This window comes from Pelagibius litoralis, assembly GCF_011683915.1.
In the GTDB taxonomy this organism is placed as follows: Bacteria; Pseudomonadota; Alphaproteobacteria; order Kiloniellales; family Kiloniellaceae; genus Pelagibius; species Pelagibius litoralis.
Genome location: NZ_JAAQPH010000015.1, coordinates 115,344 through 170,594, shown reverse-complemented (window position 1 = coordinate 170,594; position 55,251 = coordinate 115,344). Strand labels below are relative to the sequence as shown.

The 55,251-nt window shown below is 62.7% G+C and carries 59 protein-coding genes (2 of these 59 running past the window's edge); 19 read left to right on the top strand and 40 right to left on the bottom strand.

Going from position 1 to position 55,251, the window contains the following annotated elements:
- A protein-coding gene (locus tag HBA54_RS19190) for an amino acid ABC transporter ATP-binding protein (RefSeq protein ID WP_167227619.1) crosses the window boundary here: on the top strand, positions 1-614 show its 3' portion. 145 nt of this gene lie to the left of the window's left edge; only the last 614 of its 759 coding nucleotides appear in the window; its start codon lies beyond the left edge, outside the window; the stop codon is at positions 612-614.
- 117 nt (positions 615-731) lie between these two features.
- Here HBA54_RS19190 and HBA54_RS19185 read toward each other — a convergent pair whose 3' ends face one another.
- On the bottom strand, positions 732-1,256 hold the full coding sequence (locus tag HBA54_RS19185) for a peroxiredoxin-like family protein (protein ID WP_167227617.1): 525 nt from the start codon (positions 1,254-1,256) through the stop codon (positions 732-734).
- Positions 1,257-1,330: 74 nt separating this feature from the next.
- Positions 1,331-1,912 (bottom strand): TetR/AcrR family transcriptional regulator, encoded by a 582-nt coding sequence (locus HBA54_RS19180; protein ID WP_167227615.1) that lies wholly within the window; start codon positions 1,910-1,912, stop codon positions 1,331-1,333.
- Between the two features lie 296 nt (positions 1,913-2,208).
- Between HBA54_RS19180 and ppk2 the strand changes: the two genes are divergently transcribed.
- A complete protein-coding gene (ppk2, locus tag HBA54_RS19175) occupies positions 2,209-3,249 on the top strand; it encodes a polyphosphate kinase 2 (protein WP_167227613.1) in 1,041 nt (346 codons plus the stop codon).
- A gap of 5 nt (positions 3,250-3,254) precedes the next feature.
- Here ppk2 and HBA54_RS19170 read toward each other — a convergent pair whose 3' ends face one another.
- Positions 3,255-3,683 carry a GFA family protein gene (locus tag HBA54_RS19170; protein ID WP_167227611.1) on the bottom strand — a complete coding sequence of 143 codons (429 nt, stop codon included), beginning with the start codon at positions 3,681-3,683 and terminating at the stop codon, positions 3,255-3,257.
- Between the two features lie 48 nt (positions 3,684-3,731).
- Positions 3,732-4,487 (bottom strand): sulfite exporter TauE/SafE family protein, encoded by a 756-nt coding sequence (locus HBA54_RS19165; protein ID WP_167227609.1) that lies wholly within the window; start codon positions 4,485-4,487, stop codon positions 3,732-3,734.
- 140 nt (positions 4,488-4,627) lie between these two features.
- Here HBA54_RS19165 and HBA54_RS19160 point away from each other — a divergent pair, with 140 nt between their 5' ends.
- Positions 4,628-5,494 (top strand): protein-L-isoaspartate O-methyltransferase family protein, encoded by an 867-nt coding sequence (locus HBA54_RS19160; RefSeq protein ID WP_167227607.1) that lies wholly within the window; start codon positions 4,628-4,630, stop codon positions 5,492-5,494.
- A 4-nt stretch (positions 5,495-5,498) separates the two neighbouring features.
- Here HBA54_RS19160 and HBA54_RS19155 read toward each other — a convergent pair whose 3' ends face one another.
- The 12 genes from HBA54_RS19155 to HBA54_RS19100 form a co-directional block, all read right to left on the bottom strand.
- Positions 5,499-6,203, bottom strand: a complete 705-nt coding sequence (locus HBA54_RS19155; protein WP_167227605.1) for a 5'-methylthioadenosine/adenosylhomocysteine nucleosidase — start codon at positions 6,201-6,203, stop codon at positions 5,499-5,501.
- Positions 6,204-6,294: 91 nt separating this feature from the next.
- Entirely contained in the window at positions 6,295-7,005 is a 711-nt protein-coding gene (locus HBA54_RS19150; protein ID WP_167227603.1) for an HAD family hydrolase, read from the bottom strand.
- An 8-nt stretch (positions 7,006-7,013) separates the two neighbouring features.
- Positions 7,014-8,534, bottom strand: coding sequence for a bifunctional metallophosphatase/5'-nucleotidase (locus HBA54_RS19145; protein ID WP_205944761.1), 1,521 nt, complete (start codon positions 8,532-8,534; stop codon positions 7,014-7,016).
- Positions 8,535-8,591: 57 nt separating this feature from the next.
- On the bottom strand, positions 8,592-9,530 hold the full coding sequence (locus HBA54_RS19140) for a phytanoyl-CoA dioxygenase family protein (protein WP_205944760.1): 939 nt from the start codon (positions 9,528-9,530) through the stop codon (positions 8,592-8,594).
- Positions 9,531-9,563: 33 nt separating this feature from the next.
- Complete coding sequence (gene deoA / locus HBA54_RS19135) at positions 9,564-10,904, bottom strand: thymidine phosphorylase (RefSeq protein WP_167227601.1); 1,341 nt, start codon at positions 10,902-10,904, stop codon at positions 9,564-9,566.
- The gene (gene deoC / locus HBA54_RS19130) at positions 10,904-11,680 is read right to left on the bottom strand and encodes a deoxyribose-phosphate aldolase (protein WP_167227599.1); all 777 of its coding nucleotides are present in this window, start codon (positions 11,678-11,680) and stop codon (positions 10,904-10,906) included. The genes deoA and deoC overlap by 1 nt, the downstream gene beginning before the upstream one ends.
- Entirely contained in the window at positions 11,670-12,485 is an 816-nt protein-coding gene (locus HBA54_RS19125; protein WP_167227597.1) for a purine-nucleoside phosphorylase, read from the bottom strand. Before HBA54_RS19125 ends, deoC begins: the two co-directional genes overlap by 11 nt.
- Before the next feature lie 32 nt (positions 12,486-12,517).
- On the bottom strand, positions 12,518-12,910 hold the full coding sequence (locus HBA54_RS19120; protein ID WP_167227595.1) for a cytidine deaminase: 393 nt from the start codon (positions 12,908-12,910) through the stop codon (positions 12,518-12,520).
- A 1-nt stretch (position 12,911) separates the two neighbouring features.
- Complete coding sequence (locus HBA54_RS19115; RefSeq protein ID WP_322096072.1) at positions 12,912-13,886, bottom strand: ABC transporter permease; 975 nt, start codon at positions 13,884-13,886, stop codon at positions 12,912-12,914.
- Between the two features lie 3 nt (positions 13,887-13,889).
- Entirely contained in the window at positions 13,890-15,020 is a 1,131-nt protein-coding gene (locus HBA54_RS19110; RefSeq protein WP_167227593.1) for an ABC transporter permease, read from the bottom strand.
- Entirely contained in the window at positions 15,020-16,618 is a 1,599-nt protein-coding gene (locus HBA54_RS19105) for an ABC transporter ATP-binding protein (protein ID WP_167227591.1), read from the bottom strand. Before HBA54_RS19105 ends, HBA54_RS19110 begins: the two co-directional genes overlap by 1 nt.
- 114 nt (positions 16,619-16,732) lie before the next feature.
- Complete coding sequence (locus tag HBA54_RS19100; RefSeq protein ID WP_205944759.1) at positions 16,733-17,728, bottom strand: BMP family lipoprotein; 996 nt, start codon at positions 17,726-17,728, stop codon at positions 16,733-16,735.
- Between the two features lie 853 nt (positions 17,729-18,581).
- Here HBA54_RS19100 and HBA54_RS19095 point away from each other — a divergent pair.
- Complete coding sequence (locus tag HBA54_RS19095) at positions 18,582-18,791, top strand: hypothetical protein (protein ID WP_167227589.1); 210 nt, start codon at positions 18,582-18,584, stop codon at positions 18,789-18,791.
- Positions 18,792-18,927: 136 nt separating this feature from the next.
- The gene (locus HBA54_RS19090) at positions 18,928-19,854 is read left to right on the top strand and encodes a sugar kinase (RefSeq protein WP_167227587.1); all 927 of its coding nucleotides are present in this window, start codon (positions 18,928-18,930) and stop codon (positions 19,852-19,854) included.
- Positions 19,855-19,883: 29 nt separating this feature from the next.
- Here the strand turns inward: HBA54_RS19090 and HBA54_RS19085 are convergent, their stop codons facing one another.
- Positions 19,884-20,789: an MBL fold metallo-hydrolase gene (locus HBA54_RS19085; RefSeq protein WP_205944758.1), complete on the bottom strand. Its 906-nt coding sequence runs from the start codon at positions 20,787-20,789 to the stop codon at positions 19,884-19,886.
- 172 nt (positions 20,790-20,961) lie between these two features.
- Here HBA54_RS19085 and HBA54_RS19080 point away from each other — a divergent pair, with 172 nt between their 5' ends.
- The 4 genes from HBA54_RS19080 to HBA54_RS19065 all read left to right on the top strand — a co-directional run bounded on the left by HBA54_RS19080 (position 20,962) and on the right by HBA54_RS19065 (position 23,269).
- Positions 20,962-21,264 carry an ArsR/SmtB family transcription factor gene (locus HBA54_RS19080; protein ID WP_240932768.1) on the top strand — a complete coding sequence of 101 codons (303 nt, stop codon included), beginning with the start codon at positions 20,962-20,964 and terminating at the stop codon, positions 21,262-21,264.
- A 17-nt stretch (positions 21,265-21,281) separates the two neighbouring features.
- On the top strand, positions 21,282-21,812 hold the full coding sequence (locus HBA54_RS19075; protein WP_167227582.1) for a rhodanese-like domain-containing protein: 531 nt from the start codon (positions 21,282-21,284) through the stop codon (positions 21,810-21,812).
- A 29-nt stretch (positions 21,813-21,841) separates the two neighbouring features.
- Entirely contained in the window at positions 21,842-22,615 is a 774-nt protein-coding gene (locus tag HBA54_RS19070; RefSeq protein ID WP_167227580.1) for a DUF2161 family putative PD-(D/E)XK-type phosphodiesterase, read from the top strand.
- Positions 22,616-22,846: 231 nt separating this feature from the next.
- Positions 22,847-23,269, top strand: a complete 423-nt coding sequence (locus HBA54_RS19065; RefSeq protein ID WP_167227578.1) for a group I truncated hemoglobin — start codon at positions 22,847-22,849, stop codon at positions 23,267-23,269.
- A 117-nt stretch (positions 23,270-23,386) separates the two neighbouring features.
- Here HBA54_RS19065 and HBA54_RS19060 read toward each other — a convergent pair whose 3' ends face one another.
- Positions 23,387-23,941, bottom strand: a complete 555-nt coding sequence (locus HBA54_RS19060; RefSeq protein ID WP_167227576.1) for a cysteine hydrolase family protein — start codon at positions 23,939-23,941, stop codon at positions 23,387-23,389.
- Positions 23,942-24,038: 97 nt separating this feature from the next.
- Between HBA54_RS19060 and HBA54_RS19055 the strand changes: the two genes are divergently transcribed.
- Positions 24,039-25,007 (top strand): GlxA family transcriptional regulator, encoded by a 969-nt coding sequence (locus HBA54_RS19055; RefSeq protein ID WP_167227573.1) that lies wholly within the window; start codon positions 24,039-24,041, stop codon positions 25,005-25,007.
- A 31-nt stretch (positions 25,008-25,038) separates the two neighbouring features.
- Here HBA54_RS19055 and HBA54_RS19050 read toward each other — a convergent pair whose 3' ends face one another.
- A complete protein-coding gene (locus tag HBA54_RS19050; RefSeq protein ID WP_167227570.1) occupies positions 25,039-26,496 on the bottom strand; it encodes an extracellular solute-binding protein in 1,458 nt (485 codons plus the stop codon).
- Between the two features lie 245 nt (positions 26,497-26,741).
- On the opposite strand from HBA54_RS19050, the gene HBA54_RS19045 reads away from it, so the two are divergent.
- From HBA54_RS19045 to HBA54_RS19035, 3 genes are all read left to right on the top strand, one after another.
- Positions 26,742-28,571, top strand: coding sequence for a sensor histidine kinase (locus tag HBA54_RS19045; RefSeq protein WP_167227568.1), 1,830 nt, complete (start codon positions 26,742-26,744; stop codon positions 28,569-28,571).
- 80 nt (positions 28,572-28,651) lie between these two features.
- Positions 28,652-29,080, top strand: coding sequence for a response regulator (locus HBA54_RS19040; protein ID WP_167227565.1), 429 nt, complete (start codon positions 28,652-28,654; stop codon positions 29,078-29,080).
- Between the two features lie 149 nt (positions 29,081-29,229).
- A complete protein-coding gene (locus HBA54_RS19035) occupies positions 29,230-29,697 on the top strand; it encodes a MarR family winged helix-turn-helix transcriptional regulator (RefSeq protein ID WP_167227563.1) in 468 nt (155 codons plus the stop codon).
- 213 nt (positions 29,698-29,910) lie between these two features.
- On the opposite strand, the gene HBA54_RS19030 is transcribed toward HBA54_RS19035, so the two are convergent.
- The 13 genes from HBA54_RS19030 to HBA54_RS18970 form a co-directional block, all read right to left on the bottom strand.
- Positions 29,911-31,764, bottom strand: a complete 1,854-nt coding sequence (locus HBA54_RS19030) for a putative bifunctional diguanylate cyclase/phosphodiesterase (protein WP_167227561.1) — start codon at positions 31,762-31,764, stop codon at positions 29,911-29,913.
- Positions 31,765-32,117: 353 nt separating this feature from the next.
- The gene (locus HBA54_RS19025; protein WP_167227559.1) at positions 32,118-33,032 is read right to left on the bottom strand and encodes a ribokinase; all 915 of its coding nucleotides are present in this window, start codon (positions 33,030-33,032) and stop codon (positions 32,118-32,120) included.
- Positions 33,029-33,853, bottom strand: a complete 825-nt coding sequence (locus tag HBA54_RS19020; protein WP_167227557.1) for a class II aldolase/adducin family protein — start codon at positions 33,851-33,853, stop codon at positions 33,029-33,031. Before HBA54_RS19020 ends, HBA54_RS19025 begins: the two co-directional genes overlap by 4 nt.
- Positions 33,854-33,998: 145 nt before the next feature.
- Positions 33,999-34,445: an RbsD/FucU family protein gene (locus HBA54_RS19015; RefSeq protein ID WP_167227555.1), complete on the bottom strand. Its 447-nt coding sequence runs from the start codon at positions 34,443-34,445 to the stop codon at positions 33,999-34,001.
- 40 nt (positions 34,446-34,485) lie between these two features.
- Positions 34,486-36,006 carry an FGGY-family carbohydrate kinase gene (locus HBA54_RS19010; protein ID WP_167227553.1) on the bottom strand — a complete coding sequence of 507 codons (1,521 nt, stop codon included), beginning with the start codon at positions 36,004-36,006 and terminating at the stop codon, positions 34,486-34,488.
- Positions 36,003-36,611, bottom strand: a complete 609-nt coding sequence (locus HBA54_RS19005; protein WP_167227551.1) for a dihydroxyacetone kinase subunit L — start codon at positions 36,609-36,611, stop codon at positions 36,003-36,005. Before HBA54_RS19005 ends, HBA54_RS19010 begins: the two co-directional genes overlap by 4 nt.
- A 7-nt stretch (positions 36,612-36,618) precedes the next feature.
- A complete protein-coding gene (locus HBA54_RS19000) occupies positions 36,619-37,611 on the bottom strand; it encodes a dihydroxyacetone kinase subunit DhaK (RefSeq protein WP_167227549.1) in 993 nt (330 codons plus the stop codon).
- Between the two features lie 115 nt (positions 37,612-37,726).
- Entirely contained in the window at positions 37,727-39,265 is a 1,539-nt protein-coding gene (locus HBA54_RS18995; protein WP_167227646.1) for an ABC transporter substrate-binding protein, read from the bottom strand.
- An 82-nt stretch (positions 39,266-39,347) separates the two neighbouring features.
- Positions 39,348-40,454, bottom strand: coding sequence for an ABC transporter ATP-binding protein (locus tag HBA54_RS18990; protein WP_167227547.1), 1,107 nt, complete (start codon positions 40,452-40,454; stop codon positions 39,348-39,350).
- A 3-nt stretch (positions 40,455-40,457) separates the two neighbouring features.
- Entirely contained in the window at positions 40,458-41,567 is a 1,110-nt protein-coding gene (locus HBA54_RS18985) for an ABC transporter ATP-binding protein (protein WP_167227545.1), read from the bottom strand.
- 3 nt (positions 41,568-41,570) lie between these two features.
- Entirely contained in the window at positions 41,571-42,410 is an 840-nt protein-coding gene (locus HBA54_RS18980; protein ID WP_167227543.1) for a carbohydrate ABC transporter permease, read from the bottom strand.
- Positions 42,411-42,420: 10 nt separating this feature from the next.
- On the bottom strand, positions 42,421-43,395 hold the full coding sequence (locus tag HBA54_RS18975) for a carbohydrate ABC transporter permease (protein WP_322096073.1): 975 nt from the start codon (positions 43,393-43,395) through the stop codon (positions 42,421-42,423).
- A gap of 355 nt (positions 43,396-43,750) precedes the next feature.
- Positions 43,751-44,650: a hypothetical protein gene (locus HBA54_RS18970; protein ID WP_167227539.1), complete on the bottom strand. Its 900-nt coding sequence runs from the start codon at positions 44,648-44,650 to the stop codon at positions 43,751-43,753.
- Between the two features lie 267 nt (positions 44,651-44,917).
- Between HBA54_RS18970 and mtnK the strand changes: the two genes are divergently transcribed.
- Both mtnK and HBA54_RS18960 read left to right on the top strand, forming a co-directional pair.
- Entirely contained in the window at positions 44,918-46,201 is a 1,284-nt protein-coding gene (gene mtnK, locus HBA54_RS18965; RefSeq protein WP_167227537.1) for an S-methyl-5-thioribose kinase, read from the top strand.
- Positions 46,202-46,214: 13 nt separating this feature from the next.
- Complete coding sequence (locus HBA54_RS18960; protein ID WP_167227535.1) at positions 46,215-46,601, top strand: DUF7674 family protein; 387 nt, start codon at positions 46,215-46,217, stop codon at positions 46,599-46,601.
- 99 nt (positions 46,602-46,700) lie between these two features.
- On the opposite strand, the gene HBA54_RS18955 is transcribed toward HBA54_RS18960, so the two are convergent.
- The gene (locus HBA54_RS18955; protein ID WP_167227533.1) at positions 46,701-46,985 is read right to left on the bottom strand and encodes a DUF1330 domain-containing protein; all 285 of its coding nucleotides are present in this window, start codon (positions 46,983-46,985) and stop codon (positions 46,701-46,703) included.
- Positions 46,986-47,032: 47 nt separating this feature from the next.
- The gene (locus HBA54_RS18950; protein ID WP_167227531.1) at positions 47,033-47,482 is read right to left on the bottom strand and encodes a globin family protein; all 450 of its coding nucleotides are present in this window, start codon (positions 47,480-47,482) and stop codon (positions 47,033-47,035) included.
- Between the two features lie 306 nt (positions 47,483-47,788).
- Between HBA54_RS18950 and HBA54_RS18945 the strand changes: the two genes are divergently transcribed.
- A complete protein-coding gene (locus HBA54_RS18945) occupies positions 47,789-48,685 on the top strand; it encodes a LysR family transcriptional regulator (RefSeq protein ID WP_167227529.1) in 897 nt (298 codons plus the stop codon).
- Here HBA54_RS18945 and HBA54_RS18940 read toward each other — a convergent pair.
- Positions 48,682-49,122, bottom strand: a complete 441-nt coding sequence (locus HBA54_RS18940; protein ID WP_167227527.1) for a globin domain-containing protein — start codon at positions 49,120-49,122, stop codon at positions 48,682-48,684. The genes HBA54_RS18945 and HBA54_RS18940 overlap by 4 nt on opposite strands.
- A 262-nt stretch (positions 49,123-49,384) precedes the next feature.
- Here HBA54_RS18940 and HBA54_RS18935 point away from each other — a divergent pair, with 262 nt between their 5' ends.
- Positions 49,385-50,218, top strand: coding sequence for a phytanoyl-CoA dioxygenase family protein (locus HBA54_RS18935; RefSeq protein WP_167227525.1), 834 nt, complete (start codon positions 49,385-49,387; stop codon positions 50,216-50,218).
- Positions 50,219-50,243: 25 nt separating this feature from the next.
- Here HBA54_RS18935 and HBA54_RS18930 read toward each other — a convergent pair whose 3' ends face one another.
- Together HBA54_RS18930 and HBA54_RS18925 are read right to left on the bottom strand one after the other, a co-directional pair.
- Complete coding sequence (locus HBA54_RS18930) at positions 50,244-50,657, bottom strand: DUF1761 domain-containing protein (protein ID WP_167227523.1); 414 nt, start codon at positions 50,655-50,657, stop codon at positions 50,244-50,246.
- Positions 50,658-50,679: 22 nt separating this feature from the next.
- Positions 50,680-51,306 carry a LysE family translocator gene (locus HBA54_RS18925; RefSeq protein ID WP_167227521.1) on the bottom strand — a complete coding sequence of 209 codons (627 nt, stop codon included), beginning with the start codon at positions 51,304-51,306 and terminating at the stop codon, positions 50,680-50,682.
- Positions 51,307-51,467: 161 nt separating this feature from the next.
- Here HBA54_RS18925 and HBA54_RS18920 point away from each other — a divergent pair, with 161 nt between their 5' ends.
- Positions 51,468-52,289, top strand: coding sequence for a DUF2189 domain-containing protein (locus tag HBA54_RS18920; protein WP_167227519.1), 822 nt, complete (start codon positions 51,468-51,470; stop codon positions 52,287-52,289).
- 41 nt (positions 52,290-52,330) lie between these two features.
- Here HBA54_RS18920 and HBA54_RS18915 read toward each other — a convergent pair whose 3' ends face one another.
- Positions 52,331-53,299, bottom strand: coding sequence for an SRPBCC family protein (locus HBA54_RS18915; protein ID WP_167227517.1), 969 nt, complete (start codon positions 53,297-53,299; stop codon positions 52,331-52,333).
- Between the two features lie 152 nt (positions 53,300-53,451).
- Here HBA54_RS18915 and HBA54_RS18910 point away from each other — a divergent pair, with 152 nt between their 5' ends.
- A complete protein-coding gene (locus HBA54_RS18910; RefSeq protein WP_167227515.1) occupies positions 53,452-54,261 on the top strand; it encodes a helix-turn-helix domain-containing protein in 810 nt (269 codons plus the stop codon).
- A 13-nt stretch (positions 54,262-54,274) separates the two neighbouring features.
- Here the strand turns inward: HBA54_RS18910 and HBA54_RS18905 are convergent, their stop codons facing one another.
- Together HBA54_RS18905 and mtnA are read right to left on the bottom strand one after the other, a co-directional pair.
- Positions 54,275-54,730, bottom strand: a complete 456-nt coding sequence (locus HBA54_RS18905; protein ID WP_167227513.1) for a hypothetical protein — start codon at positions 54,728-54,730, stop codon at positions 54,275-54,277.
- Positions 54,731-54,765: 35 nt separating this feature from the next.
- Positions 54,766-55,251 carry the final stretch of an S-methyl-5-thioribose-1-phosphate isomerase gene (gene mtnA / locus HBA54_RS18900; RefSeq protein ID WP_167227511.1) on the bottom strand. It continues 618 nt past the right edge of the window, so the window shows 486 of its 1,104 coding nt (coding positions 619-1,104); its start codon lies off the right edge, out of view; the stop codon is at positions 54,766-54,768.

Sequence of the window (55,251 nt, the reverse complement as noted above, 5' to 3'; positions counted from 1 at the left end):
GCTCCGGCAAGTCGACCTTCATCCGCTGCATCAACGCTTTGACGCCGATGGACAGCGGCTCCATCAAGGTCGAGGGGCAGGAGGTGAACGACCCCAGGTTGGACAAGCTGGCGCTGCGCCGCAAGGCCGGCATGGTGTTCCAGCAGTACAACCTCTTCCCCCACAAGACGGCGCTGGAGAACGTGATGATGGCGCCAATCAAGGTGCTGAAGGAGGACAAGGCGGAGGTCGAGGAACGCGCCCGCGCGCTGATCGCCAAGGTGCGCCTGGAGGGCAAGGAGGAGTCCTACCCCGGGGAGCTTTCCGGCGGCCAGCAGCAGCGCGTCGCCATCGCCCGCTCGCTGGCGATGCGCCCGGACGTGATGCTGTTCGACGAGGTGACCGCGGCGCTGGACCCGGAGACGGTGAAAGAGGTGCTGGTCACCATCCGCCAACTGGCCGAGGAAGGCATGACCTGCATCCTGGTGACCCACGAAATGGGCTTCGCCCGCGAACTGGCCGACCACATCTACTTCACCGACCGCGGCGTCATCGTCGAACACGGCCCGCCGGCGACGTTTTTCACCGACGCGAAAGATCCGAGAACGCGGGAGTTCCTGAGTCAGATTTTGTAGGCGACGAGAAGGCCCCGCCGGGGAGGCCCCCTCCCCCTTGTATCTGTGGATTGTTGCATAGTTGATGTACGGACGGTGACCTGGCCAAGCCACCGTCCGTTGGAGCGAGAGCCCGTCTTAGGCTTCGCCGCGGGCCGGATAGTCGTTGGCATTGACGAAGTCGATCGCCTTCAGGAGCTCTTCCAGCTTCGGCCGGGCGAAAGGCGTGGTCTGAATGAAGGCCGAATAGAGCGTGCCGTCCGGCTTCACCAGATAGAGGCCGGGCTCGTTGAACTTCTCCGGCTCTTCGATGCCGATGGAGGTCTTGCCGCGGCTGGTGGAGATGTAAAGGCCCATCTTGCGCGCCGCATCCACGCTGAGGCCGTAGCCGAGGGTCAGGTTGGGGAGCTCCCAATCGGCTTTGGCGGAACGGGCGCGATCCTCCTCATCGGTGCTGACCGCAACGACCTCGACACCGCGCTCGGCGAAATCGTCGACCCGATCGTTCAGCTCTTTCAGATAGCCGCGGCAGACCGGGCAGTGCAGGCCGCGATAGGCGACTACCATGGTGAGGCTCTTGGGGTTGCGCTCCGACAGGGTCCAGGTATCGCCATCGACGGTCGGGAAGGACATGGCCGGGGCGGCTTCACGGGGCTTCAGCATTTTTGGGGGAACTCCTCAGGTTGACAGTAAGACAGGGTTTTTGGAACAATCATTCAATTATCAGTCAAAAAAATTCAGTCCAGCACTTGCAGCGCAACCCGCACAACACTCTTCAGTGTGGCCCGCTCCGGCGAAACCTTGGCCATCACGCGCAGGCCGTTCGCCGTTGCCGTGAAGAACCGCCCAAGATCGCGCGGGGATTTCCCGGCGGAAAGCTCTCCCCCCGCCTGCGCCGCCATCAGCAGCCGATGAAAGGTTTTCTCCATCGCCCCCATGCTGGCTGCCACGGCAACCGCCGTATCGCGGTCATGGGGCGCCAGTTCGATCGCTGCGTTGGTCATCAGACAGCCGAGCAGGCGGCCCTCGCCGACCGAGAACTCGATCATCTCATCGAAGAAACCGGCCAGCTTCTGCCGCAGAGGGCCCGGTGTCTCCAACTGGGCCAGGCGGCGCGCCGTATAGCGCCGGCGATAGTGATCCACCGCTTCAAGGAAAAGGCCATGCTTGTCGCCGAAGGTATCGTAGAGGGAGCCGCGGTTGATACCCGTCGCCGTCACGAGATCCTGGATGCTGGTCGCTTGATAGCCTTGACGCCAAAAAACCGCCAGGGCCGCTTCGACCACCGCTTCCTGCTCAAACTCCCGCGGCCGCGCCACGCCCACCTCCATTCTTGAACAGACGTTCCATAACTATCTTTCGGCCGGCCGTCAAGCGATGGCGGTACAGACGCGCCGGGAACCGGATCAGCCTCCGCTGTTTATGGGCGAGAACCCGAACCCCGGAGAGCGGGCAGAGACGGCCTGTACCCGAGTACATTCATCGGACATTGATCTCCATCAATCCGGAAGCCGGGCAGACGTGAGATAGTCAAACCTGATCAAAACGTCAAAAGTTCCTATCAGAACGAACGGTGAGGCGAAAAGCCGCCCGGGCAGGCAGGGAAGATCGAATCATGGCTGAAGACCAAAAAGCGGTGCCACCGCGCGCGAAACAAAGCAATACCACCAGTACAGCACCGCAGCAGGAAGCAACCGCTGTTGCGCCGGATGCGGATACAAGCGCGGGGAACGGGAAAGATCCACAGCAGCCGGAAGTACAGGCCCAGGAAAAACCGGCGCCCAGTCTTGCCGAGAGACGCCGCGATCCCGATGAGATCCGCCGCGCCTTTGAGTCGGGCGAATACCCCTACGCGGCAAAGATACGGCGCAAAGCCTATGAGACCAACAAGGCCGAACTGCAGGTCGAGCTGCTGAAGGTCCAGGAATGGGTCAAACAGACCGGCCAGAGAATCGTGCTGATCTTCGAAGGCCGCGACGCCGCCGGCAAGGGCGGGACCATCAAGCGCTTCATGGAGCATCTCAATCCGCGAGGGGCAAGGGTCATCGCCCTGGAAAAGCCGAGTGAGCGGGAGAGATCCCAGTGGTACTTCCAACGCTACATAGAGCATCTGCCGAGCGCCGGCGAGATCGTGTTGTTCGACCGCTCCTGGTACAACCGGGCCGGGGTCGAGCGGGTGATGGATTTCTGCTCCGCCAACGACTATCTGGAGTTCATGCGCCAATGCCCGGAGCTGGAACGCATGCTGGTACGCAGCGGCGTCAGGCTCTACAAGTACTGGTTCTCGGTGACGCGCGAGGAGCAGCTCCGCCGCTTCAAATCGCGCGAACACCAACCGCTCAAGCAATGGAAACTATCGCCGATCGACAAAGCCTCCCTCGGGAAGTGGGACGACTACACTGAGGCCAAGGAAGCGATGTTTTTCTATACCGACACCGCCGATGCGCCCTGGACCGTGATCAAGTCGGACGATAAGAAGCGGGCCCGGCTGAACTGCATGCAGCATTTTCTCTCCACCCTTCCCTACCCGCAGAAGGAAAGGCGTGTCGTGCGCGGGCCGGACCCGTTGATCGTGGGTGCCAGCGCCGATGTGATCGGCCGCAGCGAACACATCCTGGACCACAGCCTGCATCCGGAGATGCGCCGCACACGTTAAGGCCCCTAAGATGACTCGACGACGACTTCCGCCGGCGTCCACTTGGCGCGTCTGCGGGCACGGCGCGCCGCCTCGTCTTCCGCATCGTAGTCCATCGGCATCGGCGTCTGGGAGAACCGCTTCGCGTTCTCCAGCGCGCCGGTGATCACGATGGCGTAGTGCCGGCCCGCATCCTCAATCACCGCAGAGACATAAACGCCGCAGCGCCCGCAGAGGAGATAATCGGCGGTAGCCAATCCGAAGCGGTAGCGTTGCACGACCGCATCGTCGCGAAGGATCAGGCGGACCGCGCCCGCCGGGTCGGACACTGCGCGAGAACCGTGCTTGCGGCAGAAGCTGCAGAGGCAGGTCCGTACCTCCATGTCCTCCGGCGCTATGTCGCTGGTAAATTCGATACCCAGCGCCCCGCAGTGACACCCGCCTTTATGCTGCATGATCCGTCTCCTTCGATCGATGGAGGCAGCTTAGCGGAACCGGGTCTCTCACCAAAGGCTCTGGATCGTCAGCATCGCGCCGGAAGTCAATAGCAGGCCAAGAACCACCTTGCGAAAAGCCGCCTCGCTGGCCTGGCGGTAGAGGCGGGCGCCCAACCAGGCGCCGATCACCGTAGCCGGAATGGCAATCACCAGAGAACTCAGGACCAATCGGTCAATCTGCCCGGCAGAGGCCATGCCGATTGCGGCCAGGGCAAGCACGATGAGATTGAAGGGCTGATAGACCGCCCGCTGACTCAAGGAAGGACCGCCGCGCAACTGCAGCCAGATCAGCGGCAGCGGTCCCGACAGGCCGGCAAAGCCGCCCAGAACCCCACCACCGACGCCGACCGCCGCGTCCGAAGAGCGGCCGCCCCAGGCGCCGATGCTCAACCGCGTCAGCCCGGCGAACTGGCAGAGCGCATAAAAGACCAGGAAGATCCCGACAGATAGCCGCAGCAGTTCGGGCGACGCCAGGGACAAGGCCACCACGCCTAGGGGAACGCCAAGCGCGCCACCGATCAGGTAGGGCAACGCCCTGGCCCAATCGAAAACCGGTCTCACGCCGATCAGGCTGACAAACTGCGCCGCGACCGAGGCCATCACCACCAGAGGCGGCACCACGGCAGCGGGCAGCACATGAAACCAGAAACCGGAAGCCACAAGGCCGGTGCCGAAGCCCGCGAAGCCGGTCACGAAGCCCGCCGCCAGGGCGCCGAGCAACAGAAACACGAGGTCGGTCAGGTCAGGAAGACTGGCAAGCATGCCTGCCGCATAGCATGGCCCCGGTCCCGGGCCAACGGCCTTGTCTCCAACTTTGTAAGCTCTGATGGCACACACAAGCCCGCCGGAGGGGTGCTAGGCTTGGGCCCTATAGGTTGGACGATTGCTGAAGGACAGACTCAATGGATCGCTCACACGACACAGCCCGCCGCTGGTTCGCCGAGGATCTGCGTGTGGCCGCGCCGATCCTTCGCAACGAGGCGGTTGTCGAGGCCTTTGCGCGGGTGCCGCGGGAACTCTTCTGCGGCCTTGGCCCCTGGCGGGTCCATCCGCGCCGCCGGCTGGGCGCTCCCTACACCACGCCAACCGCCGACCCGACGGCGCTCTATCACGACGTGCTCGTTGCCATCGATGAGGAACGGGACCTCAACAATGGCCAGCCGTCGCTCTGGGCCTACATCTTCGACCAGCTCGACCTCGCCCCCGGTCAATCGGTCCTGCAAATCGGGGCCGGGACCGGCTACTACACCGCGATCCTTACCGAGATTGCCGGGCCCAAAAGCAGGGTGGAGGCCATCGAACTGGATGACTATCTGGCCCGGCGCGCGCAGGAAAACCTGAGGCCCTGGCCCCAGGCCAATGTGACAGCGGGCAACGGCGTCGACTGCGACACCACGCCGGCAGCCGACATCATCATAGCCTTTGCCGGCACCACGCATCCGGCAGCGGCCTGGATCAACAGGTTATCACCCGGCGGCAGGATGATGATCCCCCTGACCACGGCGGACGGCTGGGGGTTTCTCCTGCGGTTAGAGAAGACAGATGCAGGTTTCGAAGCCGCGTCTCTCGGCGCTTGCGGATTTTTTCACTGCGATGGTGCCCGGCGGTCGGCCGAGGAAATGCGCCTACAGGAGGCTTTGACGTCCCTGAACGGGAAGGAGATACCCATCCGCGCCCTGCATCTCGGTAAACCGACAGCAGACGCGCAAGAGGTTTGGTTCGAGGGCGACGACTACTGGCTCTCGAACGAGCCGCTCGTCATCCGCTGACTTCCTACGCAAGCGCGGGGATAAGCCGTTCCATCAGGCGGAAGGAGTTCTTGCAGACGGTTTCCAGGTTGGACTTGAAGTCGTCGGGCGCCGACTCGTTGGCGGTGTCGGAGAGGCCGCGGGTAACGACAAAAGGCACCGCGTTGAGCTGGCAGGTATAGCCGACGGCGGCCCCCTCCATCTCCGTCGCCAGGGCGCCGAACTCACGCTGCAGCCAGCGAAGGGTTTTCGAATCCTCAACGAAGCGATCGCCGGAAACGACCGTGCCGATCATCAGGTTGGGCTCGTCTGCTCCGCCGTTGAAGGCCGCGTCGAAGGCCTCGGTGGTCTTCTCCACCAGGCCCGGGTCGGACTGGATCATGCGGTCGGAATCCGGCAGCTCGCCATGGCGCCGGCCAAAGGCCGTCAGGTCGATGTCGAACTGGATCAGATGACTGGCGATCACCAGGTCGCCGACCTGCATATTGGGCAGCAGGCCGCCGGCGACGCCGCTGAAGACCAAGGCATCGGGCTTGTAGAGGTTGACCAGCATCTGGGTGCAGATCGCCGCATTCACCTTGCCGATACCGCACTGGGCCAGGGCGATCTGCGTGCCCTTGAAATCGCCCTTCGTCACCAGGATTTCAGCGTGGGTGGCCGCGCTGACGTCGGTCATTTCGGCACGCAGGAGGGTGACCTCCTCGTCCATGGCTCCGATGACTGCCAGCATAAGCGGGTTCCTATCTGAGGGGCCGGAAAAGCCGGCAGAGGCGAGGCTCCGCCTTCCAGCCGCCCTTTATAGCAAGAAATAGCTGAATTGATTATGAATGTCGGCCCGGACGCCTCAGGTGGCACAAGAGATCGCGCAGGTCGCTCATACGTTCCAGGCGATGGAAACGCTCGCTCACCGGGTCCTCGTCGTGGGCCTCATGGGCCCAGAGAATCGCGTAGGGCACATGCGCCGCATGGCCGCCCAGTTCCAGCACCGGCAGGATATCCGACGGCATGGAGTTGCCGACCATCAGCGTTCGCGCGGGATCGATCACATGACGGTCGAAGACCCGGCTATAGGCCTCCGCGTCCTTGCGCGCCACGATCTCCACCTCATCGAAGTGGCCGGCCAGGCCGGAGCGTTCGATCTTGCTGGTCTGGTCGACCATATCGCCCTTGGTGATGAGGATGGTGCGGTAGCGGCCCGAAACATCGGCCAGGACCTCCTCCACCCCTTCCAGCATTTCCACCGGGGCCGTCATCATCGCCTTGCCGAGGGCAACGATCCGGTGAACGTCCTGAGCCGAGATCCGAGATGCCGTCAGATCGATGGCAGCCTCGACCATGGAAAGAGTGAAGCCCTTGATGCCGTAGCCGAAGAGCGCCAGGTTGCGCATCTCCACGGCATAAAGGGCCTCGGCAATCTCCTCCCCCGGCCTGTAGCGGCCGACGATCTCAGCGAGCTTTTGCTGGGTATCCTGAAACAGGTGCTCATTGTGCCACAGTGTATCGTCTGCATCGAAGGCAAGGGTATCGATCATCGCAGCCTTCAGTCCACCGCCGTCACCCGGCCTTCGGCCTTGGGCGATACCTCGCCGGCGGCAGCCACGAAATCCATCACCATGGAAGCCATGAACTTTGCGGCGGCGGCATCGATCATCGGTACGGTGTCCTTGAAAACCGCATAGCCATCGCCGCCCCTGGCGATGAAATCGTTGGTCGCCAGGGTATAGGTTGCCTCAAGGTCGAGCGGCTGGCCGCCCACGGTGACGGCCTTGACGCGCTGGCCCGGCGGCGCGCTGCGGCTCCAGGTCGCGGTCATGCCGGAGAGGCTGGGAAAACGCCCTGCCCCTTCCTCGACCTTGCTGAAGCCATGCTCCAGCGCCTGGTGCAACTGCTCACCGGTCAGCGAGAGTTTCACCGTCTTGTTGCCGAAGGGCAGTTCGCTCTGGATGTCGCGGCGGGTCAGCACGATCCCGGCGTCATAGGTCCGGTCGCCGCGGATGCCGCCGCCGTTGGTCAACGCCACATCGGCCCCGACGCCCTGGCGCATGGCATCGGCGATCAAGTTGCCGATCGCAGTTTCCTCACCGCGCACCGAAGCGCGCCGGCTGTCCAGTGGCGTGACGGACTTGCCGACGGCGATGTCCAGTTCCTTGCTCAACTGGTCGAGATAGACCTGAACCTTGGCCGCCATGGCCGGATCGGGTTCGGCGTTCCGGCTGTCAAGAATGCGGAAGGCGGGCGACCAGACGAAGCTCTTCCTGCCACGGCTTTCCACCATATCCAGGGTCACATCCACAACCATCAGGTTTTCGCCCTGGGAACCGGATTCGACGAAGCCCCTCTGCCCGTCGTAGTAGGTGACCAGCAGATGATCGTGGCCGGACAGCAGGAGGTCGATGCCGCTGTCGGCCCGCATCAGCAGCAGATCCTCTTCGATCCCGATATGACCGAGAGCGACGATCAGGTCGGCGCCCTCTTCGCGGAGCTGGTCGGAAAGGCGGCGGGCGGACTGCAGCAGTGGCGCGAAGGTGACGCTGCCCGGGCTTGATATGTCAGGCGTTTCCGGCGTCACCAGGCCAAAAAAACCAATCTTGTAGGGGCCGGCCTGGGCGGTCCAGGTGGCGAGGGTACCATCCACCAACTCACCGTCGCTGTCGCGCGCGTTGCTGGCCAGGATGGGAAAGCGCGCTTCGGCGATACGCTCAGCCACCACCTCCGGCCCGAAGTCGAACTCATGATTGCCGAGCACGAACAGATCCAGTTCGGCCTCGTTGTAGAGGTCGATCATGTGGGCGCCCTTGTCGAAGCTGGACAGCAGAGAGGGCGAGATGGTGTCGCCGCCGTGGGTGAAGACGACGTTGTCGGCGGCGGCCCGTTCCTGCTTCACCAGGGCCATGATGCGGGCGAGACCGCCCCGGCCCTTGGACTCCTCGATCCGGTCGAGGTCATTGATGTGCAGCAGGGTCAGCGTGACCGATTCCGCCCAGGCCGCAGGCGTTGCCGCGAGAAGGGCCAGGATGAAAACAGGGCTAAGAAATCTGGCAATGCGAAAATGAGGCATCATCTTCTCCAAACCAAAAGTGTTAAGCGGCAAACGGGTCGGCGCAGAGCGCCGTAAGTCCTATATCGATTCTTGAACGCCATCGGCGGCGAAACCACGCAGCGGCAAACCTTCGGCGCGCTGCAGCCAGTTGTCGGCCGGATAGTCGCAGGCACCGTCAATGACGTGCAGGGTGTAGGCATGGCGCGAACGCCGGGAGCGGTTCGGCAGGCTGCCGTGGGGCAGCTTTCCGTGCAGCACCACAAGGCTGCCCTTGGCGACTTCCAGCGGCACCGCGGTTTCCTCGGGCCAGGGGCTGTCGTCCAGCCGGTCCATCACCAGGGCCGCGCCGTCGCGCCGCCAGCGCTGCCGCAGCGGACCCCCATGAGCGCCCGGCAAGGCCCAGAGGCAACCGTTTTCGACGGTGGCATCCTCCAGCGCGAACCACAGGCCGATGACGCTCAAGGGGTCGGTACGCAGGAAGGTCGAATCCTGATGCCAGCCCACCTCACCGCCGATGTGCGGCTGCTTGAAGATATACATGGACTGCAGCAGCAACGGCTGGACCATCCCCAGCCCGGTCGTCACGGCGTTCAGGGCGGGTTTGTGGGAGAAGGCGAAGAAGACGGGGTCCAGGTCGTGCTGGGCGTGACCGATCTTGTTGATCGAAAGGCGCTTGGCCTGGCGCAGGGCACCGGCCTCGTCGAAGGCTTCCTCCTCGAAGAAAAAACGAACCTTGTCGCCGGATTCCTGAAAGTACTGATCCCTGCCATGCACTTGGCCACGGGTCGAAAAAACAGACGCCACATCGTTGGGATCGAAATCCTCAACCAGCGCTTCGGCCCGGGCGATCAGGGCATCGCAGTCTGCGGCGGCAACCATGTCCTCCAGAACCAGGAAACCGTTGCGCCCGAAGGCCGTGGTCATTTCAGGCGTCAGCTTGCCGCCCTCAGGCGCGGCAAAGCGCAGCGGACCTTCGGTTCCGGCTCTGCGTTCCAGCGCTGCTGCTGCGTCAAACATTCCCGACCCCAAACAAGCGCTTATATCAACCGCTTAGGTATCATCGCCCGTGATGCGCCGATGGACCAGCGGCGCGGCCATTGCATCAGGTTCAGTCTGACCGATGGTGAAGGCCTCCTGCAAGCCTGCGATTGCATCCGCTGCGGCTTCCTCAGTCCTGGCGTGAACGATTGCCAGCGGATCGCCGGCCTGCAGCGCCGTGCCAAGCGGCAGCAGACCGCTGAAACCCACAGTGTGATCGATGCTGTCTTCAACCCTGCGCCGCCCCCCGCCCAGACCGATCACCGCCAGGCCGACAGCCCTGGTATCGCAGGCTGCGAGGTAACCTGCGGCCGGTGCGGGAACCGGGCGCTGCACCGGTGCCTTGGGAAGGTAGTCCGCTGCCCGCTCGACAAAGTCGGCCGGCCCGCCGAGCGCGCCGACCATGGCCGCGAACCTCTCCGCCGCCGCCCCGGTCGTCAAAGCCGCCTCCACCTTGGCCTCCGCCGCCGCCCGGTTCTCCGCCAGATCCCCCAGCAGCAGCATCTCAACCGCCAGCGCCAGCACCAGGTCTCGCAGCCGGCCATCGCCCTTTCCGGTCGTCAGCATGGCAACCGACTCGGCGACTTCCAGGGCATTGCCGGCGGTGGTTCCCAGCGGTTGGTTCATGTCGGTGATCAAGGCGGTGGTCGGCAGGCCGGCGCCGCAGGCAACGCCGACAATGCTCTCGGCCAGGGCCTGCGCTTCTTCCGGCGTCGATGCGAAGGCGCCGCTGCCGGTCTTCACATCCATCACCAGGCCCTGCAGGCCGGCGGCCAGCTTTTTCGACAGGATGGAGGCGGTGATCAGGGGAATGGATTCCACCGTCGCCGTCACATCGCGGACCGCGTAAAGCCGCCGGTCGGCGGGCGCCAGATCCGCGGTCTGCCCGATGATGGCGCAGCCGGCCGTCTTCACCACCCGGCGGAAAGCATCGATATCAGGGGCCGTGTTGTAACCGGGAATCGAATCCAGCTTGTCCAAAGTGCCGCCGGTATGGCCGAGGCCGCGGCCGGAGATCATCGGTACGAAGGCACCGCAGGCCGCCAGCAGGGGGCCCAGGATCAGGCTGACCTTATCCCCCACCCCGCCGGTCGAATGCTTGTCGAGGCAGGGCCCGGGCAGGTCCAGGGCCGTCCAGTCCAACTGTTGGCCGGAATTGGTCATGGCGCGGGTCAGGAAAACCGCTTCCTCGCGTGTCATGCCGCGCAGGAAGACCGCCATGGCAAAGGCGGCGACCTGGCCTTCGCCGATGCTCCGGTCGGCGATCCCGGCGACGAAGCCCGCGATCTCCGCTTCGGACAGGCCGTTGCCATCGCGCTTGCGGCGGATGATCTCCTGCGGCAGGAAACCCATCAGTAGCCCTGTTGTCCGGTCGGCGCGGCCTCATCACCGAGGACGGCCAGAAGGTCGTTCAGAACGCCCGAGGCCCCGAAACGGAAACGCCAGGGGTCGGCCCAGTCAGGGCCCATGATACGGTCGGCCAGGGCCAGGTAGTCGCCCGCCGTTGCCGTGTCGCGAATGCCGCCGGCGGCCTTGAAGCCGACATCGCGGCCTGAATCCTTGATCGCCCGGAGCATGGCCTCGGCCGCTTCCAATGTGGCGGAGACTTCGACCTTGCCGGTCGAGGTCTTGATCATATCCGCACCCGCTTCGATGGCGTCACGGCTGGCTTCGTAGATGCGCGTGGCGTCTTGCAGCCTGCCGGTTTCCAGAATGACTTTAAGGCGCGCGCCATCGCCGCAGGCCCGCTTGCAGGCGGCAATCATCTTCTGGGCGAAGTCGCGGTCCCCGGCGAGCCAGCGGCCATAGGGCATGACAAGGTCGACCTCGTCGCCGCCCTGGGCCACGATCTCCCGGGTATCGCGCAGCGCCGCGGCCATGTCGTCGCCGCCTTCGGGGAAGTTGGCGACCGCAGCCACCTTGATGCCGCTGTCGTGCAGAAGCTGCTTGGCCTGGGCCACAAAGCGGGGCCAGACGCAGACGGCGGCCACGGGACCGAAAGGACTGCGCGCCCGGGTACACAGCGCCTCAACGGCGGCCGCGTCATCGTCGTCGTTCAGGCTCGTCAGGTCGAGCAGGCCGAGCGCCCGCGCGGCGACGGCCTTTCTGTCCTGCTGGTCATGCGCCATCGCCAAATTCCTCAAGATAGGCCGTCAAAAGACGGGTCATGTCGGCCGCCGCGCCGGTCGCGGAGCGCATGGTCTGTTCGTGGGAGATCGCCTGGTCCGACAGGCCCGCCGCCAGGTTGGTGATCATCGACAGCGCCGCGACCCTGAGCCCCAGCATGCGGGCAACGATCACCTCCGGCACCGTCGACATGCCCACCGCATCGCCGCCCAGGATCTGCACCGCCTTGATCTCCGCCGGGGTTTCGAAATGCGGTCCGCAGAACCAGACATAGACGCCCTCGGCCAAGGGAATGGACAGCCGCTCCGCCACTGCTTTGATACGGGCACGCGCATCCGGATCGTAAGCATCCACCAGATCGACGAAGCGCTCGTTCCCACCGACCCCGAAGAGCGGCGAAACGCCGGCGAAGTTGATGTGATCGCGGATCAGCATGAGGCGCCCGGGCCCGACATCTTCGCGCAGCGACCCGGCGGCGTTGGTCAGGATCAGATGCTCGCAGCCCAAGGCCTTCAGGGTCGCCAGGGCCAGGTTCATGCCATCGGCACGGCCACTCTCATAGAAGTGCGCCCGCCCCTGCAGCACGGCGACCGGAAGCCCGGCGATCTTACCCAGACTCAGGCTGCCGCCGTGGCCGGCAACGGAAGGGCGCGGAAACCCCGGCAGGTCGCCGTAGGGAATGATCTGCGGGTCGACCACCGCTTCGGCCACCGCACCGAGGCCGGAGCCCAACACCAGTGCAACACGCGGGGGGGTCGCGACCCGGTCGCGGATCATGGCGGCGGTGGCAGCCGCTTCCTCGAACATGAAAGATCCTTTCTACTGGGCGGATCGTCCGGTCAGGTCAGGTTTTCGGGACCAAAGGAGAGCGGCAGAAGTTCACCCAGGGTCACCGTCCTGCGCAGGCCCTCCGGTCCGCAGATATGTATCACAAGATCGTCGCCGGCGAACTCCCTGAGGCGCTGGCGGCAACCGCCGCAGGGCGTCACCAGGGCCTCGCCGTGCCCGGCGACGGCAACCTCTTCGATACGCTTTTCACCAGCCATAACCATCGCCGCAATGGCCGTGGTCTCGGCACACCAGCCCTGGGGATAGGCCGCATTTTCGACGTTACAGCCGGCATAGAGGCCACCGTTCGCTCCGCGCAGGGCCGCGCCGACGGCGAACCTGGAGTAGGGCGCATAGGCCTTGTCCATGGCGGCAATCGCTGCCTCGATAAGGCCCTGTGACACCCTAGCGCTCCTTCACGTAGGGAATGCCGCTGGCTTTGGGCGCCACCGCCCTGCCGATGAAGCCGGCCAGCAGGACCACCGTCAGCACATAGGGCAAGGCCTGGATCAGCTGCACCGGGATCGGCCCGATAACCGGCACCTCGACACCCTGCAGGCGGATCGCGATGGCATCGAGGAAACCGAACATCAGACAGGCCAGCATCGCCGGCACCGGACGCCACTTGCCGAAGATCATCGCCGCCAGGGCGATGTATCCCTGCCCCGCCGTCATGTCGCGTACAAAAGCGGCGTTCTGGGCGATGGAAAGGTAGGTTCCGGCAATGCCGCAGAGCAGGCCGCAGCAGATCATCGCGCGGTAGCGCAGGCCGGAAACCGAAATCCCCGCCGTATCGACGGCATTGGGGTTTTCCCCCACCGCGCGCAGGCGCAGGCCGAAGCGCGTGCGGTAGACCACCCACCAGGTCAGGGGCACGATGAGAAAGGCGACATAGACCAGCAGGTTGTGGCCGCTGAGAAGCTCGCTGTAGAGCGGCCCGATGATCGGCACATCGGCCACGGCCTCGGCACCCGGCCAGGTGATCGGCGTGAAGCGTGCCTCGTTGGAAACCGACGGCGTCTGGCCGCCACGGGCAAACCAGGCAATGCCCAGCACCACGGTAAGGCCGGAGACCAGGATGTTGATCGCCACACCGCTGACCACCTGATCGCCGCGGTGGGTGATACAGGCAAAGCCGTGCAGCAGGGCCAGGCCGACGGAAACCGCCATGCCGGCCGCCAGGGCCAGCCAGGCGGAGCCGGTCACCGCCGCCACCGCAGCCGCGGCAAAGGCGGCGGCCAGCATCTTGCCTTCCAGACCGATGTCGACCACCCCGGAGCGCTCAGAGAAAAGACCGGCCATGGCGCAGAGGATGAGGGGAGTCGCGACGCGGAATGTCGCATCGACGGAGAGCAGCAGATTGAACAGCAGGTCGTCCACGGATCAGCCCTCCTGTTCCGCCGGGCGCTGAAAGCCGCCGGCGATACGCAGATAGGCCCGCTCGATCGGCCTTTTCATCATGTAGGCTAGGGCGCCGGAGAAGAGGATCACCAGGCCCTGTATCGTCACCACCAGTTCGCGGGTGACCTTCGGCTCCTCAAAGGCGAGTTCCGCGCCGCCCTGGTAGAGCATCCCGAACAGCAGGCTGGCCAGGACGATCCCGATGGGGTGGTTGCGGCCCATGAGCGAAACGGCGATGCCGGTAAAGCCATAACCGGCGGTAAAGTTCAGCAGCAGGCGGTGGTGCACGCCCATCACCTCGTTGATACCGACAAAGCCGGCCAGCGCACCGGAGACGCACATCGCCAGCACGATCACCCGGCGCGGGTCGATGCCGGCGTAGACGCCCGCCGTCTCGTTGGCGCCGACGGTGCGAATCTCGTATCCCCAGCGGGTCCGCCAGATGAAAGCCCAGACCAGAACGCAGCAGATTGCCGCCCAGACCACTGAAAGGTTGAGCGGCGAACGCGTCACCTCCAGGCCGAACCAGCCGAAGACCTCGTGCATGAACGGCAGCTGGCCCTGGGGGGCGAACTCGCGGCTTTCCGGCGACATGGAACCGGGCTGGATGAGCACGTTCACCATCAGATAGACCATCAGCGCCGACGCGATGAAATTGAACATGATGGTGGTGATGACGATATGGCTACCGCGGTAGGCCTGAAGATAGGCGGGGATCGCCGCCCAGGCGGCACCGAAAGCGGCGGACAGCAGGATCGAGATCGGCAGGATGAGCAGGAACGGCAGGCTGCTGTCCATCAGCAGAATGCCGAGCCCGACGCCGAGACCACCGATATAGGCCTGACCCTCGCCGCCGATGTTGAAGAGCCCGGCGTGAAACGCCACCGCGACCGCCAGGCCGGTGAAGACGAAGTTGGTGGTGTAGTAGAGCGTATAGCCGATCGCCTCGTCGTAACCGAAGGCGCCGAAGAGAATGGTTTCCAAAGCCGTCAGGGGATTGACGTCGATGGTCCAGAGAATGACGCCGGAAACGAGGAAGGCGAGCGCGATGTTCACCAAGGGAATCAGCGCAACGTCGACCCAGCGGGGGATCTTTCCCGGTGCAGCAGCCATTACCCCGCCACCCCGCTGCGTTCTGGGGCGGCATTGGCCATCATCAGGCCGAGCAGGCGCTCATTGGCCTCATGCGCCGGCACCTCACCCACGATGCGCCCCTCGAACATCACCAGAATGCGGTCGCTGAGCGACATGATTTCATCCAGTTCAACAGACACCAGCAGCACCGCCGAACCGGCATCGCGCATGGAGACGATGTTGCGGTGAATGAACTCGATGGCGCCGATGTCCACGCCGCGGGTCGGTTGGCCGACCAGCAGCAGGCGCGGGTCGCGGGAAATCTCGCGCGCCAGCACCAGCTTCTGTTGGTTGCCGCCGGAAAAGTTCGCGGTCTTCAGGTTCGGATTTTGCGGCCGCACATCGAAATCGGCCATCTTGCGCGCGCAGTCCTGCTGGATCGCATCGCGGTCCATGAAAATCCGGCCGGTATAGGCCGGGTCCCGGTGATAGCCCAGGATGGCCGACTCCTCGGCGGCGAAAGTCCGCACCAGACCGCTGCGCAGGCGGTCTTCGGGCACGTGGGCGACCTTCAGGTCGCGCATCGCCGCCGGGTCCAGGGAACGGCCGGCCGAAAAACGCTCGCCCATCAGCGAAAATCCGCCTGATGTGATGGGCTTGATGCCGGAGAGCAGCTCCAGCAGCTCGCTCTGGCCGTTGCCGGAAACGCCGGCGATCCCGACGATCTCACCGGCCCGTACCGCAAAGCTGACTTTGTCGACGCGCGGCACACCGGCGCGGTCGACAAAGCTGAGGTCCTCGACCGCCAGCACCGTCGCACCCGCCTGGGGCGCCTGCTTGTCGATGGAGAGCAACACCTTGCGACCCACCATCAACTCCGCCAGTTCTTCTTTACTGGTCTCCGCCGTCGAGCGATGGGCGATCATCTCACCCCCCCGCATCACCGAGACATCATCCGTCACCGCCATGATCTCCCGTAGTTTGTGGGTGATCAGGACGATGGTGACCCCCTGCTTGCGCAGTGAATCGAGAATGCGGAACAGTTGTTCGGTTTCCTGGGGCGTCAGCACCCCGGTCGGTTCATCGAGGATCAGGATCTCGGCGCCGCGATAGAGCGCTTTCAGGATCTCCACCCGCTGCTGCTGTCCAACAGGCAATTCCCCCGCCAGGGCATCGGGATCGACATCCAGATTGTAGTCCCGCTCCAGGCGTTCCAGTTCGGCCCGCGCCGCGGCCACGCTGGAGGTCAGAATGGCCCCGGACTCGGCACCCAGCATGATGTTCTCCACCACGCTCATGTTGTCTACCAGCATGAAGTGCTGGTGGACCATGCCGATCCCCGCGGCAATGGCATCGCGTGAGGAACGGATCCGCGTCTGCTTGCCGCCGATCAGGATTTCTCCCCTGTCGGCCTCGTAGAAGCCATAGAGAATGCTCATCAGGGTCGACTTGCCGGCCCCGTTCTCCCCGATGATGCCGTGAATCGCCCCCGGCCGGACGCTGAGGCAGACGTTCTTGTTCGCCCGGACCGGTCCGAAGGATTTGTCGATGTCGCGCAGTTCGATCGCCGGAGGGCTTTGCGCCTCCGATGCCGGCCGATCGGCGCCATCTTGCTGTCGTGGTCGTGGATCAGACAAAGGAAGATCCCGCGCCGGCCACAGCCCGGGCCGGAGCCGCGACAGTAGCTTCAAAAGCTACCGAAACGACGATCCGGCCCGGGCCTGGGCCCAGTTCCAAGCCGAAGACGGCGCTTAGTAGGTGCAGCTGTTGTCACTCATGTAGTCGTGCACGGAGAGCTTTCCGGCAACGATGTCAGCCGAAGCAGCTTCGACCGCGGCCATTATATCCGCCGAGATCAGGTCCTTGTTGTTCTCGTCAAGGGCCCAACCGACGCCGTCCTCAGCCAGACCGAGAACCTGTATGCCGGCGCTCCAGTTACCGTCGTTGGCATCTTTAAAGGCATTATAGGCGGCCACGTCGACACGCTTCAGCATCGAGGTCAGCATGGTACCAGGCTGCAGGTGATTCTGATTGGAGTCCACACCGATGGCCAGCTTGCCGCTGTCCTTGGCCGTCTGATAGACGCCGATCCCGGTGCCGCCGGCGGCCGCGTAGACAACATCAACACCGCGACCGAACTGGCTCTTCGCCAACTCCGAACCGCGGGTCGGGTCGTTCCAGGCGGCCGGTGTCGTCCCGGTCATATTCTGCAGCACCTCGGCACTGCCGTTCACATGCTTGGCACCCTGTTCGTAACCGCAGGCAAACTTGCGGATCAGCGGGATGTCCATGCCGCCGACGAAGCCCACCTTGCCGGACTCCGATTTCAGGGCTGCGATCATGCCGACCAGAAAGGAACCCTCGTGCTCCTTGAAGACCACCGAGCGGACGTTGGGCAGATCGACCACCGCATCGATGATGGCAAAGCGCGTGTCGGGAAACTCCTTGGCCACCTTTTCAATGGCCGGCGCCTGGGCAAAGCCGACACCGACAACCGGGTCGGCGCCGCGCTGGGCCATCCGCCGGAGCGCCTGTTCGCGCTGTGTTTCGTTGGTAACCTCAAATTCGCGATAGGAGATGCCGGTCTCCTTCTTGAATTTTTCGACGCCGTTGAAGACGCCCTCGTTGAAGGACTTGTCGAACTTGCCACCCATGTCGAAGACCACCGCAGGATCTATCTCTGCGGCGCTGGCAACCGAGGTGGAAAGAAGCAGGGCCGCTGCTGCGGCTGTGAATGTGCGTATCATGAAGATGCCTCGCCTGAGTTCTTGTTTTTTCGCTTCATTCCGCAATGCGGTGTACAGCCCGGGAAGGCCCCCGAAACTGCTGCGTATAGGAAGCTACGCTACCATGATCACCCAGAAGCGCCAGTTGAAATTGGCCCGCCGGCGCCTGCAGCGCGCGCACAAAAAAGTGCCGGGCCTCCCAGGGACTGGGGGCCCGGCCAAGTTGGCTAGGGATCTAAACCACTGTGAGGCCCCAGATCCCGAGAGATCTTAAACGGGGCCCCGGGCCGGATGCCCAGCGGCCAGGAAGCCGCCAGGCGTTCCGATGAGGCATCCCGGTTTGGGGGTAAACCGGAACTCGGAACTCGCTCGTCGCAACACTCTGCCGTCGCAGCGCCCAGCGATGCGGAATGAGATGAGCAAAGTACCTCGCTCGACAATCGCGGGCGGTCTGACGAGGAAATAACCCGCCATCCTTCCGAAACCGCAGAAACCTGAAGAAAGCTCAATGGGCGACTGCAACGATTCGGAGGTTACCCCCCTTTTGTTAGGGAGTTTTGTCCGCAACATGACAATCCTGTCACAGAGGCCTGTAGCGAGCCTTTGGATGACCAGTCAGCCGCGCGATCCGTCGCCTGGCACCTCGGCGAATTAGCCCGGTTACGTTCTATTAACGATTGCTCGTCTAAAAGCTCAGGCAGTCGGCCTAACAATCTGCTGTGATGGCTGAATTGTCACAAATAGGTCAGATCATTCTCATACCTACGGTCCAATATGGCGTAAGGGGCAGATGCGGGAAGCCTCGCCCGGAGCGGTTGTATCGGTTCTGGGCGTATCACTTCAAAGGCCTACAACTTTCGGAAAGGTAGTCTGAATGACCAAACTCTTTGCAGCCTCCCGCAAAACCGGCCCGGCTTCCGCCTGGATCTATGGCGAGCCGCGGGTCGACGATCTGCTTGGCGACCCCGTCGTCACATCGCTGCTGCGCCGCGACGGTTTGACCGGCGCGGATGTCAGGGCCGCCGTCGCCCTGGGCAAAGAGCGCCTGAGCCCCACCACCCCGAAAGAACGGCAGGCCGCCTGAGGGCCCTTCACCGCCGATTACCTTGGCATTGGGATCGGCAGGCTTGCCGCCTTGCCCCCCAGCCGCTATTGCCTAGTCCGCCGCACGCCACCCCCGGTGTGCGGCGGAACCTTATTGGACAACGGCGAGACATACCATGTTGCGGATCGCAAGCCTGGGCGAGTGCATGATCGAGTTCTCGGAAAGGGCAACGCAAGGCGTTGCCGGCAAGGCCGGCGCGATGCACCGTACCTTCGGCGGCGACAGTCTGAACACGGCGGTCTATCTCGCCCGCTCCCTGCCCGCCGGGACCGGCGAGGTCCACTACGTCACCGCCTTGGGCGACGATCCCTTCAGCACCGAGATGATTGCGGCCTGGCAATCAGAGGGGCTTAAGACCGACATGGTGGCCCGCCTGCCCGGCAAGCTGCCGGGGCTCTACGTGATCCGCACCGATGCCGAGGGCGAGCGGACCTTTCACTACTGGCGCAGTGCGGCGGCGGCACGGGACTTGTTGCAGACCGATTCAGCCGCCCGCCTCGCCGAGACCCTCACCGGTTTCGACCTCATCTATCTCTCCGGCATCACCCTCGGCATTCTCGACGACGCCAGCCGTGAGCGGCTCTATGAACTGCTTCAGGGCTTGCGCAAAGGTGGCAGCCGTATCGCCTTCGATACCAACTACCGGCCCCGTCTGTGGAATGACCGGACCGAAGCGCAGGACGCCGTGCGCCGAACGGTCTCTCTGGCCGACATCGCGCTGCCGACCCACGAAGACGAAGCCGCCCTGTTCGACGATACCTCCCCCAAGGCCACGGCCGCGCGCCTGCACGGCCTGGGGGTGAGCGAAGTGGTGGTGAAGTGCGGCGGCGCACCCTGCCTGATCAGCCTGAAGGGGGAGCAGAGCCGGGTAGCCGGTGAAACCGTGGCACGGCCGGTCGATACCACCGCCGCCGGCGATTCCTTCAACGGCGGTTACCTGGCGCATCGCCTGACCGGCGCCAGTCCGCAGGAGGCTGCCCAAGCCGGCCATCGCCTGGCCGCCCGCGTCATCCAGACCAAGGGCGCGATTATCCCGGCCTAAGGCTGTTTGCGACGATAGCCCGGCAGCCGTCAGACCCCGTTCACCGGGATCTTCAGGTAGGAAACCCCGTTGTCCTCCGGCGGAGGGAACTGGCCGGCGCGCATGTTTACCTGCACCGCCGGTAACAGCAGCACGGGCATCGACAACCCGGCATCGCGGCCTTCCCGAAGGGCCACGAAATCCGCCTCGCTGATTCCATCGCGCATATGGATATTCATGCTGCGCTGCTCGGCTACCGTCGTTTCCCAGGCAAAGACGTCGCGGCCCGGCGCCTTGTAGTCGTGGCAGAGGAAGAGGCGCGTCTCGCTGGGCAGGGAGAGGATGCGCTTTACCGAGTGATAGAGCTGGCGCGCGTCGCCGCCGGGAAAGTCGGTTCGCGCCGAGCCGTAGTCCGGCATGAAAAGTGTGTCGCCGACAAAGGCGGCATCGCCGATCAGGTATGTGATGCAGGCCGGCGTATGACCGGGCGTCGCCATCACCCGCGCCTGCAGGCCGCCGATGGCAAAGGTCTCGTCGTCGCGAAACAGATAATCGAACTGGCTGCCGTCGGCGGCGAAGTCGTCTTTCAGATTATAGACTGTCTTGAAGGCTTCCTGCACCCGGCAGACCTGTGCCCCGATGCCGATCCTGCCGCCCAGGTGCTTTTTCAAATAGGGCGCGGCCGAGAGATGGTCGGCATGCACATGGGTTTCCAGTATCCAGTCGACGCCGAGGCCGTTCTTCTCAACGAAGGCGATCACCCGGTCGGCGGAGCCGGTCGCGCTGCGGCCCGATTTGGGATCGTAGTCGAGGACGGAATCGATGATCGCCGCCCGGCCGCTGGCGGGATCGGCAACCACATAGCTGACTGTGAACGTGGCCTCATCGAAGAAGGCCTCGACTGCCGGCCTGGCCATGGCGTCGGTTGTCGACGCGGCACCCTCGTTTTCCTTCATCCCTGGCGCGCTCCCCTAAAACCAGCCTGTTGGCAGGACCAACCTGCTGTCCATCCTTAGCCTGCCCAACCCTTGCAGTGCAATCCCGCCAAAAAAGACAGGCCCATCAAAGATGCCGTCCTTGACAGATATCATATATATTCATATATCTGCAATTATGAATACAATGGAAATGCAGACCTCCGCGACCCGGGCGGCGGATCTCATGAAGGCGCTGTCCAGCGAGAACCGCCTGATGATTCTCTGCCAGCTCGCCGGGGAAGAGAAGACCGTCGGCCGGCTGGCCGAAGATCTCGGCCTCCGGCAGGCCGCCGTCTCCCAGCAGTTGGCACTGCTGCGCAAGGACGGACTGGTTGCGGCGCGGCGCGATGGGCGTTCGATCCACTACCGTCTGAGCGGCCGCGAGGCACGCGCCGTAATCACCCTGCTCTACGAGTTGTACTGCGCCCCTGCCCAACAGACAGTGCTCGCCTGACCAAGAGGAGTTTACAAATGACCGCCTTGAACAAAATCAGCGCCGGAGAAGCCGCGACCTTGTTGGATAGCGGCAAGGCAATCCTGGTCGACATCCGCGAGAGTGACGAGTTCGCACGCGAGCACGTGCCCAGCGCGCACCATGTGCCGCTGTCCGGTTTCGACGCAGCAGACTTCCCCGAAGAGCACGACAAGGTGGCGATCTTCCACTGCGCCAGCGGCGCGCGCACCGCTGAGGCGGCACCGCACATTCTCGGCACCGCCTTCGCCGAGGTCTATCAACTCAATGGGGGTCTGGCCGGTTGGAAGAAAGCCGGCCTGCAGACGATCGTGAACCGCAAGATGCCGATCTCGATCCAGCGCCAGGTGCAGATGACCGCCGGAATGATGGTGCTGATCGGCGTGATCCTGGGCTTCGCGGTGTCGCCCTGGTTCTTCGCGCTCTCCGGCTTTGTCGGTGCCGGGCTCACCTTCGCCGGCCTCTCCGGCACCTGCGCGATGGCGACTCTGCTGGGTTTGATGCCCTGGAACCGCCGCGTCCTGGCCTAGCGCCCCGGACGGGCGTTAAACTCCGGCCCGTGCGATTCGAAAGCGAAGAGGATCTCTATGCCCCGGTGAAGGCCTTCTTCGAAGGCCAGGGCTATGAGGTAAAGGCGGAAGTCCGCGGTTGCGACCTGGTCGCCCGCCGCGGCGCCGAACCCCCCGTTGTCGTCGAGTTGAAAACCGGCTTTACCCTGCCTCTCATCCTGCAGGGCATCGACCGCCTGGCACTCAGCGACCATGTTTATCTGGCCGTTGCCGTCGCAGAGCAGCCGGCCCGCAACAGCCTGTGGCGGCGTGAGCGCCGGGGCATCCTGAAGCTCTGCCGCCGCCTCGGCCTGGGCCTGCTGGCAGTCCATGAGGGAGGCGAGGAAAAACCGCCCCTGGTGGAACCGCTGCTCGACCCCCTGCCCTACCAACCGCGCCCAAACCGCAAGCGCCAGGGCCTGCTGCTGAAAGAATTCGCCCACCGGGTCGGCGACCCCAACACCGGGGGCATGACCCGCCGGCCCATCGTCACCGCCTATCGCCAAAACGCCCTGCGCTGCGCCGTCGTGCTGCAACGCCAGGGCGCAACCAAGGTCTCGGAGGTCACGAGGACCGGCAGCGCCCAAGCGCCGAAAATCCTGCAGCGCGATGTCTACGGCTGGTTCCAAAGGATCGAACGCGGCATCTACGAGCTTTCGCCCAAAGGCGAGGCCGCGCTGGAAACCTATGGCGATGTCGTCAAAGCACTGGAAGAAGCAGCCGCTCCTCCCCTGGCCGAAAGACACCCCGCAAAGAAGACGAGGCGCAAACCGGTCAAAAGGTGAAGCGCGAAAACCGTCTGCCTGCAACGCGGCAAGTCCGACGGCGTCAGCCCCTTGGGCAAGCGCCGATCAATCGCCGACTCTCGCCCAAATCAAAACAACCCGAAGATGATTAAGATCAGTCATTAAACGCCCTTGTGACTTAGCAAATTGTTTATGCCACTCCGCTAGAGTTCGGCTGTCCGACCCCCGGCGTCGATGGCCGGGTGATGCAATACGGTGAGATGCGAGATCATGGGCGACACACTGTTCGACGAACTCGGTGGCATGGCCTGCCTGGAAAAGGTTCACAAAATCTTCTACGGCAAACTCCTCAGCCATCCGTGGCTTAAAGGGTTTTTCGAGGGCGTCCCGCGCTGGCATCTGGAATCGCAGCAAAGCGAGTTTATGGCCGGCGTTTTCGGTGGGCCGAGGATCTACGGCGGCAGGCCGCCCAAGAGCGCCCACATGCATCTGTTCATCACCGAAGAGGTGTTTCTGATCCGCCACGACCTTCTCAGAGAGTCACTAGCCGAAGCGGGGGTTCGCCCTGACCTGATGGAGCGCTGGCTGACCTATGACATGCGCATGAAGAGTGCTCTGGTCAAAGAATCGCCGTCAGATTGCGCGGGCCGGTACAACAACGAGGCCGTCGTGGTGGTTGATAAGCCGCTGTAAACTCAAGGCGCGCATTTTCCGACCCGGCGCAAGCCGGTCATTCAAAACCGGTTGGACCGTTGAACGCCGCAAGCAGATATCCCTCTCTGCCCGGGTGCCTGCTTGCAGCCGCATCAGCTACTCGATTTCCGAAAGATAGGCGTCGGTCGAGACGACGCGGGCGTAGGTCATGGCAAGCGGTGCCATGAAGGCGGCGTGCACCTGTGGTGCGGGCACCGTCTTATCATTGAACGCCTGTTCCTTTGCGCCGCAGGCATCTTCAACGACCGTGACCGCAAAGCCGAAATCGGCGGCGGCGCGGGCGGTGGCATCGATGCACATCTGGCTCGTGGCGCCGCAGATGACGACTTCGGTCACGCCCTTCGCCTCCAGATCCTGACGCAGGGAGGTATTCTGAAAGCTGTTGGGCCGGTGCTTCAGGATGACAGGCTCACCCTCCTTCGGCGCGACAGCGGCGTGGATCTCGGCACCGGGCGTACCCGGCCTGAAAAACGGCGCCTCGTCTGACGGAATTTCATGGCGGACATGAACCAGTGTCTGGCCTTTGTCACGGGCAAGCGCCAGCAGGCGTGCGGCGTTTGCCGATACCGCCTGCATTTTGTCGACCGGCCATCTGCCGTCCTCAAAGTAGTCGTTCTGGATGTCGACGAGGACAAGCGCTGTGTTGGACATATCGGATTCCCTTTCCTTTGCTGTGGCCTGATATCTGCGCCCTCTGGCCGCGGATGGGAATTGGCGCAAATGACATTTCATATGCTATATACGCCAGATGACTGAATCCGCCGCACGTGCCTCCATCGCCATCGTTACCTACCCCGACGTACAGATGTCGGCGGTTCTCGGCCTTGGCGACCTGTTCACCATCGCCAATCGCAACAGCCGGCAAAGCGGCGGCGGCGTTCTGAGCGTGACGGAGGTATCCGGCCGGGCGACGGACGATACCGACGGGGAGCCATTTGCGGCGGTGATCCTGCCCCCGACCCTGAAAAAATCGCGCGGCAGGAACGAAAAGACCATCCACGAATGGCTGCGCGCGCAGCACGCCGGCGGCGCGCTGATGTGCTCGGTCTGTGCCGGGGCGTTCTGGCTCGGCCACAGCGGTTTGCTGAAAGGCCGCCCGGTCACCACCCACTGGCTTCTGGAGGACGAGTTCCGCACGGCCTTTCCGGACACCCAGGTCAACGCCGAACACCTGCTGATCGACGACAACGACATCGTGACGGCGGGCGGCCTGATGGCCTGGCTGGATATGGGTCTGTTCATCGTCAACCGCTGGCTTGGGCCGCAGGTGGTTTCGGATACGGCCCGCCATCTGCTGATCGACCCAAGCGGACGCGAGCAACGGAATTACCGGAGCTTCCGGCCGCCTTTGACCCACGGCGACAGCGTAATCCTGGCGCTCCAGCATTGGTTGGAGGGGCATGTCGACAACGAAGTTACCGTCAAGGCAATGGCCGGGCGCGCGCACCTTTCGGACCGGACCTTCCTGAGGCGCTTCAAGGCCGCAACCGGGCTTACGCCGAATACCTATGTCCAGAATCTGCGCATCGAAAAGGCGCGCGGCCTGTTGGAGCGCACGCGCATACCGGTCAGCGCCATCGGCTGGAACGTCGGTTATCAGGACCCCTCAGCCTTCAGCCGTGTTTTCCGGGCGGCGACCGGCCTGACGGCAGGCGAGTACCGAAACCGTTTTGGGGTCGTCGCGCGTGGAGCTGTCACGCACGGACTGCCCAGCTAGAGCATCATCCGGTCGATTGGATCAAGATGCTCTAGCGGAGTGCCTTGCGGACATTGTCGGGATAGCGCGACCGCAGGAAAGCCCACTGCTCAACCTGGCTTTGGTGCCCGATACGGCGGGTCGTCTGCCGCCACTGCGCTGCGGTCTGCTTCAGGGCTTCCTTGGCGCCGATGACACCGGTGTCGGCTTTTACGAGGTTCTCACGCAGCGCATCGAAGTACTCACCCTGACCTTTCAGGTAAAGATCAGGAATGCTGTGTATCATGCTTGCGCGATGGGCGGCGAGGAAGTCAGCCGAATAGGTTTCGACGATCTGCGGATCGGCGTAGTGCTCGGTACGGAATGGGTCGAAGTATCCGCCCGCCTCACGAACCGCCCGGGTGGACATCTCGGGACTGCAGGCGTAGAGCGCGAAGAGGTAGGCGATCTCCGGATACCGGGAGCCGCTGGAGACCGTGTAATTCCAGCCCCAGTTGAAGTAGGGCACCACCAGAAGACCATCATCGACTTCGCCGCCCGGCGTCGGACCGAAAGCCAGCCGTCCTTTGATTTTCGAAACCTCGCTGTTGAGATATTTCTGGGTACCGCCCCAACCGATGTTGCAGAACATGTTGCCTTGCGAGAAAGCCTCCCAGTTCGCAAAGAGCCCATCGGTACGCGCGGCCGGATAGAGGCTCTTGGATGCGGCGAGCAGTTCTTCAAGCGCCGCGATGCCGGCCTCGTTGTCGATCTGCGGTTCCAGTTCAGCATCCAAGGGCCAGAAACCTTTGGCATGGAAGCGAATCCAAAACTCCCAGGCAATGTAGTTCGGCGTCCTGAACAGGGCGCCGCCATAGCGGCCCTCATCCGGGCGCTGGAAAAAGGCCATCATGGCGTCGAGCTGTTCCCAGGTCTGGGGAACCTGAAGCGGATAACCGTGGCGATCGGCGAAACGTTTCTGCTCCTCCGCGTCCTCCAGCCAGTCACGGTTATAGAACATGAGGTAGGCGTCGCCGTCGGTCTGGTAACCGTAGAGGCTGTCCTTGTAGCGATCACCGAGTGAGAACAGCGCATCGGCCTGGAAGTCGGCGGGCTCGTACCTAGCGGCGAAGTCGTCGAGGTTGACGATCGCCCCGGCTTCCACAAGATCCGGTACCCCAAAGGTCGCCGGCAGGGCAAGATCGAAGGTGTTGGTTCTTGAAATCGTGTCGATGATCATCCGTGAGTTGATCTCGTCCACCGGCGTTTCTTCCAGATCGAAGGAAATACCCGTCGATGCGGTGAACGCCTCAGCCAGTGGCGCGACATTGGCGGCGCTGCCCTGCGGCAACAGGATGGACAGACGAAGGTCCCGGTCCGCCGCGAGGGCGCGGGCAGCCCTGGCCGTCCCCTCATGCAGCTGGTTCAGCGGTATCTTGCCACCTGGGGTGCCCGCCGCCGCGGCTGCCGGAAAGGCGCAAAGTGATCCCAGAGCCAAGCCCGTACCTACGCAAAAACTACGGCGTTTCATCCTTGGTTCTCCGGGATCGTTAATGGATTAATAATCAAATATAAGTATTTATATAATCTAATTTATATTACGAAAGTGTTTAGATGCAATCTGTCGACAGTGCCGGCAAAGCGGACCGAACCGGCCAGCGGCGCGGGATTGCCACAAGGCTGCGGAACGCATTTATCGCTGTCTCCCTGTTCTCGCTGCTCGCCGCTATCGTCGGCATCGCCAGTTATCAGGTCATCGAACGGACACAGGACGAAGTGCTGGATCGTGCCCTGCCCGCTGCCCTCGACACTGAACGCATGGCCGCACAGGTCTTATCGGTTATTGCGGCAACACCTGCCTTGATCGCCGCCAGAGACAACAGCCTTCTCGACGGGGAGGCCGCCCGGATCCGGTCCGTTAACGAGGAATTCCGGGTCAACCTTGCACAGATCCGCCATCTGGGCGTGGCTGAAGCGCCGCTGTCGGTGATCGAGCGTGATTTCAACACGCTGTTCGCCAACCTGGAGCGCCAGGTCGACCTGGTCCGCAAACGTAACCGGGCAAGAGGCCGGTTGGCAGTCTCCGCCGAGCAGATTAAAGACAGCGCGAACCGACTGATCGAAGCTCTGAAGCCCAGCATCGTGGAAGCCTCGGCAGCGTTGCTGACCAAAACAGACGGCATCCGCCAGGCTCTCTCGCGGCCGCGCGTGGTACGAACGGAAACCATCGAAACCTTTGAGGAACTGGTAGCAACAGATTACTACAACGTCGAACGCCTGACCCAGATGCGCTTTCTCGCCGACAACATGGTCAAGTATGTCGACGCACTGATACTGACCGGCAACCTGGGCCGTGTTGTCACGATTCGCCAGAACCTGAGCATCGATCTGCGCGGCCTCGCCAGAGCCACCCTGGAAGTTCATAACCCTTTGCTGCGTGAACTGATCGCCCAGTCTCTCCAGGGGCTGTCATCGGGCGCGCATGGAGCAAAAAATGTCTTTGAGCTGCAATCCGAACTCATCGGGGTCGACAACCAGCTCGCCCGCCTCAGCGAAGACAACCGTAATATTGCCCAGAAACTAAGGGCCGATGCCGACCTGCTCATATCCGAAGTCGGCGCGCTGATCGGCGCCTCTTCCGATGAGGCGCGCCGCGCCGTTAAGTTCGGGCGCATTGTACTGGCAATCATTGCCGTGGTCGCTTTTGGCGCGGCGATCTACATCAGTTGGCGTTATGTGCTCAAGGACGTGGTTCGAAGACTCGGCCGCCTGGCCGACATCACGCGGGACCTCGCCCAAGGAAACATAAGCGTCATCGTAGACGTTACCGGCACGGACGAACTGGGCGAGATGGCCGATGCCGTGCGCGTCTTCAAATCCAACGCGGCCGACCTACGCCGATCCAATGTTGAGCTGGAACAGTTCGCCTACGTCGCGTCGCACGACCTGAAGGCGCCGCTACGCGGAATCTCGAACCTGGCAACCTGGATCGAGCAGGATCTCGCAGACGTCATGAAGGACGACACAAAACAGCATCTGTCCCTGCTGCAAGGTCGCATAGACCGGATGGCCAGACTGCTTGACGACCTCCTGCAGTTTTCCAGGGTTGGTCGGGAAAAAGTCGAACCCCAGCCTTTGGACCTCAACGAATCACTGCCCGAACTCTTCACGATCACGGCGGACTGCGACCGGTTCCGACTGCACATACCTGCCAAACTGCCGAGGCTCGTTACGGCCAAGGCGCCGCTTGAGCAGATTTTCCTGAACCTTTTAGGTAATGCGATAAAGCATCATGACGCCGAGGGCGGGAACATCGAAATAGAGTTTGAGGATCTGGGTAAGGTTTACCAGTTCCTGGTCCGCGACGACGGCCCCGGCATCCCAAGAGAGTTTCACGGCAAGGTTTTCGGCATGTTCCAGACTCTCAAGAGCCGGGATGATGTCGAAGGCAGCGGCATGGGTCTGGCCATCGTGAAGAAAACCGTTGAGTCGATCGGCTGTACTGTCGTTCTCGAATCGAGCCCGGAAACCGCGCGCGGAACGAGTTTCCGTTTTACCTGGCCCAAGCACTGGCGGTCCGCCGCAATCGCCGCGAAAGCCGCATGACTGTTGAGGCCAGCAAAAGTTCGTCGTCGACCAAAAGCCAAGAGGCCTTTGGCGAATAGCCACCAGGGGGAGCCATATCCATGGAGTCAGCAAAAAACGTAACGTTTCTTTTGGTCGAGGACGACGAAGTCGATGTGATGTGCATCCAGCGCGCCTTTCGGGACCTGAAGATCGCCAACCCCATGGTGGTGGCGCGGAACGGTATCGAGGGGCTCGCGGTCCTGCGCGGAGAAGATGGCTTCGAGAAAGTTCAGAAGCCTTTTATCGTTCTGCTCGATCTCAATATGCCGATGATGAACGGCATCGAGTTTTTGGATGCGGTGCGTGACGACCCGGATCTGAAAACCGCTGTCGTCTTTGTCCTGACCACGTCGAAGCATGACAGAGACCGGGTCTCAGCTTACGAGCGAAACGTTGCCGGCTATGTCGTGAAAGCCAAGCCGATGGAAACCTTCGTCGAGGCCATGGGTATGATCGACCACTATTGGCGCGTCGTCGAACTACCGTAACCACCGCCACTCTCACCCGCAACGCGAATTCCAATTACACGCTTTAAATCAATGGGTTGATGTGAATTCGATTTAGCAAAGCTTAACGCCTTTCACCTAAAATATCCCCCGAACCATGAGGTTACCAACCACCACGGCGCGGGCAGAAGGTGCAGTCTGAATTTCTCGATCTGATCGGCCTTGTCGAGCGGCTGCACCGCCAGTGCCTTGAGATGATCAAGGCCGACCTGGAGGTTCAGGGCATTCGGGACCTGAACAGCGTTCAAGCCTTGATTCTGTTCAACATCGGCGAAGAAGAGTTCTCGGTCGGCGAGTTGGCGCAACGCGGCTACTACGTCGGCTCCAACGTATCCTACAATATGAGAAAGATGGTTGAGAACGGCTACATGGTTCAAGAGCGCTCGCCCCACGACCGGCGATCGTTTCATGTGCGCGCCTCTGAAAAAGGGCTGGAAGTCTATCACAGCATCTCGGCGCTTTTCGATCGGCAGATCGCCCAGTTGGAAGCCATCCAGCCTTTCGAACAGGGCCTGGATGCCGCCAACCATGCGTTGCACCGTGTCCATCAGCTCTGGATAACGCCTACCGATTCAGCCCGCAAACTCTCCGTCGCGTAGCCCATCTGCCCGGCCAGGGGCACCAACCGATACTGTTTCCGAAGCGCGGCTAGATCGGATCATGTTTTGACGGAACCACGTTGTGGTTTCGACAAAACATGTGAATCCGATCTATTCCAAACAATTAGATCGGATTCACCTGGTCGAATGGATCGCAAAAGCGATTCCATCCGATCAGGATCTGCTCTAGGAACATCCCCGGCGTCAACATCGCTAGGCGGCAGGCAGCAACCTGCCCGCATGTGTGCCGTGCCAATCGAGTATTTCGTCTTTCGGAAGGGGCTTTGCAAAAAAGTATCCCTGGGCCTCGTCGCAGCCCTGCCGCTGGAGGTAGGTGAGCTGTTCTTCGGTCTCGACACCTTCCGCCACGGTACGGATGCCAAGGCTGTGGGCGAGGGTTATCGTCGAGTTGACTGCCGCCGCGTTGGCGCCATTGTTCAGCATGCCGGCAACAAACGACAGATCGATCTTCAAACAATCGGCAGGCAACGAGGTCGCCAGCGCCAGTGAAGAATACCCCGTGCCGAAGTCGTCGATTGCGATCGTGACCCCAAGTTCGCGCAATTTGTTGAGTTGGCAGATGGCGATATCCAGGTTCTCCAGAGCCGCCGTCTCGGTAATCTCAAGTTCCAGCAAAGCAGGATCGAGGGAATGGCGATCGAGCAACCACCGAACCTCGTCAACCAAGTCGTTCCGCTTAAGCAGAAGGGCGGAGAGGTTCACCGCCATGGAAACACCGTCCAGCGGCGTGTTGCGCCATGACGCCAAGGTTTGAAGCGCCTCTTCGAAGATCCACTCCGATAAGGGAACTATCTGTCCTGTCGACTCCGCCAGGGGAATGAATTCACCAGGCGAGATGGCCTGCAGCGTCGCGTGCGGCCAGCGGGCAAGGGCTTCGACACCGGAGATGGCGCCATTGGAGAGCTTGATCTTGGGTTGAAACACCAGCGAGAAGTCGCCGGCCTTTATCGCCCGCGGCAGTTCCCTCTTCAGCAAAAGGCTTCGCTGGATCTCATCGTCCAAGGCGTCGTCATAGAAGTGAAAGACGCCACGCCCGGCGGCCTTGGCACGATAGAGTGCGGAATCGGCCTCCAGTATCATCGCATCTGCCTCTCTACCCTGCCGCCTTTCCAGCATGGCAATGCCCACGCTGGCACCGGTCTCGATGTGATGGCCGGACACATCGAAAGGCTCAGACAGCGCGGCGACAACCTTCTCTGCCACAGTCGCCGCAGAATTCTCGTCGTCGAGGTTCGTGGCGATGATCGCGAACTCATCCCCGCCGACGCGGGCGATGATGTCGGTTTCCCGTAGAATGTCGGTGAGTCGCTGGGCGACCTGGACAAGGAACCCGTCGCCGACCTGGTGTCCGAAGCTGTCGTTTATCCATTTGAAACGGTCGATATCGAGCAACAGCAGTGCGAGATCTTTCTTCGACCGCGAGGCCTGTCCCAGGCCCTCACAAAGCTTCTCCGTGAAGAGCGCACGGTTTGGAATTTTCGTCAGCAGATCGTGTTGCGCCAGCCACCGGTACCGGCGCTCACTCTTCTCGGCGCGGGTCAGGGCGTCGGTCAACTGACTCTGTGCCTTTGTCAGGTCCTTGGTCAGTATCTGCTGCTTCTGTGCGTCCTCTTCAATGGCGGCCTTGGTTTTACGAAGCTCATCTGCCTGTTCGATCAGAAGGCGCTTCTGCCGCATGGATTCCCCGGCATAGCGGAGAGAGCGCTCCAAGCGCCGGGCGGTGAGATCATTCTTGACGATAAAGTCCGCGACGCCAGCGCGGGTCGCCGCGATATCCACGTCACGGTTCTCATTGCCGGTCAGCAGAATGAAGATCCGGGTCTCATCGGACTGCGCGGCGGATTCGATGATCTCCAGGCCTGTGCCAGCGCCCAGAAAGTGATCCACAATATAGATATCGTGGACATTGGCAGCGACCGCAGCCGTCGCCTCGTCCCAGTTCGTGGCGAATTCGAGCCGAAGTTCCGGCCCAAAGATCTCAGCCAGCAGGCGTCCGCTGTGCATGCGGTCGACCGCATCATCGTCAATGACCAGAATCCTAGGCAAGTCAGGAGATTCGATCCCTTCTCGCAGGGTTTTTGAGTCCCAGCTCCACAGCACCCGGCAATCCTTCGAAGTCGATGAGACGCGGTCATTAGACTATCCGATAGTTGCCATTTTGCTTAGTTTTACATTTAAATAGTGTTAACTATTACTTTGAGAAACGAGCCAGCCAGCGCAGCTCTTTTCTTTTCGTATGATGCCTTGAAAAACCTTGGATAAATGCAAGGCTGGCGACAACGGCATGAGAGCGAAGAGCCCTCGCCCGAACGACCTGGCATAGATCGAAAGAGCTTTTAATCCTATATCTTATGCCGATATCTTCCAGCGGTCGAAAGCTGCCTGCGGGAATAGTGTGGTCAGGCCGTCTCCGGCAAAGCGGCCAAGTGCGCCGTGATCTCGTCGCGCAACGGCAGGCTGGGCTGGGCGCCGACGGCGCGGCAGGCGAGGCTTCCGGCAACAGAACCCTGGCGCAATGCCTGTTCCATCGCCAATCCCTGATCGAGCCCGGCGGCAAAAGCGCCGACGAAGGAGTCCCCGGCTGCCGTCGTGTCGACGACGTCGATGGACAGGGCCGGCACCGAGTAGCGGCCGGAGGGCCCGAAGGAGCGGGTGCCCGCCGGTCCCAATGTCACGATGCAGTCCAGATCGAAGTCCGCTGCGATCTTGGCGGCGATAATCTCCGGATCCTGCTCCGTCAGCCCCAACTGCGTACCCAGCTGCCCGGCCTCGGTCTCGTTCACCACCAGCACATCCAGCCGGCGCAGGCTCTCCTCGGGGATCGGGCCGGCCGGGGCAAGGTTGAGAACGATCTTCGCCCCCGCCGCCTTGGCAATCTCCACGGCCTTCCAGTTCTCCGCGTGGGTGATCTCCATCTGCAACAGCAGCACGTCGTCGGCCGTCAGGCCCGCATCGTTCAGTTGCGCCGCCCTGGCATCCAGGTTGGCACCGCTGGCGACGAAAATCAGGTTCTCACCCTTGTCGTCCACGGCGATGAAAGCGCAAGCCGTCTTCTCCGGGCTGTCGGCCACACCCGTGAGGTCGACGCCGCCGTCGCGCATGCCGCTGAGGGCCAGATCCCTGAAACCGTCGCCGCCGACCGCACCGACCATACGCACCGCTGCCCCCGCCCGTGCCGCAGCCAAGGCCTGGTTCGCCCCCTTGCCCCCCGGCACCACGGTGTAGGCCGGGCCGGTTACCGTTTCACCCGGTGTGGGCAGGTGCTTCACCCGGGTCACCAGATCGGCGCTGAGCGACCCGAAGACGGTAATCATGCCGCCGGCTCTTTGGCCTTGGACGTCTTCCTTGCCGCGCGCTTGCGCGCCGCGGGTTTGCGGACCGCCGCGGACTTTCGCACGTTCTTCCTGGCGGGCGCCTTGGCAGCGGCCTGGGGACCGTCGCGGCGCGGCGGCGGCTCCACCGCCAGAGCCTCACCCTTGGCCAGATCCTTGCTCTGCTTGCCATAGCTCTTGAAGCGTGCCAGCACCGTTGCCATTTCGCGTTTCGACAAAATGGTCGGCTTGCCCATCTGCCGCGCCGTCCAATACTGCTGCGCCAGAGTTTCCACCTCACCGGCCAGCCAAAGGGTCTTGTCCAGATCCTTGGCGAAACAGATCATGCCGTGATTGGCCAGCAGACAGGCGCTGCGGTCCTGCAAGGCCTTCAGCATGTAGCCCGACAGCTCCTGGGTGCCGAAGGTCGCATAGTCGGCGCAGCGGATGTTGGTGCCGCCAGCCACGCCGATCATGTAGTGAAAGGCGGGAATGCGCTCGTGCAGGCAGGCCAGGGCGGTGCAGTAGACGGCGTGGGTATGGACCACGGCCCCTCCCTCGGGCTTGTTGAGATAGATGTCGTAGTGCATCCGCCATTCGCTGGACGGCAGGAAATTGCCGAAGTAGCCGCCGCCCAGATCCATCTCCACGATCTGTTCGGGCTTCATTTTCTCGTAGGGGATGCCGGAGGGAGTGATCAGGAACCCGCCCTTGATCCGCGCAGAGATATTGCCGGAGGTCCCCTGGTTGATGCCCAGTTCGTTCATCTTCAGGCAAGCGGCGATAATCGCCTTGCGCAGAGTGAGGTGCTTTAGTGCGGCCATGCTGCCCCGTCCTTGGCTTGATGAGTGAGGCCGCACTCTATCCGGCGAACCATGACGGTTCAACCAAACCCGGACAAAGGATTGCCCCGCCACGCAAGGGGGCCGTCACAAAAACGACTTGTTTCTGAAACCTGCGAACCATCGATCAGAAGAAAACCACGCCCTTTTTCAACAAAAAGCAGCCGTAGGCGCGGCCTTCCGTGGTGGCGACCACCGCATAGGCCTTCTTGGCTTCCTCATAGAAGGCAAAGCGCTCGATCGAGGCCATCGGCAGAGACTGGCCTTCGGCATCGTCAATCTCGCGCTGGACCTCGCGCTGCACTTCCGGCAACTCGTCCGGCGCACCGACGATCTCCATACGCCGGGCCGGGGCCTCGACGAAGCTGTCCAAAGGCAGGACCGTCAGGATGGCGCCGACCGCCTGGACGGCATCGACGCCGTCCAGGCGGATCAGCTTGCCGGTTATCGTATGCCGCGCTACCGAATCAGCGGGGAAGTTCGCATCCACAACGGCGATGTCATCGCCATGTCCCATGGCCGCCAGGACTTGCAGCAGATCGGGACTCAGGATCGGATCGATGTTTTTCAGCATGCTCGCTCACTCCCTCTTTCGCGGCGGCAGTCTAGCCCCTTTACGGTCGCGCCGTCAGCGGCCCCGTGACCGAAGATAGGGCCGGATAGGCCCGCTTGTAGGCTTCGTAGAACGGCTGATAGGCCTCGTGCGCCTGACGGTCAGGCTCGACCACCCGCTCCACCGCCACCATGGCCTCCGCCGCCGTCGCAATATCGGGGAAGTGCCCGGCCGCGACCGCAGCCAGGATGGCGGAACCCAGGCTCGGCGCGTCCGGCACCTTGGTCAGCTTCAAGGGAACGTTGGACACATCGGCATGGATCTGCAGCCAGAGGTCCGAGCGCGTCGCGCCGCCGGCGATGACGATCTCCCGCGGTTCGAAGCCGCGCCCGCGCATGGTCTCCAGAATAAGCTCACTGCCGAAGGCGATGCCTTCGATGATCGCCCGAAACATATGGCCGCGGCCATGTTTCAGGCTGAGGCCGGCAAAAGCACCGCGCGACAACGGATCGGTATGCGGTGTGCGGTTGCCCTGGAAATGGTCCTGAACGATCAAGCCTTCAGAGCCCGGCGGCAAATCCCGTGCTTCGGCATTCAGGAGGTCGTAGGTCACGTCTCCGCCCAGCAGATCGCGGAACCACTTCACCACAGAGCCGGTCGAGGTCTGGCCGCCCTCCACCACGTGCAGGCCGGGAATGACGGCATCGGCATAGGTCCCCCAGACACCCGCACCGTGGAACGGTTTCTCGCTGAGGCCGAGTTGCAGATGGGAAGAACCGGTCAGAAACGCCAGCGACCCGGGCCGCACGACGCCCAGGCCGATCATGCCGATGAAGGCATCGGCGCCGCCCTGGGCCACCGGCAGCTTCGCCGGCAAGCCCAGATGCCCGGCCGCCTGGGCCGTCAGCCCGCCGATCACCTGGCCCAGCGGCACCACCTCCGACGGCCACTTCGCCAGCAACGCACCCAGCCCGAGCTTTTCCAGAAGCCCCGGCTGAAAGCCGCCGTCCTCGGCCAGGTAGTGCCAGCGAATCGCCGCATTGTTGATGCTCGCCACCCGCCGGCCGGTGAGGTGGAAATTCAGATAGTCCTGGTACTCGCAGATCGTCGCCGCGCGCTCGAAGACATCGGGCTCGTTGCGCTGAAGCCAGAGCGCCTTGGGGACCATCCACTCCGCTGAGACCGGCCCTGCCCCGCCGCCGTTGATTTTGAGCGCCGCATCGCCGCTGGCCACGACGCTTTCGGCCTCCGCCGCGGAACGCACGTCCATCCAGATCAGCGCCGGGCGCAGGGCCTGGCCTTCCGCATCCAGGGCAACGACGCTGCAACAGGTGGTATCGACCGCCAGGGCGGAAACAGCGCCGGGGGAGATACCCGCTTCGCGCACCGCCTGTCGCACCGAGGAACCGACAGCCGCCCACCAGTCCGCCGGGTTCTGTTCGGCCCAGCCGGGCTGCGGAAATGCGGTGCGATAGGGCGTGGCGGCGAAAGCCAGCGGCCGGCCCTGCAGATCGAACACACCGGCGCGCAGCGATTCCGTGCCGCCATCGATACCGATCACATAGGGGCCGTCGGCGCTCATCCTTTCAGGCCCTCAAGCAGGCAGCGAAAGGCCAGCATGCCCGGGTCGTCCAGGCCGACGGACTTTTCGGCGAACATGCGGGCGCGGCCCTGACGCGCCGGCTCGTCGCGCAGGCGATCCAGGGTCTTCTCCGTCGCCGTGAGCGCCGCGGCCAGCAAAGCCTCCGGATCGTCCAGCCCCTTGGCCGCAAGCCGCGCCGCCTCCAGGGTATCGAGCACGGTCTTCTCCCCCAAAGCACCTTTGCCCCGCACCATCATCGCAGCCTGTGCATCGCCCAGCAGTGCCGGCACCTTCGACCAGGGCACCGACTCCCGGCCCTTACAGGCCTTGGCCGCCGTCATCAGGCCGGTGGCCAGCAGGGTGCCGTAACTGGAACCGGAGGTCTTGGTGAAGGCCTGGGCGCAGCGCATGAACACCATGCCCAGGTCGTCCGGCAGGTCGTCGACGATCTCCAAAAGGCCGCGGGCGCCGCGCTGCATGGTCACGCCGAGATCGCCGTCGCCCAGCTTCGCATCGGCCTCGTTCAGAAAGGCCGCGTTTTCCTCCAGGTGTGCCGCCAGACCGGGAATCGCCGCCTTTATCGTTGCGGTGTTGAAGTCGCTCATGGCGCGGTCAAACGGTCCAGTAGGCGCAGGCTGCCGGCGCCTTCAACAAGGCCTCCAACTCCGCATCCAAACGACACCACGTCAGGGTCGCCCCGGTCATCTCCATGGAGGTGGCATAGCGCCCGACCAGGGGAACGGCGATGGTGATGCCGGCATCCTCCAGCCGCGCCTTGGCCCGGCGATACATGATGTAAAGCTCCTCAGGCGGCGTGGCCCCCAGGCTGTTCACCAGCAGGGAAATGCGCTCGCCCGATCCCAGCGGCATGTCGGCCAGCAGGCGGTCGATCATCTCGTCGGTGATGGCGTCGGCGGGCTTTAGTTTGTCGCGCCAGATCCCCGGTTCGCCGTGGATGCCCATGCCCATTTCCATCTCGTCGTCGCCGATCTCAAAGGTCGGCTTGCCTGCCTGGGGTACGGTGCAGGAGGTGAGCGCCATGCCGATGGAGCGGCAGGCATCGGCGGTCTTCTGGGCAACGCGGGTCACCTCCGCCAGATCCGCCATTTCCTCCGCCTTGGCGCCGGCGCACTTGAAGGCATAGACCATGCCGGCGACGCCGCGCCGCTTCGCCGCTTCCTCCGGTGGCGCCGAGACGATGTCATCGGCCAGCACGACGGTGGTCGAGGGGATATCCTCCATCTCCAGCATCTCGCCGGCCATGTCGAAATTCATGACGTCGCCGCCGTAGTTGCCGTAGAGGCGCAGGATACCCGCCCCGCCGTTGGCCTGGCGCATGGCAGCGGCCATCTGATCGACAGAGGGCGAGGCGAAGACGTCGCCGATGGCGGTGGCATCCAGCAGGCCCTTGCCGACATAGCCGGTAAAGATCGGCAGATGACCGGAGCCGCCCCCGGTCACGATGCCCACCTTACCCTGGGTCACGCCACCGGCACGCGCGATCACCCGCGGCTCTGGCTGCGCATAGAACTCGGGATGCGCCGCGCAAAGCCCCTCCAGCATCTCGTCCACATAACTGAAGGGATCGTTCAGAATCTTCTTCATGGGTGCGCCTCCTGAAACAGACCGAGCGTGATAAGGCCAATCAAAAAAAGGAACAGCGGCCCCACTCTTCAAGCAGGAAAGAGTGAGGCCGCCCTGGAAACAAAACCCGGAAGGATCAGATTTTGTAGCCGAGCTTCCGGGCCCCATCGATGAAGTTCCTATACTGACGCTTCTGGCTGTCGAGGCCGAGTTTCTGGGCGATCTTTGCCCATTCCTCCGCCGCTTCGTCCAGCGCCTGCTGGCTGGTCAGTTCGCCGGATACCGCCTTGGAGATATTGCGCCCCAGGGCATCGGCGTATTCCGGCGTGCCTTCCCAGAAGAACTGCGGATAGCCGACCTCGACGTTGGCCAGACCGGCATCGAGATGGTTCTTCGCGGTATCGAAGTTCTTGAAGATACCGGCGTTGGTCTTCCAGAGATCGTTGTCAGTGCCGCGCTGCGGGTTGGCTTGCAGATAGAGTTGCGCAGCCGCGTCGCCATAGTGGGTCCGGCCGAAGGGGTCGGAGCCGCAATACTCGTCCGCCACCATTTCGTTGGAATAGTCGGGATGGGACATGCGGTAGATGAAGTAGAAGGCCGCGTCCTTGATATCCTGCGGAATGTTTTTGGGGATCGAGGCGGTGCGGCACCACAGCGACATGGCCCGGTTGGTGATCGAGCCGTCATCATTCAGCCAGCCTGGTACGATGGCGCCGCGCTGGTCCTCGGCCAGTTCCGGGCCCTGCTGTTGGACGGTGAACTCGGAAAGGTCGATCCACCAGACCGACATGACGTCGGAGCCGGATTGCCAACGCTGGATCGTCGTACCGATGTCCATGGCCTCGGCGCCCGGCGGTCCGAACTTGATGATCTCCCTGTAGATATCCAGGCTTTCCGCGGCCTTACCCTGGTTGATGGTGGGGTTCATGTTTTCATCGAAATAGTTCACCCCGGCGGAAGCGGCGATATCCATCCAAAAGCCCCAGCCGAAGTTCGGCGGGTTCACCACCATGGAGCTGCCGTAGATGCCCTGGCTGCTCAGCTCTTCGGTGAAGAACTGGGTGGCATCGACGAAATCGAGCCAGGTCTTCGGCACCTCCAGATCGCGCTGGAAGCGCTTGGAGAACTTGCTCTGCAGGCCCGCATCCTGGAAATAGCTGTTGCGGTAGTGAAGGATGTGGATGTCGCCGTCCAGCATCACGCCGTAAGTCTTATTGTCCCACTTGGTATAGAACTCGCGGTAGGCCGGCATCACCCAGTCGAGGTAATCCTGGCTGCCGGCATACTGGGCGAAATAGTCGTCCAACGGCTCAAGCTGACCGGTCTCGGCAAAGGCGCCGAAGAAAAGGCTGGGGAACTGCACCCAGTCAAAGCGCGGACGCTTCGACAGCAGCTGCGGCAGGATCTTGGCGACCGCATCGCCGCCGTCGTAGTTCTCGCGGCTTTTGATGCCGACGCCGGCTTCCTTCATCAGGTGCGGCGACAGCCAGAGCGGCGAGTGCAGCCAGTTGGAATCCTGGAAGTAGGTCAGCTCGATGTCTTTGAAAAGCTTCTTGCCCGGCGGCACCGCCTGAGCGCCAAAGGACATTCCCGGTGTCATCCCGCCGGCCGCCGCGGCGCCGGCCGCCGCCCCCTGCAGGAACTTTCGCCGTGTAAATCCGCTAAAGAGACCCATAGCTTCTTCCTCCCTCTTCTTTTTGGCCGAGCCCGCGTTTCAGGCCGGACGGTTCCGCGCCCGAAAGCGCTTGTTTTCACTCTTAGAGAATAATCAACTCCGTCTTTCCACTGAATACCATGACGTCCTGGAGCGCGTAGTGAACCTTCACCCGCTCCCCCCGCTGGGCGGTGGTGTCCGGATCGACCATGGCGCGGAAGCTCCGCGTCCCATCGGTCAGGGTCAGGATCGACCGCTCCCCAAGATATTCGTTGATCGCAACCTTCGCCTCCAGCGCCGGCAGAGCGGGGTCGCCGCCCAGATGGAGCGACTGCGGCCGGATGCCGACCGTCAGGTGCCGTTCGTTCCAGCGTAAAATACGTTGGGCATGGCCCGGCTCCAGCTGGATCACCAGATCGGACCCGACAACCTTGAGGACCGTACCGTTGTGATCGGTGAAAAGCTCGGCCTCGAAGAAATTGGTCGGCGGCTCACCGATGAAGTCGGCAACGAAAACGTTGGCCGGCGTGTGATAGAGGTCGTTACGGGTGCCGAACTGCTGCAGCTCTGCGTTGCTCATCACCGCCACGCGGTCGGCCAGCGCCAGGGCCTCCACCTGATCGTGGGTGACGTAGATCATCGTCCTTTTCATTTCCTGGTGGATGGCCTTCAGATCGAAGAGCATCTGGAATTTCAGATGCGCATCGATGTGGCTCATCACCTCGTCCAGGATGAAAACCGCCGGATCGCGAATCAACGCGCGGCCCAGGCTGACGCGCTGCTGCTGGCCGCCGGAGAGCGCCCCCGGCCGCTGATCGAGGATATCGTCGATGCGCAGGATCTCGGCAATCTCCCGCGCCTTCTTCCTGCGCTCAGGCGCCGGCAGACCGCGCACCTCCAGCGGAAAGGCAAGGTTCTCCTCGATCGTGAAGTTCGGATAGAGCGCATAGGTCTCAAAGGCCATGGCAACGTTGCGGGCCTGAGAATCCAGCTTGTTCACCAGCACGTCGTCGAAATGGATCTCGCCGGCGGAGATTTCCTCCAGTCCCACGATCATCCGCAGGGTCGATGTCTTGCCGCAGCCCGAGGGACCCAGCAGGGCGACGAACTCCCCGTCGTTCACCGTGAGGTTCAAGTCGTTCACCGCATGCACGTCGTCATGGCGCGAGCGGTAGATCTTGTTCACATCCCTCAGCGATACCCGTGCCATGGCCTAGTCCACCATCACATTGCGGCCGCTGTCGGCATCGAAATAGAGGAAGGCCTCGCTGCGCAAAGCCAGGCGAACCGGTTCGCCGTGCTGGAATATGGCATCCGGCGGTGTCAGTGCCATCAACCTCACGCCACCGCTTTCCGCCACCAGGATACCGGTGGCGCCCAAGGCCTCGTACATCTCAACCCTGGCCTCGACCACGGCGGAACCGTTCGTGGTCTGGCCGTCCTTCACCACCTGAACATGCTGCGGGCGGATGCCCACCGTGATGCGCCCGGCATCGCGCCCGGCAAGCGTGGCGCTGTGCGGCCCGGCCACCGGCAGGGCAAGCCCCGCGCCCTCGGCCGCGAAGTGCAGCGCGTCGCCCTGCATGCCGAGCGATGCCTCCACCACGTTGATGCTCGGCTGCCCGAGATGCTTGGCCACGAAGAGATGCTGCGGCCGTTGGAAAATCTCCCGCGCGGTGCCGACCTGCAGCAAGCCGCCCTCGCCCATGACACCGATACGGTCGCCCAGGGACAAGGCCTCGGCGTAGTCGTGGGTGACATAGAGCGTGGCGACGGAACGCAAAGCCTCCAGCGTGTGGAACTGCAGACGCAGTTCATGGCGGATCTTGGCGTCGAGATGGCTGATCGGCTCGTCCAGCAGGAAGACGTCGGGCTCCGCCACTAAAGTGCGGCCCAGCGCCGTGCGCTGCTTCTGCCCGCCGGAGATTTCCCCCGGGCGGCGGTTGAGGAGTTGCTCGATGCGCAGCAGCTTGGCAACGCCCATAACCGTCTCGTCGATCTTAGCCTTGGCCATGCCACGGGCACGCAGCGGGCTGGCGATGTTCTCAAAGACCGAGAGATGGGGATAGAGCGCATAGCTCTCGAAAGTCATCGCCACCCGGCGCCGGTAGGGCGGCAGCCCGGTCAGATCGCGCTCGCCGACCCGGATGGTGCCGGCGTCCGGCCGTTCCAGACCGGCGACCAGGCGCAGCAGGGTGGTCTTGCCGATGCCGCTGGGGCCGACGACGACGAAGAACTCGCCCTCTTCCACCGTCAGGTCGAGACGGTCGATGACGGGAAAGTCCCAGCCCTTGCAGAGTCCCTCGATTTCCAACCTCGCCATGGCCTAACCCTTCACCACGCCGAGGGAAAGACCGCGCACCATATAGCGGCGCAGCAGGATGAAGAGGATCACCGGCGGCAGCATGGCGATCAAGCTGAAGGCCATCTGCAGATTCCAAAGCGATTGGCTGCCGTGGGTGAAGGTCGGAATCACGATGGTGAAGGTCCGCACGTTGCTGCCGACCAGCAGGTTGGCAAAGAGGTATTCGTTCCAGGCGAAAATCCAACACAACATGGCCACGGAAATCATGCCGGGGAGCACCAGCGGCAGGGTCACCTTGAAGAAGGCGCGCAAGGGGGTGTAACCGTCCAGATAGGCCGCCTCCTCCAGCTCGCGCGGGGCATCGCGGAAGAACACCATCATCAGCCAAGTCGCCAGCGGCATGTTGAAAACCAGATAGAGGATGATGAGGGTGATATGACTGTCGGTCCCCCAGGGCGTGGCATCGAACAGAAAAAACATCGGCAGCACCACGGCGACCGGCGGGAACATGCGGTTCGACAGCACCCAGAAGGCCATGTTCTCGCCGCCGGCCTGGCGCGGAAAGCGGGCGAAGGCATAGCCGGCCAGGGTTCCCAGGAACAGCGAGGCCAGGGTGTTGCCGGTGGCGATGATGAAACTGTCCACCAGGGCATTGAAGTTGGAAGCCTCGGCAAAGACCGCGATGAAGTTCTCGGGATGCATAACCTCCGGCCAGAAAGTCGGGATGGTGCGGTTGGTTTCCGCCGCCGACTTCAAGGCGGTGATGATCTGCCAGTAAAACGGAAACAGGGTGATCAGCAGCCAGAGCCCCATGAAGGTCAGAAACAGCAGTTTCACCAGACCGTAGTTTGACTTGCTCATGCGAAACCCCTCATGCGAATCCCTGGGCTTTCAGCACCTTTTTCAGGTACTTCAGGAAGAGGGTGATGAGCACGGCCGAAGCGATGAAGATGACGATGGCATAGGCCGCCGCCTCGCCGATGGCAAACTCGCGGATGCCGCGCTGGAAGGCGATGTAGGCCGGCAGTTCCGAGGATTGGGCCGGTCCCCCGGAAGTCATGATAAAGACCAGATCGACGAACTTGAAGGCGTCCATGAAGCGCACGATGAAGGCGATGGCAATCACCTCCTTCAGCATCGGCAGGGTGATGCGGCGCAGCGTCGTCCAGGCACCGGCACCGTCGACCCGTGCCGCCTCATAGACCGCCGGCGGCAGCGACACCCGGCCGGAGTAGACGATCAGCAGCGGCAGGGCGGTCCAGTTCCAGACATCGGCAATGATGATGGCCCAGAGCGACATGCCGGCATTGAACCACTCGATATGCTGGTCGATGAGACCGAGGTTCAGCAGCGCCTGATTGACTGCCCCGTTGGAGGGGGTCAGCAGGAACTTCCACAGCACCCCGACGATCGACGGCGGCAGCATCATCGGCAGCACCATGGCGATCAACAGCACCACGCGCAGGAAGTTGTTCTTCACCAGTTCGTAGAGGATCAGCGCCAGCATCGCACCGAGCAGCACCTGCAGGACTGCCCCGAAGGTGAGATAGATGCCCAGGTGCACGATGGAGTCGCCGAAGCGCTCGGAGGACAGCACCGTCTGGAAGTTCTCTAAACCGACAAAGCTCCAATTGCTCTGGAACAGCCGCATCATGTTGGTGTCGTGCAGGGCGTGATAGAACATCCAGACGGTCGGATAGACCACGATGCAGAACAGCACCAGCACCGGCAGGCCGACCAGCGCCAGCGGCACCCAGCGCGCCACGATCAGGTTGGCGCGCGGCTTCCTGGTATTGAACCACTCGGGAAAAGTCGAGGGATCGCCGCGGTCGAGGCGACGTCTCACAGCCAAACTGCCGCCCGCAGGCTCATCTGCTGCAGTGCTATCGACCATCAGCTGTGCAACCGCTCCCGGTTCCGAAGCGATTTTGCACAATCGATTGCAAAGATACTCCGCACGGCCCCCAAAACGGCCGAGGCTGCAGCGACCTGCATCCCCAGAATCCTCCCAACACTTTGTTCTAATTCTTCTTCCGTGCCTTGCGGCGTCTTACGACACCTGTCCTATCATTCGTCGTCTCCGGTGTCGAAGTCAAGGGACCAACACCAAGTCTCGGCCAACGGCGGTGCAGCGCACAAAAAGAAAACGCCGACGCTCCAGGGAGCGTCGGCGCCGTTGTCGTGAGGTAAATTACTTCGCGTTACTGGTTGGTTGGCGCGGGCAGTCCATGCTGAATGCCGCCGGGCGCTCTGTCGCAGTTCACCTTGACCGGCACCCATTGTGTCGCGATCGGCGAGGTAAAAAGTGAAAGCATGTACTTGCGGTTCACTGATTTATTGATGGTGTAGCTTTTGTGCCAAACAGCGTCACCCAAGCTACCGTAAGTCTTCGTTTCGATCGTCTGGTGTTCGCCGTCACCACGCACGTACATGAATTTGATTTTCTTACCGCTCGGCCCGGTCGTCTTGAACTTGGCGGTGACCGTCACCTTCACCGGACATTTGCTGGCACTGCCGTGATACTTCACCGACAGCTTCACATCCTTGACCCTGAATTTTTCCGGATTACAGATGACCTGTACATCAGTACTGCTAGCGCCGCTCCCATAATCCTCGGCACCGGGGTTCCATCTTATTGCCCGCACCACCATTTTGTACTTCAGACCTTTTTTGATAAGATCCTTGTGCACTTTGTGGCGGACGCCCGAGTTTTCACAGACCTGACGGCCCAAAGATATCAGCGGCTTCAGCTCTTCGTGAGACACCTTGTGGTTGAAGGTTACGTCCATCTCCTTCGCATTGAACCCACCTTGTTTGGCGATCTGCTTATCTGCGTTCTTACTTATGACGCGGTAGTATTGGATCCTACCAACGTTCTGCGTCTTAGCTACGACTCTGATTTTGACACTGCGCTGCGCCGCGCCCTTTCCCAGAACATACTCGCCATCCTTGAGAAAAAACTCCAACTTGGGAGGTTTGTTCGGCTGCGCGGCGGAAACCGTCATATAATTAAGTGAAAACAGTTGGGCAGCCTGGGCCGAGCCGCCGATTGCAGCGCTGGCCGCCAGGGCCAAAACCGTGGTCTTCAAAAACTTGGACACGACTATCTCCTAAGCATGCCTGCCCCAGGCGGCTGAGGAAGACTTCGGTTGAGGTTTTGCCCCCACAGGCATTCCCAACTCAGTCGTTGCGCCCATCAAAAAGGTTCAAAACCGCCGCGAAAAACCTGAAAAGTCGCAGGAGAAATCGCGAACCGATCCATTGGCGCACTCAAGGGCGGTCTTGTCTGGTCGGCCTCGCGGTGTTGCATCACTGAACAAATCTGCGATATCAACCGTCACGACAGCATTCAGAGGCGGGAAGATTCGATGGCTGACCGAGGCTTGCCGGTACCAGAGGGTTACGCACCGAAGGACGATAACAGCCTGCCGGCTTATCTGGCCGCCGTGCCCGCCGTCGCCGCGCGACTTGGCGGCGGGCCCGCCGGCTGGCGGGTGCGCGAGGTCGGCGACGGCAACCTGAACCTGGTCTTCATCGTCGAGGGTCCCGCCGGCGGCGTCGCGGTCAAACAAGCTTTGCCTTATGTACGCCTGGTCGGGGAATCATGGCCCCTGCCCCTCAGCCGCGCCCACTTCGAACAGATGGCCCTGGCGACCCAGGCAAAGCACGCGCCGGGCCTGGTACCGGCGGTGCTGCACTATGACGAGACCCTCGCCCTCATCGTCATGGAGCTGCTGCATCCCCACATCATCATGCGCCAGGGCATGATCAAGGCGGTGCGCTATCCCGGCTTCGTAAACACGATCACCGACTTCATGGCGCGCACGCTGTTCCACACATCGGATCTCGCCCTGCCGGCGGCGGAAAAGAAGGCCGCCATCGCCGCCTTTTGCGGCAATACGGCGCTCTGCAAGATCACCGAGGATCTGATCTTCACCGAGCCCTACATGGTCGCGGAGAACAACCGCTGGACCACGCCGCAGCTCGACAACATCGCCAAGGAAATCCGTGAAGACGGCGACCTGAAAGTCGCTGTCTCCCGCCTCAAGCTGAAGTTCCTTTCAGAGGCTCAGGCCCTGCTGCACGGTGACCTGCACACCGGCTCGGTCATGGTCACGCAAGACGATACCCGGGTTATCGATCCGGAATTCGCCTTCTACGGCCCCATGGGCTTCGACATCGGCGCCGTCATCGCCAACCTGCTGATCAACTATTTCAGCCAGGACGGCCACGCGACGCCCGACGACCCGCGCGGCGCCTATCAGACCTGGGTGCTGGACTGCGTCGAAGGCTGCTGGAACGATTTCCGGGGAAAGTTCGTGGCACTCTGGCAAAACGGCGCAGCGGGTGATGCCTATCCCCCTGCGCTCTTTGCCGATGCCGCCGGGACAGAGGCCCTGAAGGCGGAACAGGAGGCCTACATGGACAGGCTGTTCCAGGACAGCCTGAGCTTCGCAGCCGCCAAGATGATCCGCCGTATCCTGGGCCTCGCCCACAACATCGACCTGGAATGGATCGAGGATGCGGATGTCAGAGCGGCCTGCGAAACCCGCTGTTTGAAACTCGCCCGCGACCTGATGGTGAACACGGCGAACTACCGCAGCATCGAAGGCGTGACGGCCGCGGCCCGGGCAATGCGGAACGGAAATTAAGGTAAGAAAGCCGATGGCCGAAATTGCTTACAAGGACGTGGTTCCACTCCTGTTGGAACGTTTTCCGGAGTTCCGCGAAGACGAACGCTACCGTCCCGAAGAGGTTGACCTTCCCTACAGTATATGGGGCGGGTTTGGGCGCTACATCACTGAACTGGTTTCTGAGCTTCCCGATGATGAGCTGGACGACCATCCGGTGGTCGCTCGCCTCTTTGATTTCACGAACGAGATGATGAGCGGCGGGGATGAGGAAACCCAGAGTATTGTCGCCATCGAACTCTTCGAAAATTTCTACGAATACCGTAAGACCTACGACTTGGCGTGGCGGAAACTAGACCCGACCCACCATTTCTGGTTCGAAAAAGTGAGTCAGTTTCTCAAGATTCCAGAGCAAAACTGAAGCACGGTCCGAACGGACTATCCAGCTTCTGCAGCCTCGACCGATTGAACAGCGCTCATCACGCGCCAACGTCTTGAGGATGCCGGTTCGGATCTGCCGTCAGACGCCTTCGATGATGGAGAGGTGCCGCTCCGACGAACGGCTGGCATAGGTCAGGGCCTCCTGATACTCCGGCGAGTCGTAGCAGCCGACGGCGGCCTCGAAGCTCGGAAACTCCGCGACCACGTTGCGGGCGTGGTCGGTGCCTTCCTTGGTGACGTGACGGCCACCGCGTGCCAGGAACCGCCCGCCGTGGTTCGTTACCGCCTGGGTGGCAAGCTTGGCATATTCGCCATAGACGGCGTCGTCGGTGACGGTGACATGGGCGATCCAATAAGCGACCATTACTTCTCTCTCCTGATGATGTGGAATTGCTGCTCGGCGAAGGTGGTTCAGGCGTGAACTTTACCAGATTGACCTGAAGGCCCAGAAACTTCTTTGGCCGCCATACGCATGGTATCGGCGATCAGGCCGTAGATCGTTGCCCAGGCTTCCCGCGCCTCGGCGCTCCAGGCGTCGCCCAGCCCTTGCTCCAGGGTCCAGAGCAGGGCGGCACCGACCGAATCATACTGCGCATCGGTGACGCCGTAGGTGGCGTGTCGCCGGCCCATGTCCTGGATGATCGGCACCAGGGCGTCCAGGTCTTCAAGCCCGCCGACGGCAGAGCCCAGCGTCTGCAGCAGCTTTTTGCGCTGCCCCGACATATCGGTCCCCGCGAACAGCGGCTTGGCCGTGGGGTCGATCTCAAACAAGCGGGCGTAAAACAGCCTGGCCGCATCGTCGCCGAGCGGGACAACCTGTGCCCAGGTGTTGCGGATGATTTCAATTTGCTTGGGGGTCATCGATTCTCTCCAAAAATCGTAAAGTGTCGTCGCGCAGCCGCGCAGGCAACCGGAACGCCTCGCCACGCAAAAGTGCGGGAACCTCGACCATAGGTCGTCACCCCACCGGAAAGGTTCAATTAAAAGGGATGGGGGCCAAGCTATGCCTTGGAGGGTTCCCATGCAGCAGCCTGTCTTCAATCGCGGCAACTGAAACAGCGGTATCGGCGGCGCAGAACAATCTTGCGCCTGCCGGGGAGGGTTTACCAAATCGCCAATATCATATAAAATGAATAATTATGAATTTTATATTCCCTTATTAAGATAATGAATCTTTCCGACCTGATCATCTTCCGCGCCGTGGTCGAAGAAGGCGGCATCACCCGCGCCGCCGAGCGATTGCACCGGGTGCAGTCCAACGTCACCACGCGGGTGCGCCAGCTTGAAGAGGACCTGGGGGTCGCGCTTTTCATCCGCCAGGGCAAGCGGCTGCATCTGGCGCCGGCAGGCCGGGTGCTGCTGAACTATGCCGAGCGCCTGCTGGCGTTGGCCGAAGAAGCCCGCGACGCGGTACAGGATTCACGCCCCCGCGGCACCTTCCGCCTCGGCGCCATGGAGAGCACCTCGGCGGTGCGTCTGCCCGCACCCTTAAGCGCTTACATGAAACGATATCCCGAAGTCGACATCGAACTGCGTACCGGCAATCCGGAACAGTTGGCGCGCGCGGTCCTGGCCGGGGAACTGGATGCCGCACTGGCGGCGGAACCCATCGCCCGGGAACAGTTCGATCAGATCCCTGTCTTCGAGGAAGATCTAGTGTTGATCGCCGGCGCCGACCAACCGCCCATCGTTCCGGGCAAACCGGCACCGCGCAGGATGATCGCCTTTGAGAGCGGCTGCCCCCACCGCAAACGTCTGGAGGACTGGTATGCCGAGCGCGGCGAAACCCCCGCCCAAACCCTGCAACTGGCATCCTACTACGCCATGCTGGGCTGCGTGTTGGTGGGCATGGGGGTCACGCTGCTGCCCAAGAGCGTGCTGGCAACTTATCCTGAACGCAAGCGCCTGTCGCTGCACCCCCTGCCCCCGGGCCAGGACAAGGCCTGGACCATGCTGTTCTGGCGCAAAGGCGCCGACTCTCCGATGATCACGGCGCTGGCGGAGATTCTGAAAACCGCCGCAAGCCGCAAGCCTAAGAGCACGCCGCCACCAACGGCGCCCTAAAGCGCCGCCCTGGCAATCGCCTCGTCGGGTTGCCTGGTGGCATCGACCATGACTTCCGCGATCAGAGCATAGGCCGCCGCCCAGGCTTCAGCGGCTTCTTCGCTCCAGGCCTCGCCAAGCCCCTGTTCCAAGGTCCAGAGCAAGGCCGCGCCGACCGTGTCATAGTTTTCGTCGCGCACGCCATAAGCCAGATGACGGCGGCCGAGCGCCTGAACCTCCGGCAGCAAGGCCTCAAGGTTGTCGATGCTGTCAACGATATCGTTCAGCGATTTCAGCAGCTTCATCCGCTGCTGTGACAGATCGGTGTTGGCAAACAGCGGCTTGAGGCTGCTGTCGATCTCAAACAGGCGATCATAGAACAGCTTGGCAGCCGTATCCCCGATGGGAATGACGCACTGCCAGGTTTCGTGGATGATATCCTTCTGTCTGGGTGTCACTGGTACTCTCCGCAAAAAAATAAAGGGTTTCCGACTGACCTCGCTGTCCAAGCCCACACAGGGACACCCCGCGGCATCGCCGCAGGTGGTCACCGCACAGGTCTGTGTCGCGCAAAGGGCAAAAAAGGTTCATCGCCATACCCGCAGAACGCGGGTGGGGTGCGACGAGGGAGATTCTGCGCAGCGGTCGTGGTAGTCAGGAGCCGCAGGACGCAGCCGAATGGACCGGAACGCCGCCAAGGAGCCCCCCAGAGGAGAACTTATGAACCAGGCACAGGCCGCGCAGTTCGAGGCCGACGGCTATACCATCGTGCGCGGCGTTTTCGATGCCGGCGAAGTGACCGAAATGGCGCGGGCCTTCGACGGTATCCACGCCAGGGCGCTGGCCGGTGGGCGTAGCTGGCGCGACCGCAATACCTTTTTCCGCCTGGCCGAAGACGCCAAACTGGGCAGCATCCTGCGCCTGGTGCAGTGGCCCGGCTGGATCGATGCAACGCTGGAGCGGACGCGCCGCGACCCGCGCATCCTGCAAATCCTGGAGCCGCTCATCGGCCGCAATCTGAAGCAGATCATCAACCAGATGCACTGGAAGGCGCCGGGGGCCGAGGCCGAGTTCGGGTTTCATCAGGATTCACGCTCCCGCCGGCCGCGCGAAGCCTTCCGGGATCTGGCGCGTTCCTACGTTCAGACCGGCATCGCCATCGACCCGCACCGGGCGGAGAACGGCGCCATGGTGGTCTGCCCCGGCAGCCACCGCCTGGGCGAGTTGCCTTTCGATCCCACACGTCCGTCTCTTCACGAAGCCCTGGACGACGCCGACCTCACGCGCTTCGGGGTCGATGCGGCGAATACGGTGGTGGTGGAGATGGAGCCCGGCGATGTCGCACTCTGGCATGTGCATACCCTGCACGGCTCCGGCCCCAACCGCTCGGCGATGGATCGGCGCTTCTACATCAACGGCTATGTCATCGCGGAGAACTGCGACCGCGGCGAATGGGCTTTCCGCGACGGCGAGCCCTGTCCGCTGGAGGGTGCACAAAACCTGGTCCACTACGAAGAACTCTACAGCAACCCCGGCCCGATGTTCGTGGATTGAGGGGCCGGGGTGAGGGGGAACTTCCCTAAATCCCGAACAGCCCGATCACCAGGCCCTGGACCAGCAGGACGCCGAGCCAGTGGGCGCCGTCGATGACGGTCAGGCTGCGCTTTGCGCCCTGGAAACCGTGGTTCACCACCAGCGTGGTGGCGACAAAACCGAGCCAGACGAAAAACGCGGTGGTGAGACCGCCCGCCGCCCCCATACCGACGCTGCCCAGATGCCCCATGATGCCGGCCAGCATGAAGGCCATGACCAGTTGGGCGATGGCGGTGATGACATAGACGGATGGTCCGGCACCGGCCTTCACTTCTTCCTCGGTCTTGCCGAGGGCTGCCATCCAGGGCTTGGCCAGCGACATGTAGTAGACCGAGCCGAAGACGTAGCTGGCCACCATGGCGGCCACCACCGCCAGATAGTTGATGCCTGTGAATTCCATGATCCCCTCCCCCAGTTGTATCTTATCGCGTTGCCACCGCAACGCCGGCACCCACCAGCAGGCCGCCGGTCGCCCGGTTCAGCCAGCGAAAGGCGCGCGGCGACTTGATCGAGCGGCCGGCGCGTGTCGCCAGGAAAGCATAGGCGCCGAGGACGACAAGCGACACCAGGGCAACCACAAGGCTGAGCAGCGCCACGTCGCCAAGGGTCAGCGCCGCCATATCGATAAAGGTCGGCACCAGGGCGCTGTAGAAAAGAATCGTCTTGGGGTTGCCCAGAGTCACCACAAAGCCCAGGGCGAAGGAGCGGTGAAAGTCTGCCTTGTGCATGGCGACACCCGCCGGAGGCGGAGAAATCCTGGCGCGCCAGGTCATGATGCCCAGCCAGATCAGGTAGCCCGCGCCCAGAATCTTCACCACCAGGAAAAACTCGCCCATGGCCGCGGCCAGGGCCGAGAGCCCGACGATGGCCAGGATCAAAAAGAGAATATCCCCCAGGATCAGGCCAAGGATGGTGGCAAAGCCCGACATCAGCCCGCCGCCCAGGCTGCGCGCGACCACCGCCAGAAAACCGGGGCCTGGCGTCAGCGAGAGCAGCGACATGGCCACCACAAAGGCCAGGAAGGTTTCCAGCGACATCGAAAACGTCATTACCGCAAGATCCTCAAAAATCATCCTCAAAGAACAGCCGCAGACTATATTAGAAATGTAGCAGACTTGCCGGGAACGGTGGAGAGCCTTGGAAACGGCGCCAAATGCCGCCCTGATCCAGATCAAGGGAAGGTCTTGGCTTGTGGGATATGACACTAGCGATGAGCCAGGACGAAAAACCCGTGGCCTCTGAGGGGGCCGAGAACAGCGGCGAAAGACCAAAAGCCGCGCCGCAGGTTCTGACCATCGGCGCCGGCGACATCGTCGACGCCCTGGGCCAGGGGCTGCGTGATTTCCGCGCCGCGCCCCGCTTCGGTCTGTTCTTCGGCGGGGTCTATGCCCTGGGCGGGATGCTCATCGTGCTGACCGCCTCGGCCCTGGGCATGAGCTACATCTCCTATCCCCTGGCGGTCGGCTTCGCCCTCATCGGGCCCTTCGTTGCCGTCGGCCTCTATGAAGTCAGCCGGCGCCGCGAAGCGGGCGAAGCCCTTGATTGGCCCGGGGTTCTGGGCGTGGTCTTTGCCCAGCGTAAGCGCGAACTGGGCTGGATGGCCTTCGTCTCGCTCTTCGTGCTGGTGGTCTGGATGTACCAGGTGCGCATCCTCATCGCCCTTTTCATCGGCCTGCGCGCACCGACCACCATGGACGCTTTCGTCTCGGTCGTGCTCGGCACCCCCGAAGGCCTGATGTTCCTGGCGATCGGGCATGTCATCGGCGCCGCCATGGCCCTGGTTCTGTTTTCCCTGACCGTCGTCTCCTTCCCGCTACTGCTGGAACGGGAACTCGACTTCGTCACCGCCATGATCACCTCGGTGCGCGCGGTGGTCACCAATCCGGTGCCGATGATCGGCTGGGCCTTTGTCATCATGATCCTGCTGATGATCGCCATCGGCCCCTTCTTCATCGGGCTTTTCGTGGCCCTGCCCATTCTCGGCCACACCACCTGGCACCTCTACCGCAAACTGGTGGCGCCGGAGGCATAGGCCGGAAGGAGGGCGCCAAGGCGACGCCCCCTCTCAGGACTTCAGGCGGTCTTGCGCAGGCCCGGCTGGGCCCAGGCGGCCGCCGCCTCGCTCTGCATACGGGTTGCCCAATTCGTCAGAAGACGGTCACAGACCGGCAGCAGCACGGCCAGCAGAATACGGAACTGCAGAGCCTTCAGCAGCCCGGGCCTGGGCCGGACGACAAAATCCATGTTCACGCTGATCAGGTCCCCCGCCGGCATCATGGACCAGCGGCCCTGCAGGTAGTCCAGCGGATAGGGATAGTCCGGCGCATCGGTGTCGACGACGAAGGTGAAAGCCCTGCCCTCCTCCCAAAGCGTGCAGCGCTCGCTCCAGGCCTGCCCCGAAGCATCGCTGCAGCGCCGGATCATCCCGAGGCCCTGCCCCTCCACCACCTTCACGTCGGCAATGTTGTCGGCGACCGCCGCATAACCTTCCTGATCGGCCATCACCTGCCAGACAACCTCGGCCGGCGCGTCCACCAGGCCTTCAGCATGGATGTGCAGATCACTGCCTTCCCAGCGCAGGGTGAGTTCTGACTTGCCCTGGTAGAGCTGCCAGAGGCCGAAAGCCTGCAGCAGAACGAAATCCAGAACCAGCAGGGCGGAAAGCCCGACGGCCCAGGCACCGGTCGCGGTCAGAGTCTCCGGCAGGGCGAAAAGCAGCATCGCGGAACCGGCGACCCAGAGCAGATCCAGCGCGATGACGAGCCGGGTCAGCGGCAGCGACAAGCGGTCCCGCCGCGCGACCCAGAACGGCAGGGCGGCGAAGATCATCAACTCAACGCCGGTCAACCGCAGCAGGGTTTCGGTCGAGAGACCGAAGAGCGTTTGCGGAAGCGGGCTTATCCAGGCCGCCAGCGGGCCGCCGGCCAGGGCCAGAATCAGGCCCACCGTCAGGGACAGGCCGGCGTTGGCCTTCAACGCGGTGCGCAGCAGGCCGTCGTTTGCTTCGTAGAGGGGGGCTTGAGCAGACACTTGAGCAGACATGGAAAAACTCCTTTGTCGTGAGTGTTGATGCTGTGAGTGTTGGCCTTCACGTCGATTGGACGGCAGACTGTCGTCCACGCGGCGGCTCCGCAATTACCTGGCAGGTAATTGCCGCTTGTGCATCGTTTGGCCAGACTGCGGGAATGAACCTGATGACCACCCTGAGCCGCAGCGAGAGCTTTCCCCAGCGTCTGAAGGCCTGGCGGCAGTCGCGGCGCATCTCCCAGCTGGAGCTGTCGCTGCGCTGCGACGTCTCCCAGCGCCACCTTTCCTTCCTCGAATCCGGCCGGGCGCGGCCCAGCGAGGGCATGGTGCTGTCCCTCGGCCAGGCCCTGGAAATTCCCCTGCGCGAACGCAACGCCCTGTTGCTGGCCGCGGGCTTTGCACCACGCTACCGGGAAAGCGATCTGTCGGAGCCGGAAATGGCGGCCGTGACCAAGGCACTGGACCACCTGCTGCAGAAGCACGAACCCTATCCGGCGGTGGTCATCGACCATCTGGCGAATCTGCAGCGGGCCAACGAAGGGGCGGGGCGGCTGATGGCGCTTCTCATGGCTAATGCCCAGTCCGATCTGGCCACCGGCGGCCGCCCGAACCTGATGCACGCGCTCTTCAGTCCCGACGGCTTACGGCCCTACATCCGGGATTGGGAGAAGGTCGCCCACTTCCTGCTCTGCCGCCTGCGGGCGGAATCGATCGCCAGCGGCGAGCCACAGGACATTGTCGACCTGATCGCGGCGCTCAACACCTATCCCGATGTGCCGCAGCATTGCCCGCTGGAGACCGCCCACGAATGGCGCGCGCCGGTGCTCACCACGGTCTTCGAGAAGGACGGCCACCGCCTGAGTTTCTTCACCACCATCACCACCCTGGGCACGCCCTTCGACGTGACCCTGCAGGAGGTGCGGGTCGAACACTTCTTCCCGGCGGATGAGGAGACCGAGGCGTTCTTTCGAAACTAGCCGATAGACTGAGTCAGTCGATCAAACCGGCCTTTTTAAGAACTGGTTCCATAACCACGAACTTCTGCATCGCAGGCTCACGGCAAGAGTCTTGTACGATCACCGGTTTCCAACGAAGCGTAATGCCCTTCGGGTCAAAGAAGCCGCCGCCATCCCGCAAGGCGACGACTAGGTCTTTACCTACTTCAACCTTGAAGCTATCCAGATCTTTAGGAACACCAAACGTGCTGTTGGCCCAAACAGCCCTCCAGGCCCGCTCTCTGAGGCCTCGATATGTTTGTGTAACCGCAAAGCTCACAAGGCCATAGTGGCCCACAACTTCATAGTCGACCACGGTTCCGCGAAACAGAGTGTATCCTTCTTGCAGATAAGCCTCGCTAAACGGCTTCTCTGGCTCATATGGCCATCCGACGGTGCAGGCTGTCGCGGGATGAACCAACGCTCCAACTGCTCCCGTCGCAAGCAACAACAGTGCATTTCTTCGGCCGATATGAGACCTCACGGTCAGCCTCTCCCCACCCGCTCTGGAAACAGGGCCGCCAGACCCTCCGGCGAGGGCTCGGCGACGCCGCGTTCGGTGATCAGTCCGGTGACGTAGCGCCGCGGCGTCACGTCGAAGGCGTAGTTCGCCACCGGGCTGCCGTCGGGCGTGATGGTCACGGTCTCGATGGCACCCGCCGCCGTGCGCCCGGTCATCCGGGAGACCTCCTCGCCGCTGCGCTGTTCGATGGGGATTTCCTTCACGCCGTCGTGTACCGTCCAGTCGATGGTCGGCGACGGCAGCGCGACGTAGAAAGGCACGCCGTTGTCGTGGGCGGCCAGGGCCTTCAGGTAGGTGCCGATCTTGTTGCAGACGTCGCCGGAGGCCGTGGTGCGGTCGGTGCCGACGATGCAGAGGTCGACCTGGCCGTGCTGCATCAGATGGCCGCCGACGTTATCGGCGATCACCGTGTGCGGCACGCCGTGATGGCCCAGCTCCCAGGCGGTGAG

Bases quoted from the DNA above. Each gene is read 5' to 3' on its own strand.
- HBA54_RS19185 (WP_167227617.1), bottom strand. From the start codon at position 1,256: ATGCTGAAGCCCCGTGAAGCCGCCCCGGCCATGTCCTTCCCGACCGTC.
- ppk2 (WP_167227613.1), top strand. From the start codon at position 2,209: ATGGCTGAAGACCAAAAAGCGGTGCCACCGCGCGCGAAACAAAGCAAT.
- HBA54_RS19170 (WP_167227611.1), bottom strand. From the start codon at position 3,683: ATGCAGCATAAAGGCGGGTGTCACTGCGGGGCGCTGGGTATCGAATTT.
- HBA54_RS19165 (WP_167227609.1), bottom strand. From the start codon at position 4,487: ATGCTTGCCAGTCTTCCTGACCTGACCGACCTCGTGTTTCTGTTGCTC.
- HBA54_RS19160 (WP_167227607.1), top strand. From the start codon at position 4,628: ATGGATCGCTCACACGACACAGCCCGCCGCTGGTTCGCCGAGGATCTG.
- HBA54_RS19155 (WP_167227605.1), bottom strand. From the start codon at position 6,203: ATGCTGGCAGTCATCGGAGCCATGGACGAGGAGGTCACCCTCCTGCGT.
- HBA54_RS19150 (WP_167227603.1), bottom strand. From the start codon at position 7,005: ATGATCGATACCCTTGCCTTCGATGCAGACGATACACTGTGGCACAAT.
- HBA54_RS19145 (WP_205944761.1), bottom strand. From the start codon at position 8,534: ATGATGCCTCATTTTCGCATTGCCAGATTTCTTAGCCCTGTTTTCATC.
- HBA54_RS19140 (WP_205944760.1), bottom strand. From the start codon at position 9,530: ATGTTTGACGCAGCAGCAGCGCTGGAACGCAGAGCCGGAACCGAAGGT.
- deoA (WP_167227601.1), bottom strand. From the start codon at position 10,904: ATGGGTTTCCTGCCGCAGGAGATCATCCGCCGCAAGCGCGATGGCAAC.
- deoC (WP_167227599.1), bottom strand. From the start codon at position 11,680: ATGGCGCATGACCAGCAGGACAGAAAGGCCGTCGCCGCGCGGGCGCTC.
- HBA54_RS19125 (WP_167227597.1), bottom strand. From the start codon at position 12,485: ATGTTCGAGGAAGCGGCTGCCACCGCCGCCATGATCCGCGACCGGGTC.
- HBA54_RS19110 (WP_167227593.1), bottom strand. From the start codon at position 15,020: ATGGCTGCTGCACCGGGAAAGATCCCCCGCTGGGTCGACGTTGCGCTG.
- HBA54_RS19100 (WP_205944759.1), bottom strand. From the start codon at position 17,728: ATGATACGCACATTCACAGCCGCAGCAGCGGCCCTGCTTCTTTCCACC.
- HBA54_RS19095 (WP_167227589.1), top strand. From the start codon at position 18,582: ATGACCAAACTCTTTGCAGCCTCCCGCAAAACCGGCCCGGCTTCCGCC.
- HBA54_RS19090 (WP_167227587.1), top strand. From the start codon at position 18,928: ATGTTGCGGATCGCAAGCCTGGGCGAGTGCATGATCGAGTTCTCGGAA.
- HBA54_RS19085 (WP_205944758.1), bottom strand. From the start codon at position 20,789: ATGAAGGAAAACGAGGGTGCCGCGTCGACAACCGACGCCATGGCCAGG.
- HBA54_RS19080 (WP_240932768.1), top strand. From the start codon at position 20,962: ATGCAGACCTCCGCGACCCGGGCGGCGGATCTCATGAAGGCGCTGTCC.
- HBA54_RS19075 (WP_167227582.1), top strand. From the start codon at position 21,282: ATGACCGCCTTGAACAAAATCAGCGCCGGAGAAGCCGCGACCTTGTTG.
- HBA54_RS19065 (WP_167227578.1), top strand. From the start codon at position 22,847: ATGGGCGACACACTGTTCGACGAACTCGGTGGCATGGCCTGCCTGGAA.
- HBA54_RS19060 (WP_167227576.1), bottom strand. From the start codon at position 23,941: ATGTCCAACACAGCGCTTGTCCTCGTCGACATCCAGAACGACTACTTT.
- HBA54_RS19055 (WP_167227573.1), top strand. From the start codon at position 24,039: ATGACTGAATCCGCCGCACGTGCCTCCATCGCCATCGTTACCTACCCC.
- HBA54_RS19050 (WP_167227570.1), bottom strand. From the start codon at position 26,496: ATGAAACGCCGTAGTTTTTGCGTAGGTACGGGCTTGGCTCTGGGATCA.
- HBA54_RS19040 (WP_167227565.1), top strand. From the start codon at position 28,652: ATGGAGTCAGCAAAAAACGTAACGTTTCTTTTGGTCGAGGACGACGAA.
- HBA54_RS19025 (WP_167227559.1), bottom strand. From the start codon at position 33,032: ATGATTACCGTCTTCGGGTCGCTCAGCGCCGATCTGGTGACCCGGGTG.
- HBA54_RS19020 (WP_167227557.1), bottom strand. From the start codon at position 33,853: ATGGCCGCACTAAAGCACCTCACTCTGCGCAAGGCGATTATCGCCGCT.
- HBA54_RS19015 (WP_167227555.1), bottom strand. From the start codon at position 34,445: ATGCTGAAAAACATCGATCCGATCCTGAGTCCCGATCTGCTGCAAGTC.
- HBA54_RS19010 (WP_167227553.1), bottom strand. From the start codon at position 36,006: ATGAGCGCCGACGGCCCCTATGTGATCGGTATCGATGGCGGCACGGAA.
- HBA54_RS19005 (WP_167227551.1), bottom strand. From the start codon at position 36,611: ATGAGCGACTTCAACACCGCAACGATAAAGGCGGCGATTCCCGGTCTG.
- HBA54_RS19000 (WP_167227549.1), bottom strand. From the start codon at position 37,611: ATGAAGAAGATTCTGAACGATCCCTTCAGTTATGTGGACGAGATGCTG.
- HBA54_RS18995 (WP_167227646.1), bottom strand. From the start codon at position 39,265: ATGGGTCTCTTTAGCGGATTTACACGGCGAAAGTTCCTGCAGGGGGCG.
- HBA54_RS18990 (WP_167227547.1), bottom strand. From the start codon at position 40,454: ATGGCACGGGTATCGCTGAGGGATGTGAACAAGATCTACCGCTCGCGC.
- HBA54_RS18985 (WP_167227545.1), bottom strand. From the start codon at position 41,567: ATGGCGAGGTTGGAAATCGAGGGACTCTGCAAGGGCTGGGACTTTCCC.
- HBA54_RS18980 (WP_167227543.1), bottom strand. From the start codon at position 42,410: ATGAGCAAGTCAAACTACGGTCTGGTGAAACTGCTGTTTCTGACCTTC.
- mtnK (WP_167227537.1), top strand. From the start codon at position 44,918: ATGGCTGACCGAGGCTTGCCGGTACCAGAGGGTTACGCACCGAAGGAC.
- HBA54_RS18960 (WP_167227535.1), top strand. From the start codon at position 46,215: ATGGCCGAAATTGCTTACAAGGACGTGGTTCCACTCCTGTTGGAACGT.
- HBA54_RS18955 (WP_167227533.1), bottom strand. From the start codon at position 46,985: ATGGTCGCTTATTGGATCGCCCATGTCACCGTCACCGACGACGCCGTC.
- HBA54_RS18950 (WP_167227531.1), bottom strand. From the start codon at position 47,482: ATGACCCCCAAGCAAATTGAAATCATCCGCAACACCTGGGCACAGGTT.
- HBA54_RS18945 (WP_167227529.1), top strand. From the start codon at position 47,789: ATGAATCTTTCCGACCTGATCATCTTCCGCGCCGTGGTCGAAGAAGGC.
- HBA54_RS18935 (WP_167227525.1), top strand. From the start codon at position 49,385: ATGAACCAGGCACAGGCCGCGCAGTTCGAGGCCGACGGCTATACCATC.
- HBA54_RS18930 (WP_167227523.1), bottom strand. From the start codon at position 50,657: ATGGAATTCACAGGCATCAACTATCTGGCGGTGGTGGCCGCCATGGTG.
- HBA54_RS18925 (WP_167227521.1), bottom strand. From the start codon at position 51,306: ATGACGTTTTCGATGTCGCTGGAAACCTTCCTGGCCTTTGTGGTGGCC.
- HBA54_RS18920 (WP_167227519.1), top strand. From the start codon at position 51,468: ATGAGCCAGGACGAAAAACCCGTGGCCTCTGAGGGGGCCGAGAACAGC.
- HBA54_RS18915 (WP_167227517.1), bottom strand. From the start codon at position 53,299: ATGTCTGCTCAAGTGTCTGCTCAAGCCCCCCTCTACGAAGCAAACGAC.
- HBA54_RS18910 (WP_167227515.1), top strand. From the start codon at position 53,452: ATGACCACCCTGAGCCGCAGCGAGAGCTTTCCCCAGCGTCTGAAGGCC.